At 54.3% G+C, this 45296-nt stretch carries 45 protein-coding genes and 2 rRNA genes (1 of these 47 only partly in view); 32 read left to right on the top strand and 15 right to left on the bottom strand.

What is annotated here, in order from left to right:
• A 23S ribosomal RNA gene (locus CWM53_RS19210) occupies positions 1–235 on the top strand; the annotation flags it as partial.
• Positions 236–331: 96 nt separating this feature from the next.
• A 5S ribosomal RNA gene (gene rrf / locus CWM53_RS19205) occupies positions 332–447 on the top strand.
• Between the two features lie 255 nt (positions 448–702).
• Here the strand turns inward: rrf and mobB are convergent.
• Together mobB and mobA are read right to left on the bottom strand one after the other, a co-directional pair.
• Positions 703–1209 (bottom strand): molybdopterin-guanine dinucleotide biosynthesis protein MobB, encoded by a 507-nt coding sequence (mobB, locus tag CWM53_RS19195; protein ID WP_074387473.1) that lies wholly within the window; start codon positions 1207–1209, stop codon positions 703–705.
• On the bottom strand, positions 1206–1787 hold the full coding sequence (mobA, locus tag CWM53_RS19190; protein WP_100730486.1) for a molybdenum cofactor guanylyltransferase MobA: 582 nt from the start codon (positions 1785–1787) through the stop codon (positions 1206–1208). The genes mobB and mobA overlap by 4 nt, the downstream gene beginning before the upstream one ends.
• A gap of 71 nt (positions 1788–1858) precedes the next feature.
• Between mobA and CWM53_RS19185 the strand changes: the two genes are divergently transcribed.
• From CWM53_RS19185 to dsbA, 3 genes are all read left to right on the top strand, one after another.
• Positions 1859–2128, top strand: a complete 270-nt coding sequence (locus tag CWM53_RS19185) for a YihD family protein (protein WP_061156277.1) — start codon at positions 1859–1861, stop codon at positions 2126–2128.
• A gap of 75 nt (positions 2129–2203) precedes the next feature.
• Entirely contained in the window at positions 2204–3190 is a 987-nt protein-coding gene (locus CWM53_RS19180; protein WP_074387471.1) for a serine/threonine protein kinase, read from the top strand.
• Between the two features lie 27 nt (positions 3191–3217).
• Complete coding sequence (dsbA, locus tag CWM53_RS19175) at positions 3218–3841, top strand: thiol:disulfide interchange protein DsbA (RefSeq protein WP_008807917.1); 624 nt, start codon at positions 3218–3220, stop codon at positions 3839–3841.
• Between the two features lie 50 nt (positions 3842–3891).
• Here dsbA and CWM53_RS19170 read toward each other — a convergent pair whose 3' ends face one another.
• The gene (locus tag CWM53_RS19170; protein ID WP_100632109.1) at positions 3892–4791 is read right to left on the bottom strand and encodes an acyltransferase; all 900 of its coding nucleotides are present in this window, start codon (positions 4789–4791) and stop codon (positions 3892–3894) included.
• Positions 4792–5187: 396 nt separating this feature from the next.
• Between CWM53_RS19170 and polA the strand changes: the two genes are divergently transcribed.
• The gene (polA, locus tag CWM53_RS19165; RefSeq protein WP_074387469.1) at positions 5188–7980 is read left to right on the top strand and encodes a DNA polymerase I; all 2793 of its coding nucleotides are present in this window, start codon (positions 5188–5190) and stop codon (positions 7978–7980) included.
• Positions 7981–8327: 347 nt separating this feature from the next.
• Here polA and yihA read toward each other — a convergent pair whose 3' ends face one another.
• On the bottom strand, positions 8328–8960 hold the full coding sequence (yihA, locus tag CWM53_RS19160; protein WP_074387468.1) for a ribosome biogenesis GTP-binding protein YihA/YsxC: 633 nt from the start codon (positions 8958–8960) through the stop codon (positions 8328–8330).
• A gap of 584 nt (positions 8961–9544) precedes the next feature.
• On the opposite strand from yihA, the gene yihI reads away from it, so the two are divergent.
• Together yihI and hemN are read left to right on the top strand one after the other, a co-directional pair.
• Positions 9545–10051 carry a Der GTPase-activating protein YihI gene (yihI, locus tag CWM53_RS19155; RefSeq protein WP_061156272.1) on the top strand — a complete coding sequence of 169 codons (507 nt, stop codon included), beginning with the start codon at positions 9545–9547 and terminating at the stop codon, positions 10049–10051.
• Between the two features lie 188 nt (positions 10052–10239).
• The gene (gene hemN / locus CWM53_RS19145; protein ID WP_061156271.1) at positions 10240–11613 is read left to right on the top strand and encodes an oxygen-independent coproporphyrinogen III oxidase; all 1374 of its coding nucleotides are present in this window, start codon (positions 10240–10242) and stop codon (positions 11611–11613) included.
• Positions 11614–11648: 35 nt separating this feature from the next.
• On the opposite strand, the gene CWM53_RS31220 is transcribed toward hemN, so the two are convergent.
• From CWM53_RS31220 to glnA, 4 genes are all read right to left on the bottom strand, one after another.
• Complete coding sequence (locus tag CWM53_RS31220; protein ID WP_004152951.1) at positions 11649–11759, bottom strand: YshB family small membrane protein; 111 nt, start codon at positions 11757–11759, stop codon at positions 11649–11651.
• 110 nt (positions 11760–11869) lie between these two features.
• Complete coding sequence (gene glnG / locus CWM53_RS19140) at positions 11870–13279, bottom strand: nitrogen regulation protein NR(I) (RefSeq protein ID WP_008807911.1); 1410 nt, start codon at positions 13277–13279, stop codon at positions 11870–11872.
• Positions 13280–13287: 8 nt separating this feature from the next.
• The gene (gene glnL / locus CWM53_RS19135; protein ID WP_008807910.1) at positions 13288–14337 is read right to left on the bottom strand and encodes a nitrogen regulation protein NR(II); all 1050 of its coding nucleotides are present in this window, start codon (positions 14335–14337) and stop codon (positions 13288–13290) included.
• A gap of 188 nt (positions 14338–14525) precedes the next feature.
• Complete coding sequence (gene glnA / locus CWM53_RS19125) at positions 14526–15935, bottom strand: glutamate--ammonia ligase (protein WP_061156270.1); 1410 nt, start codon at positions 15933–15935, stop codon at positions 14526–14528.
• 378 nt (positions 15936–16313) lie between these two features.
• Between glnA and typA the strand changes: the two genes are divergently transcribed.
• The 8 genes from typA to fabY all read left to right on the top strand — a co-directional run bounded on the left by typA (position 16314) and on the right by fabY (position 24421).
• Entirely contained in the window at positions 16314–18137 is a 1824-nt protein-coding gene (gene typA / locus CWM53_RS19115) for a ribosome-dependent GTPase TypA (protein ID WP_008807909.1), read from the top strand.
• A gap of 198 nt (positions 18138–18335) precedes the next feature.
• Complete coding sequence (locus CWM53_RS19110; RefSeq protein ID WP_074387467.1) at positions 18336–19046, top strand: GntR family transcriptional regulator; 711 nt, start codon at positions 18336–18338, stop codon at positions 19044–19046.
• A 7-nt stretch (positions 19047–19053) separates the two neighbouring features.
• Positions 19054–20034 (top strand): sugar phosphate isomerase/epimerase family protein, encoded by a 981-nt coding sequence (locus CWM53_RS19105; RefSeq protein ID WP_100730485.1) that lies wholly within the window; start codon positions 19054–19056, stop codon positions 20032–20034.
• Between the two features lie 100 nt (positions 20035–20134).
• Positions 20135–21397: an MFS transporter gene (locus CWM53_RS19100; protein WP_100730484.1), complete on the top strand. Its 1263-nt coding sequence runs from the start codon at positions 20135–20137 to the stop codon at positions 21395–21397.
• Positions 21398–21547: 150 nt separating this feature from the next.
• Positions 21548–22147, top strand: coding sequence for a glucose-1-phosphatase (gene yihX / locus CWM53_RS19095; protein ID WP_100632113.1), 600 nt, complete (start codon positions 21548–21550; stop codon positions 22145–22147).
• Positions 22141–23001, top strand: coding sequence for a virulence factor BrkB family protein (locus tag CWM53_RS19090; protein ID WP_074387464.1), 861 nt, complete (start codon positions 22141–22143; stop codon positions 22999–23001). The genes yihX and CWM53_RS19090 overlap by 7 nt, the downstream gene beginning before the upstream one ends.
• Positions 22998–23435, top strand: a complete 438-nt coding sequence (gene dtd, locus CWM53_RS19085) for a D-aminoacyl-tRNA deacylase (protein WP_012543288.1) — start codon at positions 22998–23000, stop codon at positions 23433–23435. Before CWM53_RS19090 ends, dtd begins: the two co-directional genes overlap by 4 nt.
• Positions 23436–23479: 44 nt before the next feature.
• Positions 23480–24421 carry a fatty acid biosynthesis protein FabY gene (fabY, locus tag CWM53_RS19080; protein WP_165784254.1) on the top strand — a complete coding sequence of 314 codons (942 nt, stop codon included), beginning with the start codon at positions 23480–23482 and terminating at the stop codon, positions 24419–24421.
• Positions 24422–24435: 14 nt separating this feature from the next.
• Here fabY and CWM53_RS19075 read toward each other — a convergent pair whose 3' ends face one another.
• The gene (locus tag CWM53_RS19075) at positions 24436–25353 is read right to left on the bottom strand and encodes an alpha/beta hydrolase (RefSeq protein WP_074387461.1); all 918 of its coding nucleotides are present in this window, start codon (positions 25351–25353) and stop codon (positions 24436–24438) included.
• A gap of 204 nt (positions 25354–25557) precedes the next feature.
• On the opposite strand from CWM53_RS19075, the gene CWM53_RS19070 reads away from it, so the two are divergent.
• Positions 25558–25800, top strand: coding sequence for a CopG family transcriptional regulator (locus CWM53_RS19070; RefSeq protein WP_004150355.1), 243 nt, complete (start codon positions 25558–25560; stop codon positions 25798–25800).
• Entirely contained in the window at positions 25800–26183 is a 384-nt protein-coding gene (locus CWM53_RS19065; protein WP_002882817.1) for a type II toxin-antitoxin system VapC family toxin, read from the top strand. The genes CWM53_RS19070 and CWM53_RS19065 overlap by 1 nt, the downstream gene beginning before the upstream one ends.
• 173 nt (positions 26184–26356) lie before the next feature.
• On the opposite strand, the gene fdhE is transcribed toward CWM53_RS19065, so the two are convergent.
• The 4 genes from fdhE to fdnG are packed head-to-tail and all read right to left on the bottom strand — an operon-like array spanning position 26357 to position 31880.
• Entirely contained in the window at positions 26357–27286 is a 930-nt protein-coding gene (gene fdhE / locus CWM53_RS19060) for a formate dehydrogenase accessory protein FdhE (protein ID WP_004150358.1), read from the bottom strand.
• The gene (fdoI, locus tag CWM53_RS19055) at positions 27283–27918 is read right to left on the bottom strand and encodes a formate dehydrogenase cytochrome b556 subunit (RefSeq protein ID WP_061156261.1); all 636 of its coding nucleotides are present in this window, start codon (positions 27916–27918) and stop codon (positions 27283–27285) included. Before fdoI ends, fdhE begins: the two co-directional genes overlap by 4 nt.
• Positions 27915–28817, bottom strand: coding sequence for a formate dehydrogenase subunit beta (gene fdxH / locus CWM53_RS19050; RefSeq protein ID WP_002882822.1), 903 nt, complete (start codon positions 28815–28817; stop codon positions 27915–27917). Before fdxH ends, fdoI begins: the two co-directional genes overlap by 4 nt.
• A gap of 12 nt (positions 28818–28829) precedes the next feature.
• Complete coding sequence (fdnG, locus tag CWM53_RS19045) at positions 28830–31880, bottom strand: formate dehydrogenase-N subunit alpha (RefSeq protein ID WP_100632115.1); 3051 nt, start codon at positions 31878–31880, stop codon at positions 28830–28832.
• 156 nt (positions 31881–32036) lie between these two features.
• Between fdnG and fdhD the strand changes: the two genes are divergently transcribed.
• The 9 genes from fdhD to CWM53_RS18990 all read left to right on the top strand — a co-directional run bounded on the left by fdhD (position 32037) and on the right by CWM53_RS18990 (position 38468).
• Entirely contained in the window at positions 32037–32873 is an 837-nt protein-coding gene (gene fdhD, locus CWM53_RS19030) for a formate dehydrogenase accessory sulfurtransferase FdhD (protein ID WP_074387458.1), read from the top strand.
• 128 nt (positions 32874–33001) lie between these two features.
• Positions 33002–33214 (top strand): YdgH/BhsA/McbA-like domain containing protein, encoded by a 213-nt coding sequence (locus CWM53_RS19025; RefSeq protein ID WP_004127125.1) that lies wholly within the window; start codon positions 33002–33004, stop codon positions 33212–33214.
• Positions 33215–33607: 393 nt separating this feature from the next.
• Positions 33608–34588 (top strand): 6-phosphofructokinase, encoded by a 981-nt coding sequence (locus CWM53_RS19020; protein ID WP_100730483.1) that lies wholly within the window; start codon positions 33608–33610, stop codon positions 34586–34588.
• A gap of 11 nt (positions 34589–34599) precedes the next feature.
• Positions 34600–34914, top strand: a complete 315-nt coding sequence (locus tag CWM53_RS19015) for a PTS sugar transporter subunit IIB (protein WP_061156257.1) — start codon at positions 34600–34602, stop codon at positions 34912–34914.
• A complete protein-coding gene (locus CWM53_RS19010) occupies positions 34907–36274 on the top strand; it encodes a PTS sugar transporter subunit IIC (RefSeq protein WP_100730482.1) in 1368 nt (455 codons plus the stop codon). The genes CWM53_RS19015 and CWM53_RS19010 overlap by 8 nt, the downstream gene beginning before the upstream one ends.
• Positions 36261–37103 (top strand): class II fructose-bisphosphate aldolase, encoded by an 843-nt coding sequence (locus tag CWM53_RS19005; RefSeq protein ID WP_100632117.1) that lies wholly within the window; start codon positions 36261–36263, stop codon positions 37101–37103. The genes CWM53_RS19010 and CWM53_RS19005 overlap by 14 nt, the downstream gene beginning before the upstream one ends.
• 58 nt (positions 37104–37161) lie before the next feature.
• Positions 37162–37431 carry a hypothetical protein gene (locus CWM53_RS19000; protein WP_002882858.1) on the top strand — a complete coding sequence of 90 codons (270 nt, stop codon included), beginning with the start codon at positions 37162–37164 and terminating at the stop codon, positions 37429–37431.
• A gap of 9 nt (positions 37432–37440) precedes the next feature.
• Complete coding sequence (locus CWM53_RS18995; protein ID WP_012543282.1) at positions 37441–37878, top strand: PTS sugar transporter subunit IIA; 438 nt, start codon at positions 37441–37443, stop codon at positions 37876–37878.
• On the top strand, positions 37875–38468 hold the full coding sequence (locus CWM53_RS18990) for an AAA family ATPase (protein ID WP_100730481.1): 594 nt from the start codon (positions 37875–37877) through the stop codon (positions 38466–38468). Before CWM53_RS18995 ends, CWM53_RS18990 begins: the two co-directional genes overlap by 4 nt.
• Here the strand turns inward: CWM53_RS18990 and CWM53_RS18985 are convergent.
• Positions 38465–38788, bottom strand: a complete 324-nt coding sequence (locus CWM53_RS18985; protein ID WP_061156253.1) for an AzlD domain-containing protein — start codon at positions 38786–38788, stop codon at positions 38465–38467. The two genes, CWM53_RS18990 and CWM53_RS18985, sit on opposite strands and share 4 nt — an antisense overlap.
• A complete protein-coding gene (locus CWM53_RS18980; protein ID WP_074387454.1) occupies positions 38788–39447 on the bottom strand; it encodes an AzlC family ABC transporter permease in 660 nt (219 codons plus the stop codon). The genes CWM53_RS18985 and CWM53_RS18980 overlap by 1 nt, the downstream gene beginning before the upstream one ends.
• A 100-nt stretch (positions 39448–39547) precedes the next feature.
• On the opposite strand from CWM53_RS18980, the gene CWM53_RS18975 reads away from it, so the two are divergent.
• From CWM53_RS18975 to CWM53_RS18955, 5 genes are all read left to right on the top strand, one after another.
• Entirely contained in the window at positions 39548–40096 is a 549-nt protein-coding gene (locus CWM53_RS18975) for a helix-turn-helix domain-containing protein (RefSeq protein WP_002882865.1), read from the top strand.
• 87 nt (positions 40097–40183) lie between these two features.
• On the top strand, positions 40184–41179 hold the full coding sequence (locus tag CWM53_RS18970; protein ID WP_100632120.1) for a substrate-binding domain-containing protein: 996 nt from the start codon (positions 40184–40186) through the stop codon (positions 41177–41179).
• A 114-nt stretch (positions 41180–41293) separates the two neighbouring features.
• Positions 41294–43417: an alpha-galactosidase gene (locus CWM53_RS18965; RefSeq protein WP_046882438.1), complete on the top strand. Its 2124-nt coding sequence runs from the start codon at positions 41294–41296 to the stop codon at positions 43415–43417.
• A gap of 41 nt (positions 43418–43458) precedes the next feature.
• On the top strand, positions 43459–44724 hold the full coding sequence (locus CWM53_RS18960) for an MFS transporter (protein ID WP_012543278.1): 1266 nt from the start codon (positions 43459–43461) through the stop codon (positions 44722–44724).
• 51 nt (positions 44725–44775) lie between these two features.
• On the top strand, positions 44776–45296 hold the 5' portion of the coding sequence (locus CWM53_RS18955) for a maltose acetyltransferase domain-containing protein (RefSeq protein WP_074387450.1). The gene runs 73 nt beyond the window's last position; only the first 521 of its 594 coding nucleotides appear in the window; the start codon lies at positions 44776–44778; its stop codon lies off the right edge, out of view.

Below are 45296 nucleotides of genomic sequence, written 5' to 3'. Positions count from 1 at the left end.
AGTGGACGCATCACTGGTGTTCGGGTTGTCATGCCAATGGCATTGCCCGGTAGCTAAATGCGGAAGAGATAAGTGCTGAAAGCATCTAAGCACGAAACTTGCCCCGAGATGAGTTCTCCCTGAGACTATAAGTCTCCTGAAGGAACGTTGAAGACGACGACGTTGATAGGCCGGGTGTGTAAGCGCAGCGATGCGTTGAGCTAACCGGTACTAATGAACCGTGAGGCTTAACCTTACAACGCCGAAGGTGTTTTGGCGATTTGAGAGAATTTTCAGCGCTGATACAGATTAGTCGATGCGTCCGGGTGACGTGTTGATAAAACAGAATTTGCCTGGCGGCACTAGCGCGGTGGTCCCACCTGACCCCATGCCGAACTCAGAAGTGAAACGCCGTAGCGCCGATGGTAGTGTGGGGTCTCCCCATGTGAGAGTAGGGAACTGCCAGGCATCAAATAAAGCAGAAAGCTCAGTCGAAAGACTGAGCTTTTTGTTTTGCGTTAAAAAAGAACCCCGGGCCGAAAGGTGCGGGGTTTTTTTGCTGTGTGAGTATATCTCCCCGGTGGCGCTGCGCTTACCGGGGCTACAAACCGGGGCTGACAGGTAGCCCGGACAAGGTGCGCAGCACCGCCTCCGGGGAGGCCCCTGTCTGCCGATGCCATTCATTAAAGTCTGTGTTAAGAAGCAATCCCTACCGATAAACTGCTAATGCCTCTCTAACCAACTTGCAATAAATGTCGCGATCTGTGGAACATCATTTAAATCCAACTGCGGAAGTGATGTCGCGATCGGCACATCGCTGGCCACGGCGATGGTATGCTCATCAATCACCAGCTCGTCTACACAGTGGCCGCTGTTTTGCCGAAAAAGTAGGATCTTCGGCACGGGTTCATGTTTGAACCCCTCCACTAAAACCAGGTCCAGTTTGCTGGCATCCATTCGACTGACAAGCCACGTGAGATCTAATTCCGGCGTCTCTGGCGTCTCCGTCATCAACGCCCAGCGCTGTTCACTGGCGACAATGGTCTGCGCAGCGCCCGCCTTACGTAATTCATAGCTATCTTTGCCGGGTTTATCGACGTCCATATCATGATGGGTATGTTTTATCAGCCCGGGACGCAGACCTCTGACGCACAGCTCAGGGATAAGACGCTTTAATAATGTTGTTTTTCCGGTACCGCTCCATGCGGCGATCGCCAGTAATGGGATCATGATGGCTCCTGCATCTGCTGCAAATCATCAAGCGTATTTACATTGATGAACGCTGATTTCACCTCGCTGAAGCTGACCGGATGTCCGCCGACCTGACGCATAAAGACCATTACCCGGCGTTCTCCACTGGTAAGGTAGGCCTCGAGGTCCGGGATGATTTGTCGATGCACGAGCGCAACGGCGGGATGATCCCGTTCGCCGTCATGGGCCCAAACGACCGGTGCAGCATCTTTTTGCTGTACAAAGCGATCCACCAAGAAGGACGGAATGAACGGCGTGTCGCAGGGGCAAAAAACAAACCATGGACTTGTAACCTGCTGCATCACAGCAAGCATTCCGGCCAGTGGTCCCTGATAATCCTCCTGTATATCTCTAAAGACCGGATATCCGCTGGCACGCCACTGTTCAAGATGACGGTTGGCGCTAATGACTAACGCATCAACCTGCGGGGCTAATGCCTCTGCGACGTGACGCCAGAGAGGGCGTCCATTGAGCAGCTGTAATCCTTTATCAATGCCGCCCATTCGCGTGGCTCTGCCGCCAGCCAGCACGACGCCGGTTATCGCCTCGCTTTGCATATGAATATCGCCTCTTTCATTGTGGGATTGACCCTGTTAACTTGTCCCTATCAAGAGTAAGGAGCATGACCATGAAATGTAAACGTCTGAATGAAGTAATTGAACTCCTCCAGCCTGCCTGGCAGAAAGAGCCTGAACTGAATCTGATGCAATTTTTGCAGAAACTGGCGAAAGAGGCCGGCTATGATGGCGAACTGAGCGATCTTTCCGACGATATTCTGATCTATCACCTGAAGATGCGTGACTCTTCTAAAGATGCCATCATCCCTGGTATTCAGAAGGATTATGAAGAGGACTTTAAAACCGCACTGCTGCGCGCCCGCGGGGTAATAAAAGAGTAAAAGGTTGTAAGCGCTGCCGCGTAAAGTGCAATGAGATGATATCCTGAACTATTCGTACGATTATCGGATGTCAGGATGCACGGTAAGGCTTTTACTTTTCAGACGCTTCGCCCGGATACCATTATCGATGGGTTATTCGATCTGGGTATGCGGGTGGACTCCGGTCTCACTCCGCTAAACAGCTATGAGAACCGCGTTTATCAGTTCCAGGACGAAGAGCGCCATCGCTATGTGGTAAAGTTCTATCGTCCTGAGCGCTGGTCCGCAGAACAGATCCTTGAAGAACACCTGTTTGCGCTTCAGCTTGTAGAAGATGAAGTGCCCGTTGCTGCGCCGCTCTTATTTAACGACAGTACGCTTCATCAGCATCAGGGATTCTACTTTGCCGTTTTCCCAAGCCTTGGTGGTCGTCAGTTCGAAGCGGATAACCTTGATCAAATGGAATGGGTTGGCCGCTATCTGGGGCGCCTGCACCAGACTGGCCGCAAACAGCGCTTTACTGCCCGCCCGGAAATTGGCGTGCAGGAGTACCTGCTGGAACCGCGCCAGGTGTTTGAACAGGCGACGCTTATCCCCTCTGGCCTGAAGGCCGATTTCCTGAAGGCGACCGATAAACTCATTGCTGCCGTCATGGAGCAATGGCACGGCCGCGGGAACACGTTACGCCTGCACGGTGACTGCCATGCGGGTAATATCCTCTGGCGCGACGGGCCACTGTTTGTCGACTTAGACGATGCGCGAACCGGCCCGGCGATTCAGGATCTGTGGATGCTGCTTAACGGCGATAAGTCTGAACAGCGTATGCAGCTAGAGACCATCGTCGAGGCCTATGAGGAATTCAGCCCCTTTAACAGCGATGAAATCGCGCTAATTGAACCTTTACGCGCTATGCGGCTGGTTTATTATCTGGCGTGGTTGCTCAGACGCTGGGACGATCCCGCTTTCCCGGTCAATTTCCCCTGGTTAACCGGGGAGGATTACTGGCGGGGGCAGACGTCGACTTTTCTTGAGCAGGTGAAGGTTCTACAGGAACCCCCGCTTCAGTTAACGCCAATGTATTAATGTGATATATCCAGGAGAGAGTAAATCATGAAAAAAGTTTGGCTGGCGCTGGCTGGTATGATTCTGGCTTTTAGTGCATCCGCTGCCCAGATCACCGATGGCAAGCAGTACATCACCCTTGATAAGCCGATTGCTGGCGAGCCGCAGGTGCTCGAGTTCTTTTCATTCTACTGCCCGCACTGCTACCAGTTTGAAGAAGTGCTGCATGTTTCTGACAATGTGCGTCAGAAACTGCCGGAAGGCACCAAAATGACCAAATACCACGTTGAGTTCCTGGGCCCTCTGGGCAAGGATCTGACGCAGGCATGGGCGGTGGCCATCGCGCTGGGCGTTGAAGATAAAATTACTGCGCCGATGTTCGAAGCCGTGCAGAAAACCCAGACCGTGCAGAGCGTGGCTGACATTCGTAAGGTGTTCGTCGATGCTGGCGTGAAAGGGGAAGACTACGATGCCGCATGGAATAGCTTCGTGGTGAAATCTCTGGTCGCTCAGCAAGAGAAAGCTGCAGCCGATCTGCAGCTGCAGGGGGTACCGGCTATGTATGTTAATGGTAAATACCAGCTGAACCCGCAGGGGATGGACACCAGCAATATGGATGTCTTCGTCGCTCAGTATGCGGATACCGTGAAGCAACTGGTAGAGAAGAAATAAAAAAAAACGCCGGTCACTGACCGGCGTTACTTTAGCTGTTCTGGCAGTGACTACCTTTCTTTGCCCTGCATGATGTCAGTCAACTGACGGTCTTTCTCTTCCCATAGCCCATTCAGCCAGCGCTGGAAGCCGCGCTTAAAGTTCTTATCGTTAACGTAATCGCCGTGCAGCTCTTCACCAATAGGGACCAGATTGATTCGTACTACAATGCGCGTCAGGCGGCCGCTCAGCATGTCGTAAAATGGCCTTGTATTGTTCTCCGGGTAGCACAGCGTGACATTCAGTAGTTTATCGAACTGCGAACCGAGTACGTTGAGCGCCATGGCGATGCCTGCCGCTTTAGGCGGTAGCAGGTTATCGTAAGGCGAGCGCGTCTCGCGTTTTTTGGCTTCGGTAAAACGCGAGCCTTCCACGAAATTGACGATAGTCGTCGGATGCGCACGGAATTTTTCACACGAACGGCGGGTGGTTTCGACATCTTTACCGCGTCGTTCTGGATGTCTAATAAGGTAACTGCGCGAATAGCGGCGCATAAAGGGCATATCCAGCGCCCAGCAGGCGAGGCCGATGAAGGGTACCCATGCCAGCTGCTGTTTAAGGAAGTACTTATTCATCGGAATATGCTTGCGGAACAGCACGCACAACACCACGATGTCTGCCCAGCTATGGTGGTTACTGATCAGCAGATACCAGTTCTTTTTATTTAAGCCTTCCAGACCCTCGACGTCCCATTTAAGCCAGGGATTGAGATACAACAGCAGCGCCAGCCCTTCGCACCAGCAATACATCATAAAATTGCAAAAAACAGATATAGATCGCCATACCGCTGGAATGGGAACCAGCAGTTTAATCAGCCCGGCGACGATGATCGGTACAGAGCAGATAATGGTGACTAAGATGGTTAAGGCGATACTCAGCGGAAGTGTTATCGCAGCGAGTAATCTCGACATAGTTAGTTTATTCAGAAAGTTAGGCTGACAAAGAGCGCCTTTAAGCTGCGCAAGGGGCTGATTTTACCAGAAAACGCGGTAAATAACGGATCTTACGAGAACAGAAAAAAACAAGGATCTTCTATCCACATGGAACATTGGGTCATCAAATTGATGCCATGTTCACCGATATGTTTTTAATTGGCTGATATATAAAGAGTAATAGTATTTATTCGTTTTTTTTCAGGGGCGGATAAGCTGATGTTGTAAAACTATGCACAAAGTTATCCACAAACAAAGTTGTCCGGCGATCGCGACGATCGTCGAATCTTTTCCACGAAATGTGGGAAAAATTCAGGATTTCATGCCCGTCTGTGGCATCCTTTATCCATAATCTGATAAACAGGCACGGAAATTATGGTTCAGATCCCAGAAAACCCTCTCATCCTCGTTGACGGCTCATCCTATCTTTATCGGGCGTATCATGCGTTTCCGCCGCTGACTAACAGCGCAGGGGAGCCGACCGGGGCCATGTACGGCGTACTGAATATGCTGCGCAGTTTGATCCTGCAGTATCAGCCGTCTCATGCCGTCGTGGTCTTTGATGCGAAAGGGAAAACCTTCCGTGATGAATTGTTCGAACACTACAAGTCCCACCGCCCGCCGATGCCGGACGATCTGCGTGCGCAGATCGAGCCTTTGCATAAGATGGTGAAAGCGATGGGGCTGCCGCTGATGGCGGTTCCGGGCGTCGAAGCCGACGATGTGATAGGCACCCTGGCACGGGAAGCAGAAAGGGCGGGCCGTCCGGTGCTGATCAGCACCGGTGATAAAGACATGGCTCAGCTGGTGACGCCGGGGATCACCCTGATCAATACCATGACTAACACTATCCTCGGACCGGATGAGGTCGTCACCAAGTATGGCGTCCCGCCGGAGCTGATTATCGATTTCCTGGCACTGATGGGCGATTCCTCGGATAACATTCCCGGCGTGCCGGGCGTGGGTGAGAAGACCGCCCAGGCGCTGCTGCAAGGCCTTGGCGGCCTTGATACGCTGTATGCGGAACCGGAGAAAATTGCTGAACTGAGCTTCCGCGGCGCGAAAACGATGGCGGCGAAGCTGGAGCAGAACAAGGACGTGGCTTATCTCTCTTATCAGCTGGCGACCATTAAAACCGACGTCGAGCTGGAGCTCACGTGCGAAGAGCTGGAGGTGCAACCGCCGGCGGCTGACGACCTGCTGGCGCTGTTCAGGCAGTACGAATTTAAGCGCTGGACAACCGACGTTGAGGCCGGGAAATGGCTGCAGGCCAAGGGCGGCAAACCGGCCGCGAAACCTGCAGAGCCTGCGGCAGCGGCACAAGCAGAAGCAGAGGATGAACCGGCCTCCGCCCTTTCAGCAGAGCACTATGTCACTATCCTTGATGAGGCCACGCTGGTCACCTGGATCGATAAGCTGAAGCAGGCGCCGCTCTTTGCCTTTGATACGGAAACCGACAGCCTGGATAACATCTCCGCCAATATGGTCGGTCTTTCATTTGCGGTTGAGCCGGGTGTGGCCGCCTATGTTCCCGTGGCGCATGATTATCTTGATGCACCGGATCAGATCCCCCGCGAGCGCGTACTGGCGTTGCTTAAACCGCTGCTGGAGGATGAGAAGCTGCTCAAGGTCGGGCAAAATCTCAAATACGATCGCGGTATTTTGGCCAACTACGACATTGAGCTACGCGGGATTGCGTTCGATACCATGCTGGAATCCTACATTCTCGACAGCGTGGCGGGCCGTCACGATATGGACAGTCTTTCCGACCGCTGGCTGAAGCATAAAACCATTACCTTTGAAGAGATCGCCGGTAAAGGTAAGAACCAGCTCACCTTTAACCAGATTGCACTGGAGGAGGCTGGCCGCTACGCGGCGGAAGATGCCGACGTCACGCTCCAGCTGCATCTGAAGATGTGGCCGAAGCTGCAGCAGCATGAAGGTCCGCTGAATATCTTTAAGCATATCGAAATGCCGCTGGTGCCGGTGCTGTCTCGGGTTGAGCGCAATGGCGTGAAAATCGACCCTGCCGTGCTGCATGCGCACTCACAGGAGATCGCCCAGCGTCTGGTTGAGCTGGAGCAGCGCGCGCATGATATTGCCGGGGAAGCGTTCAATCTCTCTTCCACCAAGCAGCTGCAAACGATTCTGTTTGAGAAACAGGGTATCAAGCCGCTGAAGAAGACGCCGGGCGGCGCGCCGTCCACGTCTGAAGAGGTCCTGGAAGAGCTGGCGTTGGATTATCCGTTGCCGAAAGTGATTCTGGAATATCGCGGGCTGGCGAAACTGAAATCGACCTATACCGATAAACTGCCGCTGATGATTAACCCCAAAACGGGGCGCGTGCATACCTCCTATCATCAGGCGGTCACTGCTACCGGTCGTTTATCGTCTACCGATCCAAACCTGCAAAATATCCCAGTGCGTAACGAAGAAGGACGGCGTATTCGCCAGGCGTTTATCGCGCCGGAAGATTACGTCATTGTCTCAGCGGACTACTCGCAAATCGAACTGCGTATTATGGCGCACCTGTCGCGGGATAAAGGCCTGCTGACCGCTTTCGCAGAAGGGAAGGATATTCACCGGGCGACGGCGGCTGAAGTGTTTGGCTTACCACTGGACAGCGTCAGCAGCGAACAACGCCGCAGTGCGAAAGCCATCAACTTCGGTCTCATCTATGGCATGAGCGCCTTCGGTCTGGCCCGCCAGCTGAACATCCCGCGTAAAGAAGCACAGAAGTATATGGATCTTTATTTCGAGCGTTATCCGGGCGTCCTGGAGTATATGGAGCGCACCCGCGCTCAGGCGAAAGAGCAAGGGTACGTTGAAACGCTGGATGGCCGTCGACTCTATCTGCCGGATATTAAATCCAGCAATGGTGCCCGTCGCGCCGGCGCGGAACGTGCGGCGATCAACGCCCCGATGCAGGGGACGGCGGCGGACATTATCAAGCGGGCGATGATTGCTGTTGATGAATGGCTGCGGAAGGAGCAACCTCGCGTGCGGATGATCATGCAGGTTCACGATGAACTGGTCTTTGAAGTGCATAAAGATGAGCTCGATGCCGTGTCGAAAAAGATCCATGAACTGATGGAGAACAGCACTACGCTGGCGGTACCGCTGCTGGTGGAAGTCGGTAGTGGTGAAAACTGGGATCAAGCGCACTAAGTATACAAAGCGCAAAGCGATTTTCTGTAAGTAAGCAACATAACTTATAGCGTTTTGTGAGGATCATTTGAATTTGCTATGTAAATAGTGAAAAAAAACTACAAAAAATGCTTTATCCGTGAGCGAAAGAAGAGTAGAGTTAATCGCGTAGGGTACAGAGGTAAGATGTTCTATCTTTCAGACCTTTTACTTCACGTAATCGGATTTGGCTGAATATTTTAGCCGCCCCGGTCATTTATGACCGGGGCGTTTTTTATTGCGCGAAAGAAAAGTTTGATACAGTTAAAACCGCGTAATATGAACGTCCGGATAGGGCGCTACGCGCCGTTATCCGGAAAAAGCGGGGGTTACTCGGCGTCTTCGACGGCTTCTTGCGGCGGGATTTCGTTAAACCAGCTATCCAGCTTCTGTCGCAGCTTATCCACGCCAGATTTTTTCAGCGAAGAGAAAGGTTCAACCTGGACATCGCCATTGAAGGCCAGTACCGCTTCTCGCACCATATTCACTTGCGCTTTACGCGCGCCGCTGGCGAGCTTATCGGCTTTGGTCAGCAGGACCAGAACCTGAATATCACTTTCTACCGCCCATTCGATCATTTGTTGATCGAGATCTTTAAGGGGGTGGCGAATATCCATCAGCACCACCAGGCCTTTCAGGCACAGACGTTTTTCCAGGTACTCTCCCAGCGCACGCTGCCACTTGATCTTCATCTCTTCGGGTACTTGCGCATAACCATAGCCGGGCAGGTCAACCAGGCGTTTGCCATCGGCGACTTCGAACAGGTTAATCAGCTGCGTACGTCCAGGAGTCTTGGAGGTCCGCGCCAGGCTCTTCTGGTTGGTCAGCGTATTCAGCGCGCTTGATTTTCCCGCGTTGGAGCGGCCGGCGAACGCCACTTCAATACCGGTATCGGCAGGAAGATGGCGGATATCTGGCGCGCTAGTGACAAAGTGCGTCAGTTGATAATTCCAGTTGGTCAAGACGGTCGTCTCCGTTAAAACAGGCTATGGCAGGGATTATACCTGAACAGCAGAAAAAGGCTGTTTTTACCGCACGCCGTTCCTGTAAGTAAAAACCATATGGTTTGTGAGACATTGACTATTCTTCGTATAGGACATACCTGAGAATAATAAGACGATAAAGATGTAATGCATTGAAAATAAAAGGGTTATAAAAATAGAGAAATCTGAAAATGTTTTTTTAACGGCCTGGCTGGTTGTCGATTTTTGTCAACAGGGTAAAGTAATACACAACGGCGGGGATGCTGAAAGGATTAAGACTCAGGACGAGGGGTCAGGAAGCGCCAGGAGGCGAAGACCACAGGATAGTCAGGATGACGCGCGTCTTGGAGACGTTTCAAAGGGAAAAGGAAGAAACAGGGACCGTTGGACGCTAAGGGAAAGACAGGGTAAGTCGTTAGCGAACAGGGAAAGAAGAAGCCCGTTAAGGGTGGTCAGTGAGGAAAAAGGCGACAGAGTAATCTGTCGCCTTTTTTCTTTGCTTGCTTTCTGCTAGATTCCGCCTCAATTCTATACTGAATAATACTGTCTGAAGATTACACACCATGAAAAAACCGACATCCGCCACCCGTGGCAAATCCGGCCGCAAGTCGCGTGAAGAAATAAATCAGGAAGCTCGCGATCGCAAACGGCAGAAGAAACATCGTGGCCACGCGGCGGGAAGTCGCGCGAACGGCGGCGATGCGGCTTCAGCGGGCAAAAAACAGAGCCAGACGCAAGACCCACGCGTCGGTAGTAAAAAACCGATCCCGCTGGGCGTGAGCGAAAGCAGCACCCCAGCCCCCAAGCAGCATAAACCAAAGAGCGAGAAACCTATGCTTTCACCACAGGCTGAGCTGGAGTTGCTGGAGAATGATGAGCGCCTGGATGCGCTGCTGGAACGTCTGGAAGAGGGCGGCACCCTGAATGCTGAAGAGCAGAGCTGGGTGGACGCCAAACTGGATCGCATTGATGAGCTGATGCAGCAGCTCGGCCTCTCTTACGATGACGAAGATGAAGAAGAGGAAGAGCGTCAGGAAGATATGATGCGTCTGCTGAAGGGTGGAAACTAACATTTGCATCCCATCGGATTCCCGGTACTGCTTATAACCCTTCTGGTTATATGTTATCTGCTGTGGTTATTCGTTAAACTACGACGGTTGTCGCGGCGTCAGAAATGGCTGCGCAACCGGCTCATGACCCGCGGTGCGGTGAGGCCGGGACGGCGTACCCGTCGGCGGCACCATCGGAAGGAGTGAGCATGTCTGAGCAGATAATCGACTGGGATCTGGCCCTGATCCAGAAATATAACTATTCCGGGCCGCGCTATACCTCGTATCCCACCGCGCTGGAGTTTTCACCGCAATTCGGCGCGGCGGAATTCGAAGCCGCTGTGGCCCGTTATCCACAGCGGCCCCTGTCGCTGTACGTGCATATCCCTTTTTGCCATAAGCTGTGTTATTTCTGCGGCTGCAATAAGATAGTCACCCGCCAGCAGCATAAGGCCGATCAATATCTCGATGTCCTTGAACAGGAGATCATCCGCCGCGCGCCGCTGTTTGCCAGTCGCCAGGTTAAACAACTGCACTGGGGTGGCGGCACACCAACCTATCTCAATAAGGCGCAAATCAGTCGCCTGATGAATCTGTTGCGCAGCCACTTCCATTTCAGCGCGGAAGCCGAAATCTCCATTGAGGTCGATCCACGTGAGATCGAGCTGGATGTCCTCGATCATTTACGCACCGAGGGTTTCAACCGCCTGAGTATGGGCGTGCAGGACTTCAATAAAGAGGTTCAGCGTCTGGTTAACCGTGAGCAGGACGAAGCGTTCATCTTTGATTTGCTCAACCATGCGCGGGAGATTGGTTTTACCTCGACCAATATCGACCTCATCTACGGCCTGCCGAAGCAAACGCCGGAGAGCTTTGCCTTTACCCTGCAAAAGGTCGCTGAGCTCAATCCTGACCGCCTGAGCGTGTTTAACTATGCGCATCTGCCCACGCTCTTTGCCGCACAGCGGAAAATTAAAGATGCCGATCTGCCCTCCGCTGAACAGAAGCTGGAGATCCTGCAGGAGACCATCGGTTCACTGACGGCGGCAGGCTATCAGTTTATCGGCATGGACCACTTTGCTCGCCCAGACGATGAATTAGCGGTCGCGCAACGTCACGGCATACTGCACCGCAATTTCCAGGGCTACACCACCCAGGGGGATACCGATCTGCTGGGAATGGGCGTTTCGGCGATCAGCATGATTGGCGACAGCTACGCTCAGAACCAAAAAGAGCTGAAGCAATACTACCAGCAGGTGGCAGAGCAAGGGGACGCCCTGTGGCGCGGGATCGCGTTAACCCGTGATGACTGTTTACGTCGTGACGTGATTAAGGCGTTGATCTGTAATTTCCGTCTGGATATTGAGGCAGTAGAGGCGCAGTGGGATGTGGATTTTCAGTCTTATTTTGCGGAAGACCTGAAGCTACTGGCGCCGTTGGCGCATGACGGGCTGGTGGCTGTGGATGATAAGGCCATTCAGGTGACGGCGAAAGGCCGCCTGCTGATCCGCAACATCTGTATGTGCTTTGACGCGTATCTACGGCAAAAGGCTCGGATGCAGCAGTTCTCACGGGTCATTTAATGTTTTTCCCCTCTCCGACGGGAGAGGGGGAACAATTAGCTGAACAGCCCGACCAGCGCAGCGCACAGAACGGCTGCGACTGCCGTCTGTGGCGTGTGACTCGCAGCGGCGCCGCTCGATATCATACTCACCAGTGATTCAAACATGATGCTCTCCCGTAATGCCGGGCACGATCATACTCAACTCATCGGAACAGTAAAGTACAAAATAGCAGCACTTTGCGCTGAACGGCTAATTTTCATCATGCCGTTAATCACTACTCCATTCCCAGCTCTTTTAGCTTACGCGTCAGGGTATTACGACCCCATCCCAGCAGGCGTGCGGCTTCCTGCTTGTGACCTTGCGTGTGGCGCAGGGCGGTTGTCAGCAGCGTGCGTTCCATTTCGGGTTGCGCTTCTGAGAGCAGATTTTGATGACCGGAGCGCAGCGCCCGATCGGCCCACTGACCCAGCAGCGTCGCCCAGCTATCGGGCTGCATCTGCGTCGGGCTGTCCGGAACCGTGGTCTCAAACAGTTCGCTCGGCAGATCCTGCGTCAGCACTTCCTGGCCGGCGGCCATCACGGTGAGCCAGCGACAGGTATTTTCCAGCTGACGGACGTTGCCAGGCCACGCCAGGCGAGTCAGCGCTGTCTCCGTTTCCGGATGCAGCTGTTTGGCTTCAACGCCGAGCTCGCGGGCGGCTATCTGCAGAAAATGGCGAGCCAGACGTGGAATATCTTCCCGGCGCTCGCGCAGCGGCGGTAAATGCACCCGGATCACGTTCAGGCGGTGGAATAAATCTTCACGGAATTTCCCCTCCTGCACGCGCTGTTCCAGGTTCTGGTGGGTGGCGGCGATGATCCGCACATCAACCTTCACCGGCGCGTAGCCGCCCACGCGATAAAACTGGCCATCCGCCAGCACACGCAGCAGACGAGTCTGCACATCAAGCGGCATATCGCCAATTTCATCCAGGAATAGCGTGCCGCCGTCAGCCTGTTCGAAGCGTCCCTGGCGGACGGTATTGGCGCCGGTAAAGGCCCCTTTTTCATGGCCGAACAGCTCGGACTCAATCAGGTCCTTGGGGATTGCTGCCATATTGAGCGCGATAAACGGCGCTTTTGAACGTGGACTATGACGATGCAGGGCGTGAGCGACGAGCTCTTTACCGGTCCCGGATTCGCCATTGATCAGCACGCTGATGGATGAGCGCGACAAGCGGCCAATAATGCGAAAGACATCCTGCATAGCCGGCGCTTCGCCGATGATATCGGCGGTTGGGCTGCTTATCGGCGCATTTCGCGGCTGCTGCTGCTCCTGGTAGTGGCTTATCGCCCGGTCGACCAGGGCGACGGCTTCATCAATATCAAAAGGTTTGGGCAGATAATCAAATGCGCCTTGCTGATAAGCGCTGACCGCAGCATCCAGATCGGAATGCGCGGTCATTATGATGACCGGAAGCATTGGATGACGCTGCTTAATCTGTTTGAGCAGCGCCAGACCATCCATTCCCGGCATACGGATATCTGACAGCAGTACATCCGGGGTTTTGGTGGTGAGGGCATCTAGCACCTCATTGCCGCTTTCGAACGTTGTGCAGCTCAAGCCGGCTCCGGTGAGCGCGCGTTCAAGCACCCAGCGGATGGAGCTATCGTCATCAACGATCCAGGCTATCCCTCGTTGCATAAACACCTCTACTTCCGAATAGGCAGGTATACCGAAAATTCGGTATGACCCGGCCAGCTGGTGAATTCAATTTTGCCGGAGTGCTGATCGATAAGGCTGCGGGCAATAGATAAGCCCAGGCCGGTACCGCCTTCGCGGCCGCTGACCATCGGATAAAACAGCGTATCCTGGAGATGGGGCGGAATACCCGGGCCATTATCTTCAACGTCAATACGTGCGGCGAGGCGATAACGCACCCCGTGCAGCGTCAGCTGGAAAGCGGTGCGGGTGCGGAGAACAATTTCGCCCCCTTCCGGCCCCAGCGCCTGCAGCGCATTACGGACGATGTTCAGCAACACCTGTTCAATTTGATCCGGGTCGTGGGGCAGCTCTGGTAGGCTGGGGTCGTAATCACGGATTAACTTCACGTTGTCCGGTAACTCCATGGAGACCAGTTTCACTACCCGCTCGGCGACTTTATGGATACTTTCAGTAACGTGCATGCCCGGATGCTGTGGCCCAAGCAGGCGATCGACCAGATTTCTCAGCCGGTCAGCCTGCTCGATGATCACTTTGGTATATTCCGTTAGCGCCGGGTCGGGCAGGGCTTTGCTGAGCAGCTGTGCCGCGCCGCGCAGGCCACCTAACGGGTTTTTTATCTCATGTGCCAGGCCGCGGACCAGATCGCGGGCGGCGACCTGCTGTGCGTGCTGCAGTTGCTCCTGGCTCAGGCGGCGCTGGTTATCCATCGGCGCCATTTCCAGCAAAATAAAGCCTTCCGGTAGCCGCTGGGCGGTCAGAGACAGGATATGTGAGCGGCCATCGATAACCAGTGTGACTTCGTTATCGGTAAAACCCTGGCCCGCCTGCAGACTCTCCTGCATCAGCCCAATATTCAATGAGAAATAGCTCAACAGCTCAGGTAACGGGGTGCCAAACAGCTTGCGTGAACTCTGCGCCAGCAGCTGCTGCGCCGCAGGGTTGGCAAAGTGCACCGCCAGGTCATCATCGACCAGTAAGATACTGTTGATTAGAGAGTTAAGGATCTGCCCAGCATCGGGCAGTGTGCCTGTTGCCATTCGACAGTCTCCTGAAAATGAGTGCACCAATTTAGTGCAGTATAGCTTTTTATCGGTAAAAAGCTCGCGAGATCAGCGTGTTGGTGGAGAAAAAAGCCCATCCTGAGATGGGCTGAAAGTTTCCACGGCAACAAAATATCCCGGGCATCCCGCGCCACAACACGACATACCCTGGATTTACAGCAAAATTAGACGCTGTAGTACAGTTCGAACTCAACCGGATGCGGAGTCATGCGTACGCGGTCGTTCTCTTCCAGACGCAGGGCGATGTAAGCATCGATAGCGTCATTGGTGAACACGCCGCCAGCCGTCAGGAACTCGCGGTCAGCATCCAGGGCCTGCAGGGCTTCTTCCAGAGAACCAGCAACCTGCGGGATCTCTTTCGCTTCTTCCGGCGGCAGGTCGTACAGGTTTTTGTCCATTGCTTCGCCCGGATGGATTTTGTTCTTGATACCATCAAGGCCAGCCATCAGCAGCGCTGCAAAGCACAGGTACGGGTTGGCAGCCGGGTCCGGGAAGCGCACTTCGATACGACGCGCTTTCGGAGAGGTCACCACCGGGATACGGATGGAGGCAGAGCGGTTACGCGCAGAGTAAGCCAGCATAACCGGCGCTTCGTAACCCGGGACCAGACGCTTGTAGGAGTTGGTGGTCGGGTTCGCCAGGGCGTTAATCGCTTTAGCGTGTTTGATTACGCCGCCGATGTAGAACAGCGCCTGCTCAGACAGACCTGCGTATTTGTCGCCGGAGAACAGGTTAGTCCCGTTTTTCGCCAGAGACATATGGCAGTGCATGCCGGAGCCGTTGTCGCCGAACATTGGTTTCGGCATGAAGGTCGCGGTTTTACCGAAGCGGTGAGCGACGTTGTGAACAACGTATTTGTAAATCTGAATTTCATCCGCTTTTTTGGTCATGGTGTTGAAGCGAGTTGCCACTTCGTTCTGACCTGCGGTTGCCACTTCGTGGTGGTGAGCTTCAACAACCAGACCCATCTCTTCCATGATCATACACATGGTGGAGCGGATATCCTGTGAAGAGTCTACTGGCGGAACCGGGAAGTAACCCCCTTTCACGCCTGGACGGTGACCTTTGTTACCGCCTTCGTATTTGGTGGAGGAGTTCCACGCACCTTCGATGTCATCGATCGCGACATGGGAGCCAGAGATAGAGGCGCCGAAGCGGACGTCGTCGAACAGGAAGAATTCTGGTTCTGGCCCGAACAGGACGGTATCAGCGATGCCGGTGGCGCGCAGGTACTCTTCAGCGCGTTTCGCGATGGAGCGCGGGTCGCGGTCATAGCCCTGCAGGGTGCCTGGTTCGAGGATATCGCAGCGGATGATCAGCGTCGGTTCTTCGAAGAACGGGTCAATGACCGCGGTGGAGGCGTCTGGCATCAGGACCATGTCAGATTCGTTGATACCTTTCCAGCCACCAATCGAGGAGCCATCAAACATTTTGCCTTCTTCGAAGAATTCGGCATTTACCTGATGAGACGGAATCGTGACGTGCTGTTCTTTACCTTTGGTATCGGTGAAGCGCAGATCGACAAACTTCACTTCGTGCTCGTTCAGCATCGTCAAAACGTGTTCAGCGGACATACTTAAACTCTCCCGGATTGGTCATTGTCGTCGTGGTAACGAAAACTTCATACTGCTTAAAAGTGGCGTTGTTGCCTTAAAAAATATAAAGCGAAATCTGTGCCAACTTTTAAATGCCCTATAAAACGCTGTATCATGCGCACCATAGTGCAAAAGGACTGCACCATGATGGAGATAATGCACCAAAATAGTGCCTCAGTGTGAACATTGAGCACCATTTTGGTGCAATTTTTGTTACGGTGCCCTTTTATCGCTCCGTGAAAGCGGTCACAAAGAAACTCTGCAATACTTGTTTGCGGAGGATGTTTGTGATCCTGTTCAGTCCTTCGCTTAATACGTGTACAATAACGCGCTATTTCTAATGCCTGAGGCAAAGTTGTGATCGAAAATCTGCGTAATATCGCCATCATCGCGCACGTTGACCATGGTAAAACTACCCTGGTTGACAAGCTGCTACAGCAATCCGGTACGTTCGACGCACGTACTGAAGCACAAGAACGTGTGATGGACTCCAACGATTTGGAGAAAGAGCGTGGGATTACCATCCTCGCTAAAAACACCGCAATCAAATGGAATGATTACCGTATCAACATCGTTGATACCCCAGGGCACGCCGACTTCGGAGGTGAGGTTGAGCGTGTTATGTCCATGGTTGACTCTGTGCTGCTGGTGGTCGATGCCTTTGATGGCCCGATGCCGCAAACGCGCTTCGTGACCAAAAAAGCTTTTGCCCACGGCCTGAAGCCGATCGTGGTCATCAACAAAGTTGACCGTCCGGGTGCCCGTCCGGACTGGGTTGTCGATCAGGTGTTCGACCTGTTCGTTAACCTTGATGCGACTGACGAACAGCTGGACTTCCCGATCGTTTACGCGTCCGCGCTGAACGGTATCGCGGGTCTGGACCACGAAGACATGGCTGACGACATGACCCCGCTGTATCAGGCGATTGTTGATCGCGTGCCGGCGCCGGACGTTGACCTTGACGGTCCGCTGCAGATGCAGATTTCCCAGCTGGACTACAACAACTATGTTGGCGTCATCGGTATCGGCCGCATCAAACGCGGTAAAGTGAAGCCGAACCAGCAGGTCACTATCATCGATAGCGAAGGCAAAACCCGTAACGGTAAAGTCGGTAAAGTTCTGACTCACCTGGGTCTGGAGCGTATCGAGAGCGACGTAGCCGAAGCTGGCGACATCATCGCGATCACCGGTCTGGGCGAGCTGAACATCTCCGACACCATCTGCGATCCGCAGAATGTTGAAGCGCTGCCGGCACTGTCCGTTGATGAACCGACCGTAACCATGTTCTTCAACGTCAACACCTCGCCGTTCTGCGGTAAAGAAGGTAAGTTCGTTACCTCTCGCCAGATCCTGGACCGTCTGAACAAAGAGCTGGTGCACAACGTGGCGCTGCGCGTTGAAGAAACCGAAGACGCTGATGCGTTCCGCGTTTCCGGCCGTGGTGAACTGCACCTGTCCGTTCTGATTGAAAACATGCGCCGTGAAGGTTTCGAGATGGCGGTTTCCCGTCCGAAAGTTATCTTCCGCGAAATCGACGGCCGTAAACAAGAGCCGTTCGAAAACGTGACGCTGGACGTCGAAGAGCAGCACCAGGGTTCTGTCATGCAGGCGCTGGGCGAGCGTAAAGGCGATCTGAAAAACATGAATCCAGACGGTAAAGGCCGCGTACGTCTCGACTACGTGATCCCAAGCCGTGGTCTGATCGGCTTCCGTTCAGAGTTCATGACCATGACTTCTGGTACCGGTCTGCTGTACTCCACCTTCAGCCACTACGACGACGTTCGTCCGGGCGAAGTGGGCCAGCGTAACAACGGCGTACTGATCTCTAACGGTCAGGGTAAAGCGGTTGCGTTCGCTCTGTTCGGTCTGCAGGATCGCGGTAAGCTGTTCCTCGGCCACGGCGCTGAAGTTTACGAAGGCCAGATCATCGGTATTCACAGTCGTTCTAACGACCTGACGGTAAACTGCCTGACCGGTAAAAAACTGACCAACATGCGTGCGTCCGGTACTGACGAAGCAACGGTTCTGGTTCCGCCGATTAAGATGACCCTGGAGCAGGCTCTGGAGTTCATCGATGACGACGAACTGGTAGAAGTGACCCCTACGTCTATCCGTATCCGTAAACGTCACCTGACTGAGAACGACCGTAAACGCGCAATGCGCGGTGCAAAAGAAGAGTAATTTTTCTTCTTGTTGTTCGCTAAACCCCGCCTCTTCGGCGGGGTTTTTTTATGGGCGGTCTCTGCCTGTCGTCGCGCTATTTCCGGGTTGCCGAGAGAGATCGGTCACATTTATACCTAAAGTTTGTGTGAGGAATTGCTTTCTTTTTTTGCGGAAGAGTAAGATGAGCTATCTGGTTTAAACCAAATGGATTAAACAATGACTGAAAATCTCTCCACTGTTGAAAATGCGAAAGAGAAACTGGATCTGTGGCTTAAGCAAGGGCTGACGGCTGCGGGGGGAAAACTGCCTTCTGAAAGAGAGCTTGGTGAGCTGCTGGGCATCAAACGGATGACGCTGCGTCAGGCGCTGCTCGGCCTTGAAGCGGAATCGAGGATCTTTCGTAAAGACCGTAAAGGATGGTTTGTCGCCCAGCCGCGTTTTAACTATAGCCCTGAGCTCTCAGCGAGCTTTCAGCGAGCCGCCATAGAGCAGGGCAGAGAACCCTCATGGGGCTTTAATGAAAAACAGCGAACCCGAGACTATCCCGACGTTGCTAAACCCCTGATGGATGTTATTCCGGCTGATGATTTATATCTGGTAACCGGCTGGGGAGCGCTGGAAGGGCATAAAGTTTTCTACCACGAGACCTTTATCAACCCTAACGTCGCGCCAGATTTTATTGGCAGACTAAAGAACCAGTCTTTTTCCTCCGTCTGGGAGCGTGAATATCATAAGCCGGTGGTGATTAAAAAACTGGCTTTTAGACCCGTCAGAATGTCGGGCGATGTGAGCAAATTCATCGGCGGCTCTGCAGGTCTGCCGGCTATTCTGATAGAAAAACACCGTGCCGATAGTGCAGGTAATATTGTGCAGATAGATCTCGAATACTGGCGATTTGAGGCTGTGGATCTCTTTATTAACTTGTAGGTATTTTATGGTCACTAAAGATAACGCCGGGAAGATCCTTTCCCGTATTGATAATATACCACTCTACCTTCATGCTTATGCCTATCATTTGAATATGCGGCTTGAACGTATTTTACCTAATGATTTACTGACCATTGCAGATAGTCTGCATTTAAAGGGGGTAAAAATACATGTTCTTGATGGCGAGCGCTACTCGCTGAGCAATATGAATGATATCCAGTTAGCCGAGTTTGGAGATAAAGCAAAATCGTTGCAACTGGATATTCATATCGAGACCAGCGCCTCCGATAAACAAACAATCGATCAGGCCGTCACTATCGCTTTAAAAACAGGCGCATCATCCGTTCGCTTTTATCCTCGTTATGAAGGACATTTGCACGACGTTATTGAAAAAATTTCCACCGACATTCAATACATTAAACAAGCATATAGCCATACTGGCCTGACGTTTACCCTTGAGCAACATGAAGATCTGAAAAGCGTTGAACTGGTGAATTTAATTAAACACAGCGAAATGCCAACGTTATCGCTTCTTTTTGACTTCGCCAATATGATCAACGCCAATGAACGACCTCTTGAGGCGTTAGCGTTGATGTCACCTTACATTACGCAGGTTCATATTAAAGACGCCTGTATTATTGCTGAGAACGGTGGACTTGGGCATCGGGCCTGTAACTCAGGCCAGGGCGATATGCCATTTAAGGCGCTGCTGACGAAATTAATTTGTCTCGGCGATGACCAGCCGCAGGTCATGGCGTACGGCCTGGAAGAGGAGGTGGATTACTATGCACCCCCGTTCCGTTTTGCAACGGAAGGTGACAACCCGTGGATCCCGTGGCGGCAAATGAGCGAAACTCCGCTACCTGATGCTGACCAGCTTGAAGAGCGGCTGCTGAAAGAAAAGCAGGATGCGATTGCGCAGCTGAAATATGTCGAAGATACATTGCAAATAATAAAAGACGAAGCGCTTACCGTGCTGGCACACTAAATTTATTGATAATTCGTTATACCGGATCATCATTTTTAATAAATGATGATGGTCTGTTATCTTCCTTAAACCAAATGATGTTAAATCATTAGGGGATCCTATGCTCACAAAAAAGAAATGGGCTATATTCAGTTTATTAACCTTGTGCGTCGGCACCATTTATAAACTGCCCTCGCTGAAAGATGCCTTTTATATTCCAATGCAGGACTATTTTCATCTGACTAATGGCCAGATAGGTAATGCCATGTCGGTGAACTCAGTGGTGACCACGATTGGTTTTTTCGTGTCAATTTACTTTGCCGATAAGCTTCCTCGCCGTTACACCATGTCGTTGTCACTGATTGCAACAGGTTTATTAGGGATCTATCTGACGACGATGCCTGGATATTGGGGAATTCTCTTCGTTTGGGCCTTATTTGGCGTTACCTGCGATATGATGAACTGGCCGGTGCTATTAAAGTCGGTAAGTCGGCTGGGCAACAGCGAACAACAGGGGCGGTTATTTGGCTTCTTTGAAACCGGGCGGGGGGTTGTCGACACGATTATTGCCTTCTCTGCTTTAGCTATTTTTACCTGGTTTGGTAGCGGTTTGCTGGGTTTTAAAGCCGGGATCTGGTTCTATGCTCTCATCGTGATTGTTGTCGGGATCATGCTGTTTTTTATGTTGAAAGAAAAGGATGAGGATGCGCCTGAGAAAGCTATCACCGAGAGCGCCACAGAGAAAAGTAGCATCTCTTCGGTATTAAAAGATAAAACCATTTGGCTCATCGCGTTTAACGTCTTCTTCGTTTACGCCGTTTACTGTGGACTCACTTTCTTTATCCCCTTCCTGAAAAATATCTACCTGTTGCCAGTAGCGCTGGTGGGCGCCTACGGCATCATTAATCAGTATTGTTTAAAAATGGTTGGCGGACCGATTGGTGGCCTGATAGCCGATAAAATTCTTAAGTCGCCAAGCAAATATCTCTTTTATACCTTCTGTGTGAGTACCCTGGCCTTAGTGGCGTTAATATTGCTGCCCCATGAAAGTATGCCGGTCTATCTGGGTATGATCTGCACTCTGGGATTTGGTGCAATTGTGTTTACGCAGCGAGCGGTATTCTTTGCCCCGATCGGTGAAGCAAAAATCGCTGAAAACCGGACCGGCGCAGCCATGGCGCTGGGGAGCTTTATCGGTTATGCGCCGGCCATGTTCTGCTACAGCCTGTATGGCTACATTCTTGACCTCAACCCAGGTCTGGCAGGCTACAAGATAGTCTTTGGCATCATGGCGGGCTTTGCGCTCTGTGGCGCGTTCGTCTCGGTCATGTTAGTGAAACGAATTAGCGGTGGCAGGAAAATGCTGCGCGCTGCGACGGAATAACCTCCCGTCTCATTCTGTTTATTCAAAGCCGCGTTATGCGGCTTTGTTCGTCAGTGGCTGGCGGCCCACGCGGTTGTTTCAGGTTTATACATAGTCAAACCTCATCTTTCCCGCTAAAGTTAATTTTCCACGGCGCGGAAGGAGACAAAAATGCTCTATATCTTTGATTTAGGTAATGTGATTGTCGACATTGACTTCAACCGGGTATTGGGAACCTGGAGTGATTTAACCCGCATCCCGCTGGCGACGCTAAAGCAGCATTTCACCATGGGAGAGGCTTTCCACCAGCATGAGCGTGGCGAGATCAGTGATGAAGACTTTGCCGCCGCCATGTGCCATGAAATGAATATGTCCCTCAGTTATGAGCAATTTGCTCACGGCTGGCAGGCGGTATTCGTCGCGCTACGCCCGGAGGTGATTACCATCATGCATAAACTTCGTGCCCAGGGGCATCGGGTGGTGGTGCTCTCCAATACCAACCGTCTTCACACCACGTTCTGGCCTGATGAATACCCGGAAGTGCGCGCTGCCGCCGATCGCATCTATCTGTCACAAGAGATGGGAATGCGTAAGCCTGAAGCGCAAATTTACCAGCGAGTACTGGAAGAAGAGGGATTTTCTGCCGCAGATACGGTCTTTTTTGATGATAACGTCGATAATATAGCAGGGGCTAATCGGTTGGGGATCACCAGTATTCTGGTGACCGGGAAGAAGACCATCCCTGATTATTTCGCGAATCAGCTATGCTAAAAACCGTTCATCAAAAATTACACCACCATACCCGGCCGCTGCTGGCGTGGCTTAAGCTGCTGTGGCGGCGCATTGATGAAGATCATATGACCACCCTGGCGGGAAACCTCGCCTATGTGTCATTACTTTCCCTGGTGCCGCTGATAGCCGTCGTGTTCGCGCTGTTTGCGGCCTTTCCCATGTTTTCCGAAGTCAGTGTGCAGATTCGCCATTTTATCTTCGCCAATTTCATTCCGGCGACGGGCGATGTGATTCAGGGGTATATCGAGCAGTTCGTGGCCAATTCCAGCCGCATGACCGCGGTAGGCGCGTTTGGCCTGATCGTCACTTCGCTGCTGCTGATGTACTCGATCGACAGCGCGCTAAACACCATCTGGCGCAGTACGCGCAGTCGCCCCAAAGTTTACTCCTTTGCCGTTTACTGGATGATCCTGACTCTTGGCCCGCTGCTGGCGGGTGCCAGCCTGGCGATCAGTTCGTATCTGCTGTCGCTGCGCTGGGCGAGCGATCTGGACGGCGTGATTGATAATCTGCTCCGCCTTTTCCCGCTGATCCTTTCCTGGGCGGCATTCTGGCTACTCTACAGTATTGTGCCGACCACCCAGGTGCGTAACCGCGATGCAGTGATCGGAGCGCTGGTGGCGGCGCTGCTGTTCGAGGCTGGTAAGAAAGCCTTTGCCCTCTATATCACCACCTTTCCGTCCTATCAGTTAATTTATGGCGTGATTTCGGTGGTACCGATTTTGTTCGTCTGGGTGTACTGGACCTGGTGTATCGTCTTGCTTGGCGCTGAAATTACTGTCACTCTCGATGAATACCGCAAACTTAAAACAGAAGAAACAGAACAACCATGATTGCATTAATTCAACGCGTATCCCGTGCAAGCGTTACCGTGGAGGATGAAGTGACGGGCGAAATTGGTCCGGGACTTCTGGTGCTGCTGGGGGTCGAAAAAGACGATGATGAACAAAAAGCGAATCGCCTCTGCGAACGCGTGTTGGGCTACCGCATCTTCAGCGATGCGGAGGGGAAAATGAACCTGAATGTTCAGCAGGCGGGCGGCAGCGTGCTGGTGGTTTCGCAATTTACGCTGGCGGCCGATACCGAGCGGGGGATGCGACCGAGTTTCTCGAAAGGCGCTGCCCCTGACCGCGCTGAGGCGCTGTATGAGTATTTCGTCGCCCGCTGTCGCCAGCAGGAAATGAACACCCAGACCGGAAGATTCGCTGCGGATATGCAGGTTTCTTTGGTCAATGATGGTCCCGTGACCTTTTGGTTGCAGGTATGACCCAGCTTCCGGGCAGGCTGCGGGTAACAAAAGAGAGTACGACTATGTATCACCTTCGTGTACCGCAAACAGCAGAAGAGTTAGAGAGCTACTATCAGTTCCGCTGGGAGATGCTGCGTAAGCCGCTGCATCAGCCAAAAGGATCGGAACGTGACGCCTGGGATGCGATGGCGCATCACCAGATGGTGGTGGATGAAGAAGGCAATCTGGTAGCCATCGGCCGGCTATATATCAATGCGGAAAATGAAGCCTCCATTCGCTTTATGGCCGTTCATCCCTCCGTGCAGGATAAAGGGCTGGGGACGCTGATGGCGATGACCCTGGAGTCGGTAGCGCGTCAGGAAGGGGTTAAGCGGGTCACCTGTAGCGCCCGCGAAGATGCGGTGGAGTTTTTCGCCAAGCTGGGCTTTGTGAATCAGGGGGAGATCACTACCCCAACCACCACGCCGATCCGTCATTTTCTGATGATTAAACCGATCGCGTCGCTGGACGATATTTTGCACCGCGGCGACTGGTGCGCACAGCTTCAGCAGGCGTGGTATCAGCATATCCCGCTGAGTGAAAAAATGGGCGTGCGTATTCAGCAGTACACCGGGCAGAAATTTATTACCACCATGCCCGAAGCGGGGAACCAGAATCCGCACCATACGCTGTTTGCCGGTAGCCTGTTTTCGTTAGCGACCCTGACCGGATGGGGGCTTATCTGGCTGATGTTGCGCGAGCGGCATCTGGGAGGCACCATCATTCTGGCGGATGCGCATATTCGTTACAGTCAGCCCATTAGCGGCCGCCCCAGCGCCATCGCCGACCTGGGTTCGCTGAGCGGCGATCTCGACCGTCTGGCGCGTGGGCGTAAGGCCCGCGTGCAAATGCAGGTAGAGCTTTTTGGCGACGAAAAGCAGGGCGCGGTTTTCGAGGGGATCTACATCGTGCTGCCGGCGAAGCCCTTTGGCTCGTATGAAGAGGGCGGCAACGAGGAAGAGTAAGCGCCCTCTGGCCGTTATCGTCCTGGCGATGCCACACGCCAGGCGATATCCCGCATAGCATCACGCGCGGCGTGGCTGACGCCCCCCAGCTGAAAGAAGCCGTGGATCACCCCCAGATAACGCTGACAGGAACTCTCCACCCCTTGCTCCGTCAGCCTTCGGTACAGCACTTCGCCCTCATCGCGTAAAGGATCGAACTCAGCTGTCAGAATATGCACCGGTGGCAGCCCGTTAAAATCTTCTCGCCAGAGTGGACTGGCATCCGGATGGTTTGCCGGCGTCGAGGCGAGGTACATTTCGTAGCCGCTCAGTAGCGTGTCCCGGGTAATCACATAGTCATCGCCATTGCTGAGGTAGCTCGCCATGCTGGCGGTGGGGTCGAGCATTGGATAAATCAGAATCAGTTGTGCAGGATGCCACGCCGCTTTCGCTTTCAGGCGCAGAGCCGTGACCAGGGCGAGATGACCTCCGGCGCTGTCGCCGGCCAGCGTGATGCGCGAGGCATCAACGCCAAGCTGCTTTGCGTGCTGGTGAATAATCGTAGCACCTCGTTCTGCATCATCGTGCGCCGCCGGAAAGGTATGCTCCGGCGCCAGGCGGTACTGCACAGCGATCACCCGGCAACCGCTGAACATGGCTAACTGACGGAGTTGGTTATCGTGGGTGGTAAAGCCGCCGCTGACAAAACAGCCGCCGTGGTAGTAGATAAGTGTGGGTAGCAGGCCGTCGGTAGTGGGCGGTGAAACGACGCGGAAGTGCATACCCTCCAGAGCGATATCCTCCACCCGCACTCGTGCTTCCGTCTCCCCGGCGAGTACCGCACTGGCGATATAGCCGGCCCTCCGATCATCAATATGCTGATCGCGTGATGACGGACGACCTGCCGCAATAAATGCCTCAACCCGCGAAGCAATCCCTTTTTCCAGCGCCATATGAAGTTCCTTGTACTGTTTTAATATCCAGTGTTATAGCCTGGATTATGGCGAAAAGACAGGCCTGTTGAGGTCGCCTGTGCATTATGGAAAGCGGCTCGCAAAAAAGCGTTTACCTGGCAAAATCCTTTTTGTTTCCGATTTCAAAAGCTGTAGATTGCTCATAACTTCATCACTGGTGATATACTTGAGGTATATATGAGCATGATGGCTGAAAGGGATATGGGCAGAATTCTTCTCGATTTATCAGACGATGTCATTCAACGTCTTGATGACCTCAAAGTGCAGCGTAACATTCCGCGAGCGGAACTGTTACGTGAAGCGGTTGAACAATATCTGGAGAAACAAGATCGAGCTAAAGATACCATCTCCAGTGCGCTGGGTCTGTGGCAAGACTGCGAAGAAGACGGCATGGAATATCAACGTCAGCTACGCAAGGAGTGGTAATGACCTCCGGATCTGCGCTTTTTGATACCAATATTCTTATTGATTTATTTAGCGGGCGTCGCGAAGCCAAACAGGCGCTGGAGGCCTGGCCACCGCAGAATGCGATCAGTCTGATTACCTGGATGGAGGTGATGGTTGGCGCTAAAAAATATCACCAGGAGCAGCGCACGCGAATGGCGCTGAGCACCTTTAATATCATTAACATCTCACAGGATATTGCAGAGCGAAGCGTTGCGCTGCGGCAGGAGTATAAGCTTAAGCTGCCGGATGCCATCATTCTGGCGACGGCGCAACTCCATCGTCTGGAACTGATTACGCGGAATACGAAGGATTTTGCCGGTATTCCTGGCGTAGTCACGCCGTACGAAATCCACCCTGAATAATTCGAGTGGCAGGAGGACGGCAAGTGAGCGACAAACTCGTCTGAAACGAGTGTGTCCAGCCAAAGGCTGGCCTCTGATGACAGTCAGTGACGCGGGTGAGTCATCCCTGACTACGCTCGTATCGCAAGAAGGAAAACGGGCGACAAGAGCCGCCCGAAATCACACTGCAGAACTTACTCCCCTTCGCCGGGGAACATGAACGGGTTAATTGAGCTTCTGGCGAAGCCTTCCTGTTCCATGCGGGCGTCGAGCACCAGGGACGCCAAATCGTCGGCGACGGCTTCGACTTTCGGATCCTTCTCCTGATACATAATCTTCAGGTAGGTTCCACAGTCGCCACAGCTTTCGGCTTTCACCGCTGCCTGCTCGTTGTCCAGCGACCAGTAGTGCAGGTCGCGGCTCTGTTCACAGTTGCTGCACTTGACGCGCACCACGTGCCACTCGGTTTCGCACAGGTTGCAGTGCAGATAGCGCAGTCCCTGAGTGGTGCCGATTTGCACGATGCTGGAGACCGGCATCGAGCCACATACCGGGCAGAACTGACGCTGTTCACCGTATTCGGCGCGCGCTTTACCCGGGATCAGGCTGGCCATCTGCGCCCAGTAGAGCGACAGCGCGGCCCAGATGAACGGCGCTTTATCACTGCTGACGGAGGCGAAGTCGGAAACAAACAGCGCGCTGGCCATTTGCTCCAGCTCCTGCTCAGAGGCTTTTTCCAGATTCTCAATGACCGCCAGCGCCGGGCCGCTCATTTCCGGCTTCAGCTCGGCAATCAGCGAGTGCAGCAGCTTGTGCCAGTGCTTGTCGCGCGGCAGGACGTGGATATCCAGCGGCGGTTTACCCTGTTCGCTGGCCGCTTTAATACGGGCCGTCAGATCCATCTGCAGCGGATGGTCATACAGCACCACTTCCTGGGCATGGGCGATCAGTGCGGCAAAGCGCAGGTAATCACCCAGCGGGTTGTTAGCGGCCAGCTCGCGCAGGCGTTCCGCGCGGCGGTTGTACAGATTTTTCAGCCTGGGGAACAGTAACGGCGGAATTGCTTCCGCCGTGCGTTTCTCGCTCGAACCCAGCTCGTCTTGCGGGATTATGCGAATACTCATTCAGATGACTTTTCCTGTTTCTGGCGGACCTCTCGGTACCAGCGTGGGTGATGTTTCTTCGCCCACGTTTTGGTAACCCAGCCTTCCACCATCGCGGTAATGGTGCCTTTCACCCAGAGGGCGGCGTAGATATGCACCATGATAACCACAATTAACGCCACTGCGGCAAATGAATGCAGCATCAGCGCAAATCGGATCACCGGGATTGAGAAAGCCGGCGCAAAATACGGACGCCAGATGATCACACCGCTCACCAGCAGCAGTACCAGCAAAATAATCGCCGCCCAGAACACGCATTTCTGGCCGAAGTTATAGCGCCCGGTATCGCCTACCTCCTCGTTGACGACGATCTTACGAATATTCTTCGCCCAAAAGATATCATCCCGATTGATTAGGTTGTGGTGCCAGTAACGGAAAAACATGATGATAAACGACGCGAACATCACCACCCCGACGAACGGGTGGAGAATACGCGCCAGCTGCGGCGTACCGAGAATATGCATCAGCCAGTTAAAGGACGGGAAGAAAAAGCCTAACCCGCTTACCGCCGCCAGGATGAAGCAGAAGGCGGTGACCCAGTGGTTGATGCGTTCCGGCGCCGTGTAGCGCACGATGGTGTCACGTCTTTTCATTTGCGCACCTCGTCTTTCTCTTCATGCAGGTTGTCCTCTTCCTCTTCCGCGCGGTTCGGACCGACGCCGACGTAGTGGAAGATACTGGCTGCGAAGGTCGCGGCGAAGCCGACGGCCGCCAGCGGTTTCCAGATGCCTTTCCAGAACTTCACGGTCTGGCTGATCTCCGGGTTTTCCGGCAGGCCATGGTACAGATTCGGCTTGTCGGCATGGTGCAGCACGTACATGACGTGGGTGCCGCCGACGCCGGCCGGATCGTACAGGCCCGCATTGTCATAACCGCGGGTTTTCAGCTCAGCCACGCGTTCGCCGGCCAGCGTTTTCATATCCTCTTTGGAGCCAAAGTGGATTGCGCCGGTCGGGCAGGTTTTCACGCAGGCCGGCTCCTGGCCGACGGTCACGCGGTCTACGCACAGGGTACATTTGTAGACGCGGTTGTCTTCCGGGTTCAGACGCGGTACATCGAACGGACAGCCGGCGATACAGTAGCCGCAGCCGATACACTGCTCGGACTGGAAGTCGACGATACCGTTGGCGTACTGAATGATCGCGCCTTCTGACGGGCAGGCCTTCAGGCAGCCCGGATCCGCGCAGTGCATGCAGCCATCTTTACGGATGAGCCATTCCAGCTTGTCGTTTTGCTCCACTTCCGAGAAGCGCATCACCGTCCATGACTTGGCGGTCAGGTCCGCCGGGTTGTCATACACCCCGACGTTGTGACCGACTTCATCACGAATATCGTTCCATTCGGAGCAGGCCACCTGACAGGCTTTGCAGCCGATACAGGTGGTGACGTCGATAAGCTTCGCCACCTCCTGCTGGTGGTCCCGCGCCTGAGGCGCGGGGGTGAAACCGTTAGTCGCGGAACGACGAATAATATCTTGCGATTGATAAGCCATAAGTCGTCTCCGTTACACCTTTTCCACGTTCACGAGGAAAGCTTTGAACTCCGGTGTCTGCGTATTCGCATCACCGACGAACGGCGTCAGGGTATTGGCAATAAAGCCTTTTTTCGCCACGCCCTCATAGCCCCAGTGAATAGGAATGCCGATGGTATCGATGTCCTTACCGTCAACTTTCAGCGTGCGAATACGTTTAGTCACCACCGCCTTGGCTTTGATATAGCCGCGGTTGGAGGAGACCTTGACGGTATCGCCGTGGCCGATGCCAAGCTTATTCGCCAGTTTTTCACCAATCTCCACAAACTGCTCCGGCTGCGCGATGGCGTTAAGCAGCGCGTGTTTAGTCCAGTAGTGGAAGTGCTCGGTCAGGCGGTAAGTGGTGCCGACGTACGGGAACTTATCGGCCTTACCCATCTGCTCGAGATCGCCTTTGAAGACGCGAGCGGCCGGGTTAGAGACCACGTTCGGATGCAGCGGGTTAGTCCCCAGCGGCGTTTCAAACGGCTCGTAGTGTTCCGGGAACGGTCCTTCCGCCATTTTATCAATAGCGAACAGACGGCCCATCCCTTCAGGCTGCATGATAAACGGACCGACGTCACTGCCAGGGGCGGCGGCGCTGTAGTCCGGAATATCCACGCCGCCCCATTTCGCGCCGTCCCACTTCAGCAACTGACGCTTCGCATCCCACGGTTTACCCTGCGGGTCCGCGGAGGCGCGGTTATACAGGATGCGGCGGTTAAGTGGCCATGCCCAGGCCCAGCCCAGCGTGTTGCCGAGGCCTGACGGATCGGCGTTATCGCGGCGTGCCATCTGGTTGCCGTCCGGCGTCCAGCTACCGGCGAAGATCCAGCAGCCGCTGGAGGTGGTGCCATCATCGCGCAGCTGTGCAAAGGAGCTCAACTGCTGCCCTTTCTTAACGATCACCGCGCCGGTCGCCGGGTCGGTGATATCCGCCAGCGCTTTACCGTTGCTTTCCATCGCCACTTCTTCCGACGCCGGCTCATGCGGCGTGGAGTAGTTCCACGTCATGTTGAGCACCGGCTCCGGCGCTGGTCCGCCCTCTTCGGCATACATCTTACGCAGGCGGGTGAAGATACCGGCGAGTATTTCACCATCGGTAGCCGCGATCCCTGGGGCATCCGCGCCTTTCCAGTGCCACTGCAGCCAGCGGCCGGAGTTGACGATCGACCCGTTTTCTTCGGCGAAGCAGGTGGATGGCAGACGGAACACTTCGGTCTGGATTTTCGACGGGTCAACATCGTTCGACTCACCGTGGTTTTGCCAGAAGGTGGACGTTTCGGTGTTCAACGGGTCGATGGTCACAAGGAATTTCAGCTTCGACAGAGAAGCCACCACCTTGTTTTTGTTCGGGAACGAGGCGACCGGGTTAAAGCCCTGGCAAATATAGCCATTCACTTTGCCCTGATTCATCATCTCGAAATACTGCAGAACGTCGTAGCTCTTATCCCATTTCGGCAGCCAGTCAAAGCCCCAGCTGTTTTCTGCAGTGGCTTTGTCGCCGAAGAAGGCTTTCATCATGGAGACGAAGAACTTCGGATAGTTGCCCCAGTAGTTAACCTGATCTTTCAGCAGCGGCTTCGGCGTGTTAGCCGTCAGGTAGGTCTGCAGGTCGGCCTGTTTTTCATTCGGCAGCGACATGTAGCCCGGCAGGCTGGTGGAGAGCAGGCCGAGGTCGGTCAGACCCTGGATATTGGAGTGACCGCGGAGGGCGTTGACGCCACCGCCTGCCATCCCCATGTTGCCGAGCAGCAGCTGGATCATCGCCATGGTGCGGATGTTCTGCGCGCCGATGGAGTGCTGGGTCCAGCCGAGAGCATACAGGAACGACGCGGTCTTATCCGGCGCGCTGGTTTCGGCAATGTATTCACAGACTTTGAGGAAGTCGGCCTTCGGCGTACCACAGATGTTTTCGACTACATCCGGGGTATAACGAGAAACGTGCTGCTTCAGCAGGTTCCAGACGCAGCGCGGATGTTGCAGCGTGGTATCGCGTTTGGCGAAGCCGTTCTCATCCAGCTCATAGTTCCAGCTGGTTTTGTCGTACTGGCGTTTTTCTGCGTTATAGCCGCTGAACAGACCGTCGTCGAAGCTATAGTCCTCACGCACGATCAGGCTGGCGTTGGTGTAGGCTTCGGTGTATTCGCGGTTGAATTTTTCGTTATTCAGCAGGTACAGGATCACGCCCGACAGGAAGGTAATGTCGGTACCGGAACGAATCGGGGTATAGAAATCTGCCACCGACGCCGTACGCGTAAAGCGCGGATCGATAACGATGAGCTTGGCGCCGTTATGAATTTTGGCTTCCATCGCCCAGCGGAACCCCACCGGATGCGCTTCAGCGGCGTTACCGCCCATCACCACGATCAGGTTGGCGTTCTTAATATCCACCCAGTGGTTGGTCATCGCACCGCGACCAAATGTTGGAGCAAGACTTGCTACCGTTGGTCCGTGTCAGACACGCGCCTGGTTATCCACCGCCAGCATCCCGAGGGCGCGGGTGAATTTTTGCGTTAAATAGCCGGTTTCGTTACTGGAGGCGGAGGCGCACAGCATCCCGGTGGTCAACCAGCGGTTGACGGTGGTGCCGGCGTCGTTTTGCGCGATAAAGTTGGCGTCGCGGTCTTCTTTCATCAGCTTGGCGATGCGATCAAACGCTTCGTCCCAGCTGATTTGCTGCCATTTATCGGAACCTGGCGCGCGATATTCCGGGAATTTCAGGCGGCTTTCAGAATGGATAAAGTCCACCAGACCGGCCCCTTTCGGGCAGAGCGCACCACGGTTAACCGGATGATCCGGATCGCCTTCGATATGGAAAATGGATGCTTTGGCGTTTTTTGCGCCGTCGCCGAGGCTATACATCAACAGCCCACAGCCAACGGAACAGTATGTACAGGTATTACGGGTTTCGCGCGTGCGCAGCAATTTGTACTGCCGTGTCTCCGCGAGCGCAGTTGCCGGGGCAAAGCCCAGCGCTGCTGCCGTGGTTCCCGCCATACCGCCAGCGCAGATCTTAAAGAACTGCCTTCTGCTGACCTGCATGGTTCGCTCCTTGTTTCGACATTGTCACATGTAGTTATTTACTTTGCGGTGAAGGCCGCAAAGGTTCAGAATTAGGGCTAATTTCCCTCATTCCTGAAGGGATAAAAACAGAATACCACATTGTGTGTATGCCTGTTCCAATACGGTTAAAGCAAAGTGAACAAGAACCCTCTCGAACAAATCAAAAATGTGACGAATGTCACAGGATATCGCCAGGTCTCACTCTGGAAGCGCGAGGATCTGCAACACCCTCAGCCAGACGAGTTAGCCGAAGAAATTCCCGTCGCGCTGGTCTACAACGGTATCTCCCATGTGGTGATGATGGCTACGCCGAAAGACCTGGAGCAATTCGCCGTCGGCTTTTCCTTATCCGAAGGGATTATCGAGCATCGGCGGGAGATTTTCGGCATGGACGTGGTTTCAGTATGCAATGGCCTTGAGGTACAGATTGAGCTCTCCAGCCGACGTTTTATGGGGCTCAAAGCCCGGCGTCGCGCGCTGGCCGGGCGCACCGGCTGCGGTGTGTGTGGCGTCGAGCAGCTCAACGATATTGGTAAGCCGGTACAACCGCTGCCGTTCACCCAGACGTTCGATCTAGCCAACCTCGACCACGCCCTGGCGCATCTTAACGACTTTCAACCGGTTGGCCGGCTCACCGGCTGCACCCATGCAGCCGCCTGGGTCCGGACGACTGGCGAGCTGGCGGGCGGTTTTGAAGACGTTGGCCGGCATGTCGCCCTGGATAAATTGCTGGGCCAGCGCGCGGAAATTGGCGAGGACTGGCAGCATGGCGCCGCGCTGGTCTCCAGCCGCGCCAGCTATGAAATGGTGCAGAAGGCCGCGATGTGCGGCGTCGAGATCCTGTTCGCAGTCTCGGCGGCCACTACCTTAGCGGTGGAAGTGGCCGAGCGCTGCAATCTGACGCTGGTGGGTTTTTGCAAGCCGGGCAGGGCGACAGTCTACACTCATCCGCAGCGTTTAATTGCGGGCTAAATATCGATCAATAAATTTGAACAATTTCAGCAAATCCTTCCGCTTTTTGTTTAGCGATGTGCGGGCTACTATTTAACACATCAAGGCACAACGCCTTATCTAAACAACTAAATGAAAGGGTTTATATCATGAAAAGCATCAAAACTTTTGTCGCAGTAATCGCACTGGCCGCTTCTTTTGGTTCCTTCGCTGCTGAAACCGTGACCGCAACCGCCGCAACGATGGATGGTGCGGAAGCGAAAATCGCTGCTCAGGCGCAGGCTGCTGGCGCTTCGTCTTACAAAATTACCGAAGCCTTTACCGGCAACCGCGTGCATATGACTGCGGAACTGAACAAATAAACATAAAGTTACTGTCGAAAGAGCGCCTTAGGGCGCTTTTTTTGTTTCGCTTCCCGCATCTGCGATATTACCGATATTTCCCTCTGCTACGAAAAAAATGTGGTAGTAATCACGTTTCCGCTCTTTTCTTAAATCCCCATATTTACGGCAAAGGAACGGTCTGCGCGCCTGAATATCTCGATATTTTAACGCTATGAAATATAAAGATATTAAAAACAGAAAGCGATGGAGATCACCTTCTTTAAATGAGATGTTTATCACAAAAATAAGCATGTCGCTGCTACTGTCAACTATTCACTGACGTAATTTAATACGCATTATGTGATCTTCATTGCAAATAGAAGGCTTGTACTCAGGGAAAAATGTTGTCAGGCAAATGAGCGAGGAAGCGTCATGAAAATTGGCATCGTTATTAGCGGCGGGGATGTTTCGGGAATGAATAATTTTATATTCCAGATTGCCAGACAGGCTAATGCCGATATCACGCTGTTTAATGGCGGTATTCCAGGACTACTGGAGAAAAGTCATCAGGATATTGCGTGGCGCGATCTGGTTGATTTCTCCATTACCGCAGTGCCAATCATTACCTCGGGGCGAACCAGTCGCAAACTGCAGCGTAGTGAATATGAAAGCATTGCTAAAAAACTTAAATCGCTGCGTATTGATGTGCTCATTATGGCCGGGGGGGATGGCAGCCTGCAGTTTCTGAATACCCTTAGTGAATTTGAGATTAATTGCTTTGGTGTGGGGATGACGATCGATAATGATGTGTATGGCAGTGATTATACGATTGGTTTTTCCACGGCCTGTGAGCAAATTATTAAAGAAGTCTCCCGTTTAAGAAATACCGGAAGAGCGCTGCCGGGTCGGGTTTTTATGGTTGAGATATTAGGAGGCTATTGTGGAGAACTAACGTTACAGTCCGCCATTAAATGTAATGCTGATATTGCTCTGATCCCGGAGGCACAGATGCCGCTTGCCATACTCGCGGAACGGATTACCCGGAAGCTGAGCACGCAAAATAGCGTCGTGATCCTCTGCTCAGAAGGCTATACCAAAGAGTACTCTCCCGGCTTTCAGGGGGCGATTGATACCATGATTAAACAGCTGGAACCACAAATAGGTGTCCGTATCCGTAAAACGATCGTCGGCTATGGCTTACGCAGCGGTGATCCAACCTGTGAAGAGATTTATCAGGGTACCATTATGGCCAGTGAAGTGGTTCGCTGTATTCAGTCAGGTATGAAAAATAAAGCCATAATAATTAATTCCAGTAACAAACCTATTCCGATTGATTTAGTCAGTATGAAAAAACGTCTGGTCGATACTGAAGGACATCATTATAAACTTGCCAAGCAACTCAATATTATTTGAGGAGACCCTCCATGCTGAAAATTTTATGCGTATGTGGCTGCGGCCTCGGTTCAAGCTTTGCCATTGAAATGACGGCGAAGGCAGTTTTAAAGAAGCTGGAAATTCCCGCTCATATTGAACACACCACCGTGTCCGAAGCCGGAGCTTTTAAATCGGATATGATTCTGACGCAAAAAACTTTTGCCGACATCTTAACCGCCGATGCCAGTGAAGAAGATATTAAACGTGTCGTGGTGTTGAATAAGCTTACTGATAAAGAGGAGATTGAAACCAAGATCGTCGCATTCTTAAAAGAACGTCATCTGAAGGTGGCTGATTATGAATAGCTTCGTTGCGTTTATCGTTAAGGATTTACTCGGTCAGGCATCCATCCTTATTGCTTTTATTGCCATGCTTGGCCTGATCCTGCAAAAGAAATCGCCAGGCAAAACCGCGGAAGGAACATTTAAAACGCTACTCGGTTTCTTAATTATGATGGCCGGGATAAACATCATTGTCGCTACGCTGACCTTCCTGAACGATATCTTCACCCAGGGGTTTGGCATGAAAGGCTACATTACCGATGTGGCCGCCATCGCCGGGTTAGCGAACCGTGAATTAGGTTCGGAGGTGGCGCTGACGCTGCTGGTGATCTTTGCCGTCAATATTATTATCGCCCGTCTGACGCCGCTAAAATATATTTTCCTGACCGGCCAGGCGCTGCTGTGGATGGCGACAATTGGGGCTGTCGTTGGCTATAAGTCCGGGCTCACCGGCGTACCGCTGATTTTAACCGGGGGCATCTTCGGCGGGGTGATGGCGGTCTTGATGCCGGCCCTGGCGCAGCCGGTGGTCAGGCGCATTACCGGGTCTGACGACGTGGCCCTGGGGCACTTCTGTACCATCGGTTATCTGGTGCAGGCTGCGGTCGCTAAGGTCGTCGGTAAAGGTTCTCGTTCCACGGAAGATCTCGAGCTGCCTGATAACTTTAAGTTTCTGCAGGATACCTATCTGGCCATGGCGGTGGTGATGGTGCCGATGTATCTCATCCCGGCTATCGCGGCGGGGCCGCAGTACATCGCGCAGTTCTCCGGCGGCATTAATTATCTGATGTATGCCTTCATGCAGTCCATTCAGTTTGTCGCCGGGGTCTTTGTCCTCTATAGCGGCGTGCGTTTATTACTCAATGAGCTGGTGCCGGCTTTTCGCGGTATCGCGATGCGTATTGTCCCGGATGCGAAGCCTGCTCTCGATTGCCCGGTGCTGTTTCCCTATGCGCCGAATGCGGTGATTGTCGGATTTCTGGCGACGACTGTCGGCTCGATTATCGGCATGCTGGTTTTCCCGATGTTCGGCCTGGCGATGATCCTCCCCGGGCTGTTAACCAACTTTTTCGCCGGCGGCACGGCAGGGGTATTTGGCAATGCGCTGGGCGGACGTCGCGGGGCGATGATCGGCGGGGTTATCCACGGTCTGTTTATCACTTTTCTGCCGGCCATTCTGGTGCCCATGCTGGAGAGCTACGGCTTTACGGGCGTCACCTTCAGCGATTCTGACGTCATCAGTTCCGGTCTGGTATTAGGCCACGCCTTCCAGAATAACTGGCTCTTTGTCGCCTTGTTTATTGTGTTTGTCGCCGCACTGGCATGGTTTGTAAACGGTAAATCCGCTAAGCCGAAAGGGGAAAATGTTCATGAGTCTGTATAATTTTAATGAGATTTTAAACATCGCTCAGGAAAGAAATTTTAAAGCGATTGGTTCGTTTAACTTGCACTGTATAGAGATGTTACCGGCTTTTTTCAAAGCCGCGCAAAACAGCCACAGTCCGTTAATGATCCAAATTTCAACCGGTACCGCAGAGTATCTGGGGTATCGGTTACTGGTCGATGCCGTGTGTTCATTAGCAGACAGTGAAAATATCCCGACCTGCCTGCATCTCGATCATTGCTCCGATATTAAGGCCATCGAGACGGCAATGAATGCGGGTTTTTCGTCGGTGATGTACGACGGCTCTCACTTAAGCCTCGAGGAAAATATCGGCAATACGCGAATTGTGGTGGAGATGGCCCGCCCGCGCAATATTACGGTAGAAGGCGAGCTGGGGGCGATCGGCGGGTCAGAGGATGGAAAAGCGGTGGCTGCCGAAGATATCTGTTTTACTACCGTCGACGACGCGAAACGTTTTGTGGAGGAGACGCAGGTCGATATGTTGGCCGTCTCCGTGGGCACTGTGCATGGCCTGTACACCGGTAAAGCGCAGATACAGCATGCGCGGCTGAAGGCGATAAGCGAAGCGACGGGCGTGCCGCTGGTGCTGCATGGCGGCACAGGCGTTAGTGACGACGATATGCGGCTGGCCGTCACTGAAGGAATTAATAAAGTGAACGTCGGAACGGAAATGAACGTGCAGTGGGTCGACCGCTGTAAATCAACGTTCGAGAAAGGAAAAGTAAATGACAGCGTACGGAAATTTTTAATTCCTGCCAACCAGGCAGTGACTGCCGTATTAATGGAAAAAATGGCGCTATTTAAATAGCGTTTTTACCGACACATATCTTTTGTTGCCCTGTCTTCCGCCAGGGAGGGAGCTTGCTATGTTTGAATCATTGAAAACGCTGTGGAAAAAAGAGCAGAACCCGCTGCAGGATTATGATCAACAGTCCCGTCAGCTGGCGGAAGAGATCGCCAGACTGGAAGGCGAATTACAGCGCCAGCCCGATAATAGCGACGTGCAAAAAACATTGATGTTGACTTACAACCGGGCACTATCGGTATATGCCAAAAGTAAGAGCCACCGGCAGGATATCGATGCGCTGTTTCTGCAGATTGATAATTTACGCAATATTATTCGCCGCAATATTTAGGAACAGAGAATGACCATAAAAGAACTGCTTATTGAGGCCGATGCTATTCAGGTTGGCGTAGTGGAGTCCGACTGGCAGCGGGTAATAAAGTTGGCTGCCCGCCCGCTGGAGGCGAAAGGGTTTATTTCGGCGGAATATAGCCAGGCGGTGATCGACAATACCTTGAATCATGGCGCTTATTACGTTTTTGATGAAGGGATTGCCATCCCCCATGCCCGCCCCGAGTGCGGCGTCAGGCGAAACTGCTTTAGCCTGGTGGTGCTGGAAAAGCCCATCCCGTTTGCGGACAGTGAAAAGGCGGATATTGTCATTATGTTTGGCGCCCGGGACAGCAATGCGCATATCGAGGAGGGCATCCGTTCCATCGTCGCGCTGCTGGATAACAATGACACCATGGCCAAACTGCGGACGGCCCGCAGCCGGGAGGAGGTCGTCGCATTACTATGAACAGAAATCTGACCCCCGGCTGCAAAACGGCCATTTTAATCAACGGCATTCCGGCGTCGGGGAAGAGCACCATCACCCGTTTGCTGGCGGAGACCTTTAGCCTGCCGGTGTTGACGATCGACGGCATCAAAGAGCCGTTTATGGCGCGCCTGGCCCCCGTCGACCGGCCACTGAATCGCGAGCTGGGCTGTGCGGCGTATGAGGTGATCTGGTCGATTGTCGGCGCGTCGCCTGCCAGTATGGTCTGGTTGATCGACGCCTGGTTCGGTTTTCAGCCCCGTGAAACTTTGCAGCAACTGTTACAGCTGGCGGGCGTGGAGCAGGTGCTTGAGATCTGGAACCATATCTCCCCGGAGATGGCCGTCGAGCGCTATGCCTCGCGGCTGGCGATGCGGCCGCCGGGCCACCCCGGAGAAGAGTATCTGCCGGAGCTGGCCCAGCTGGCCGGGCGTGCGCAGCCCATGGCGTTAGGGCCCGTACTGACGATAGACCAGCGGTACCCGCTGGAGATAAAACCGGTTATTCACTGGCTTGAAGGCGCGATCGCTGGAAAGCACGCCGGTTTGGCGGATTACGCTTACCCGTCCTAGGACATACCCGCCAGACGCAGCAGCGCCGTCACCACGGCGGCGGCGATAATCACGCCGATCAGCGGGACCTTGCGCCAGGCGAGGAACACGGCGAAAGCAACGCCCAGAACGCGCGCCATGCCGGCGAAATGCGCGCCTTCATAGAAGGTGGTGGCCAGGGCGACGGAAAAAAGCAGCACCGTCGCCGCATCGGAAAGCAGCGCCTGCGAGCGCTCGGAAAACGCCAGCCGATTGCCGAGCTTCGCGCCGCCGAGACGCATCAGATAGGTTCCCAGCGACAGGATGGCGATACCGGCGATAAACAGCGTCATATTGCCCATTATTTTTTCCTCGACAGTAAACCAAACAGCGAAAGCAACACCGGCAGCCCGGTGGGCACAAACGGTACGGCGGCAAGCGCCAGTGCGGCGCCGCTGGCGGCGCGGATCAGCGTAGTGCGGTTTTTAAAGGCCGGGATCACCAGCGCCAGCAGGATCGCCGGGAAGACCGCGTCAAGCCCGATGGTTTCCGGCGCCGGCAGCAGTTTTCCGACGGCCGCGCCGGTTAGCGTGCCGAGGGGCCAGATTAGCGCGACGCCGGCGCCGCACAGCCAGTAGGCCGCTTTGCGCTGCGCGGGGGTGGGCTGTGACAAGCCAAAGACCACGCTCTCGTCGTTCATAATGTGGCACCCGATAAAGCTTAAGGCGCGCCGACCAACCAGTTCGCGTACGGTCACCCCGAACGGGATATGGCGCGCGTTGACTAACAGGCCGGCGGCGGCGGCGGCCAGTGGGCTACCGCCGCTGGCGACAATGCCGATAAACATAAACTCAGAGGCGCCCGCCAGCACGGACACCGAGAGCAAGAGCGGCACCCATAAGGGGAAGCCGTAAGCCACCGCCAGTGACCCATAGGACATGCCCACCACCCCGACGGCAAGGCAGACCAAAGCGATCGCTTTTATCGTGTCTCCGCTGAGACTGGAGAGAGTTTGTTTCATATCACTTAGCCATATCGAACGAATTTCCATTATAATGAACACATAATGATCGTTTTTCAAGGCGAACGAATCGTTCGATATAAAAAACAAAGGGGCGGGTATGACACAGCCAATCAGCGTTATCGCCAAAAGCCTGGTGCGGGAGCGGGCGCGGACCGGTCTCTCGCTGGCGGAAGTCGCGCGTCGGGCGGGTATTGCAAAATCCACGCTATCGCAACTGGAGTCCGGCAACGGCAATCCGAGTCTGGAAACGCTGTGGTCGCTCTGTGTGGCGCTGGATATCCCGTTTGCCCGCCTGCTTGAGCCGCAGGTGAACAAAACGCAGGTGATCCGCCGCGGAGAGGGGACAAAAGTGGTGGCGGAGCAGGCGAACTATCAGGCCATTTTGCTGGCCGCTTGTCCACCCGGCGCGCGTCGGGACATCTATTTACTGTTAACCCAGCCCGGCGCCGATCGTATTTCGCATCCGCATCCGCCAGGCTCGGTGGAACATATTATCGTTACCCAGGGGCGGGCGCGGGTAGGGCTGACGTCGGCGCCGGAAGAACTGGGCGAGGGCGACTATATCTGTTACCCGGCGGATCAGGAGCATGTTTTTCAGGCGCTGGAGCCGGATACGCAGGCCCTGCTGATCGCTGAGCAAAACTGACATCGCGTCGGCGGGGGACGCGCGCTCGCTGGACGTCATAGCCATATTGCGGGAAACTAGCTTTCCTATGCGAAAACAGGGATTTTTATGTCGCTGAAAGCCATTGCCAAACAACTTGGGATCTCCGTCACGACCGTCAGCCGGGCGTTGAACGGCTATGACGATGTGTCACAGGAGACCCGCGCCCGGGTTGAGGCTGAAGCGCAGCGCCGGGGCTATCGCCCCAACACTTTCGCCCGCCGTCTGAAAATGGGCACCATTGATGCCGTTGGTCTCGTCTTTCCTGTCCGCCCCGTGCCGCTCAACAATAACGTTTTTCTTGAGATGGTTGGGGAGATCAGCCATGAGCTGGCGCGCCATGACATTGATTTGTTGCTGATCGCCGATGATGAACAGGCGGATAAACATGGCTATATGCGCATGGTGCAGGGCCGTCGCGTCGACGCTTTAATCGTGGCCCATACCCTGGATGACGATCCGCGGCTGGCGCAGCTGCAGGCCTCTGGCTTTCCGTTTCTGGCGCTCGGCCGTAGCCGCCTGGCGCAGCCCTACGCCTGGTTTGATTTCGATAACTATGCCGGCACCTGCCGCGCCACCCGCCATCTGATTCAACAGGGCCACCAGCGTATCGCTCTGCTGGGTGAGAACAACAATCAGGCGTTTATTTTGCAACGGCGTAACGGCTATCTCGATGCTCTGCGCGAGGCGGGGTTATCCGATGCATGGCTGCGTAGCGTGCCGGCGACGCGCCGAGGCGGCTATCAGGCCACGCTGGAGTTGCTGCGCCTGCCGGAGCCGCCCACCGCGATTATTACCGACTGCAATACTCATGGCGATGGCGCCGCCATGGCGCTCGCCCATCTGGGCCGTTTAACCGGCGACAACCGCATCGCCCTGGTGGTGTATGACGGACTGCCGCAGGACAGCATCATAGAGACCGATGTCGCCGCGGTGATCCAGTCCACGCGCCAGGGCGTGGGGCGGCAGATTGCCGATATGGTGCGCCGCTTAATCGCCGGGGAAGATCTCGCCACGCTGCAGGTACTATGGCAGCCGGAATTTTTCCCGGGTGAAACTGCCTGACCTGACCCTTTTTCATCCGTAATTCTGAAGCCGATCACGGATCCGAAACGTTTTGGTTGGCATCCGAAACGTTTCGGATCAACAGTAAGACATTCCTTGTTATGGAGATGTCTGATGTCTGATTCGCTGATACACCTGCAAAGCGCCGGTGCCGATGTTGTCATTAAAACTCGCCCTTTCGCCGAAATTGTCTACTGGGGGCCACATTTAAGCCACTTTTCACCGCAGGATGCCGACAGCCTGACGCGCCCGGTCGCCAACGGCAGACTGGATGTCGATTCGCCAGTGACCTTAATGGCGGAGCTGGGCCATGGCCTGTTTGGCGCGCCGGGCATTGAAGGCCATCGTCAGGGTCTGGATGCCTCTCCGCTGTTCACCACCAGCGAAGTGCGGCACGAGGGCCAGACGCTGACCCTGGTCAGCGAAGATCCGCAGGCCGGCCTGCGTCTGCACAGCGAGATCGCGCTGGATGCCAGCGGCGTGCTGATCGTGCGCCATGGCGTGACCAATCTGCGCGCCAGCCCATGGCAGGTGGATCGCCTGGCGGTCACATTGCCGGTCGCCGAACGCGCTCGCGAGGTGATGGCTTTCCATGGCCGCTGGATCCGCGAGTTTCAGCCTCACCGCCTGACGCTGGAGCACGACAGCTTTGTGCTGGAGAACCGCCGTGGGCGCACCTCTCACGAACATTTCCCGGCCCTGATCACCGGCAGCCGCGCCTTTAGCGAGATGCAGGGTGAAGTCTGGGGCGTACATCTGGCCTGGAGCGGTAACCATCGCCTGCGGGCGGAGGTGAAAACCGATGGCCGTCGCTATCTGCAGGCCGAGGCGCTCTATCTGCCGGGCGAAATGGCGCTGGCGGAAGGGGAAACCTTGTGGACGCCGTACCTGTATGCCAGCTACTCGGCGAACGGGCTGAACGGCATGAGCCAGCAGTTCCATCGTTATCTGCGCGAACGGATTATTCGCTTCCCGGGCAACAAGCCGCGCCCGGTGCATCTCAACACCTGGGAGGGGATCTATTTCGACCACGACCCGGACTACATCATGCGTATGGCGGATGAAGCGGCGGCCCTGGGCGTCGAGCGCTTTATTATCGATGACGGCTGGTTTAAAGGGCGCAACGACGACTGGGCGGCGCTTGGGGACTGGTATCTCGATGAGAAAAAATACCCCTACGGCCTGACGCCGGTTATCGATCACGTGAAATCGCTGGGGATGGAATTCGGTATTTGGGTGGAGCCGGAAATGATTAACCCGGACTCCGATCTGTACCGGGCGCACCCGGACTGGGTGCTGGCGCTGCCGGGCTATACCCCGCTGACCGGCCGCCATCAGTTTGTCCTGAACCTCAATATTCCGGAAGCGTTTGATTATCTGCTGGAGCGAATGAGCTGGCTGCTGGGCGAGCATGCGGTGGACTACGTGAAGTGGGATATGAACCGCGAGCTGGTGCAGCCTGGGCATCAGGGACGCGCCGCCGCGGACGCGCAAACGCGCCAGTTCTACCGCCTGCTGGATACGCTGGTGGCCCGTTTCCCGCACATTGAATTTGAATCCTGCTCCTCCGGGGGAGGACGGATCGATTATGAAGTCCTCAAGCGCAGCCATCGCTTCTGGGCGTCTGACAATAATGACGCCCTTGAGCGCAACACCATACAGCGTGGCATGAGCTACTTCTTCCCGCCGGAGGTGATGGGCGCGCATATTGGCAATCGCCACTGTCATGCCACCTTCCGCCAGCACAGTATCGCCTTCCGCGGCCTGACGGCGCTGTTTGGTCATATGGGACTTGAGCTGGATCCGGTGAGCGCTGATGAAGAAGAGCGCGCCGGATACCGGAAATATGCGGCCTTACATAAACAGTGGCGCGACGTGATCCATCACGGCGTGCAGTGGCGGATGGATATGCCGGACGCTACCACCCTTGCCCATGGCGTCATCAGCCCGGATAAAGCGCAGGCGATTTTCCTCGTCAGCCAGCTGGCGATGCCGGACTACACCCTGATGGCGCCGCTGCGCCTGGCGGGGCTGGAGGCGAACGCCCGCTATCAGGTGACGCTCCTCGATCATCCGAACATTCAGATCACCGGCGAGGGTGGCCACACCATGCGGAAGCTGCCGGCATGGATGACGACGCCGCAGACGGTGAGCGGTGAGTGGCTACAGCAGGCGGGGCTGGCGCTGCCCATCCTCGACCCGGAAAGCGCCATTCTGATTGGCCTGCAACGCGTGTGATGGTATCGGGCCGCGTCGCGGCCCTTCTTGAGGAAAATATAATGAACCCGACCGTCTGTACCCACAAAAACAACCCCAACTTCTGGATTTTCGGGCTGTTCTTCTTTCTCTACTTCTTCATCATGGCCACCTGCTTTCCGTTTCTGCCGATCTGGCTGTCGGACGTCATCGGCCTGAATAAAACCGAAACCGGCCTCGTTTTCTCCAGCCTGTCGCTGTTCGCCATCTGTTTCCAGCCGGTCCTCGGGGTGATCTCTGACAAGCTGGGGCTGAAAAAACACCTGATGTGGATCGTGACTGTTCTGCTGGTGCTGATTGCTCCCTTCTTCCTCTATGTTTTCGCTCCGCTGCTGAAAACCAACATCTGGCTCGGGGCGCTGAGCGGCGGCGCCTATATCGGCTTTGTATTCTCCGCAGGTGCCGGCGCGATGGAGGCCTATATCGAACGGGTAAGCCGCAACAGCGGTTTTGAATACGGCAAGGCGCGCACCTTTGGCTGTCTGGGATGGGCGCTGTGCGCGACTACTGCCGGAATGCTGTTCAGCATTAATCCCGAATGGGTGTTCTGGATGGGGTCAGCCGCCGCGCTGCTGTTGGTGGTGCTGGTGGCCATCGCCAAACCGCAGGCCAGTCAGTCCGCGCAGGTAATGGACTCGCTCGGCGCCAATCGCCCGGCGATCGATTTAAAAACGGCGGTGCGCATGTTCCGCCAGCGTAAGATGTGGATGTTTATTCTGTATGTCATCGGCGTGGCCTGTGTGTATGACGTCTTCGATCAGCAGTTCGCCACCTTCTTTAAATCGTTCTTCGCGACCCCGGAAGCGGGCACCCGCGCCTTTGGTTTCGCCACCACCGCGGGAGAAATATGTAACGCCATCATTATGTTCAGCTCGCCGTGGATTATTAACCGCATCGGGGCGAAGAATACCCTGCTGATCGCCGGGATGGTGATGGCGGCAAGGATGATTGGCTCTTCCTTCGCCACCACCGCCGCGGAAGTGGTGGCGTTGAAAATGCTCCATGCGCTGGAGGTGCCGTTCCTGCTGGTGGGCGCCTTTAAATACATTACCGGCGTGTTTGATGTCCGGCTGTCGGCGACGATTTATCTGGTGGGATTCCAGTTCGCCAAGCAGGTGGCGGCGATCTTTCTCTCCGCCTTCGCCGGCAATATGTATGATCGGATCGGTTTCCAGGAGACCTATATGATCCTCGGCGGTATTGCCCTGACGGTCACCTTAATCTCCGCGTTTACGTTAGCGGGTAAGGCGAAAACCGAGCCGCTTCGGGATAATGCGATGACCGTTTAATTATCAACATTCCGTGGCACAGGGAGGTGCCTGACAGAGAAGGAAGATGGCATGATGGATATGAAAAAACGTATGAACAGCGGCGAGCTTTACCTGGATGCAGGATATGGTTTGCCGGAGCAGCGACTGATGGGTAAAGCGCGGGCCTATGAATATAATCATTCGCATCCGTTTAATCAGGAATTGCGCAACGATATTATTCAGCGCATGTTCGCTAAAGTCGGCGAACAATGTTGGATAGAGCCCCCGATCAATATCGCCTATGGGATCCATACGACGATTGGTGATAATTTTTATGCCAATTTTAACCTCACTTTGGTCGACGATGCGGACATTATCATCGGCGATAACGTCATGTTTGCGCCAAATGTGACCATCTCCACCGCCGGGCATCCCATCCACCCTGCGCTGCGCCATACGCATCAACAATTTTCTTTACCGGTGGTGATTGAAGATGGGGTCTGGTTAGGCACAGGGGTGATTATTAATCCTGGGGTAACGATTGGTGAGAATTCGGTCATTGGCGCGGGCAGTGTGGTGAATCGTTCCATACCGGCGAATGTGGTTGCCGC

Source organism: Klebsiella sp. A-Nf5, assembly GCF_002810545.1.
GTDB lineage: Bacteria > Pseudomonadota > Gammaproteobacteria > Enterobacterales > Enterobacteriaceae > Klebsiella > Klebsiella variicola.
The sequence above is the reverse complement of the archived record's forward strand: the minus strand, read 5'-3'. Positions and strand labels throughout refer to the sequence as shown.

Coding starts and splice junctions, on each gene's coding strand:
- fdhE (WP_004150358.1), bottom strand. CDS start 27,286: ATGAGTATTCGCATAATCCCGCAAGACGAGCTGGGTTCGAGCGAGAAA.
- CWM53_RS19100 (WP_100730484.1), top strand. CDS start 20,135: ATGCTCACAAAAAAGAAATGGGCTATATTCAGTTTATTAACCTTGTGC.
- hemN (WP_061156271.1), top strand. CDS start 10,240: ATGTCTGAGCAGATAATCGACTGGGATCTGGCCCTGATCCAGAAATAT.
- CWM53_RS31220 (WP_004152951.1), bottom strand. CDS start 11,759: ATGTTTGAATCACTGGTGAGTATGATATCGAGCGGCGCCGCTGCGAGT.
- CWM53_RS19065 (WP_002882817.1), top strand. CDS start 25,800: ATGACCTCCGGATCTGCGCTTTTTGATACCAATATTCTTATTGATTTA.
- CWM53_RS19015 (WP_061156257.1), top strand. CDS start 34,600: ATGCTGAAAATTTTATGCGTATGTGGCTGCGGCCTCGGTTCAAGCTTT.
- fabY (WP_165784254.1), top strand. CDS start 23,480: ATGTATCACCTTCGTGTACCGCAAACAGCAGAAGAGTTAGAGAGCTAC.
- CWM53_RS18990 (WP_100730481.1), top strand. CDS start 37,875: ATGAACAGAAATCTGACCCCCGGCTGCAAAACGGCCATTTTAATCAAC.
- CWM53_RS19075 (WP_074387461.1), bottom strand. CDS start 25,353: ATGGCGCTGGAAAAAGGGATTGCTTCGCGGGTTGAGGCATTTATTGCG.
- glnA (WP_061156270.1), bottom strand. CDS start 15,935: ATGTCCGCTGAACACGTTTTGACGATGCTGAACGAGCACGAAGTGAAG.
- CWM53_RS18960 (WP_012543278.1), top strand. CDS start 43,459: ATGAACCCGACCGTCTGTACCCACAAAAACAACCCCAACTTCTGGATT.
- CWM53_RS18980 (WP_074387454.1), bottom strand. CDS start 39,447: ATGAAACAAACTCTCTCCAGTCTCAGCGGAGACACGATAAAAGCGATC.
- glnL (WP_008807910.1), bottom strand. CDS start 14,337: ATGGCAACAGGCACACTGCCCGATGCTGGGCAGATCCTTAACTCTCTA.
- dsbA (WP_008807917.1), top strand. CDS start 3,218: ATGAAAAAAGTTTGGCTGGCGCTGGCTGGTATGATTCTGGCTTTTAGT.
- yihI (WP_061156272.1), top strand. CDS start 9,545: ATGAAAAAACCGACATCCGCCACCCGTGGCAAATCCGGCCGCAAGTCG.
- polA (WP_074387469.1), top strand. CDS start 5,188: ATGGTTCAGATCCCAGAAAACCCTCTCATCCTCGTTGACGGCTCATCC.
- CWM53_RS19005 (WP_100632117.1), top strand. CDS start 36,261: ATGAGTCTGTATAATTTTAATGAGATTTTAAACATCGCTCAGGAAAGA.
- CWM53_RS19000 (WP_002882858.1), top strand. CDS start 37,162: ATGTTTGAATCATTGAAAACGCTGTGGAAAAAAGAGCAGAACCCGCTG.
- yihX (WP_100632113.1), top strand. CDS start 21,548: ATGCTCTATATCTTTGATTTAGGTAATGTGATTGTCGACATTGACTTC.
- CWM53_RS19025 (WP_004127125.1), top strand. CDS start 33,002: ATGAAAAGCATCAAAACTTTTGTCGCAGTAATCGCACTGGCCGCTTCT.
- CWM53_RS18975 (WP_002882865.1), top strand. CDS start 39,548: ATGACACAGCCAATCAGCGTTATCGCCAAAAGCCTGGTGCGGGAGCGG.
- fdxH (WP_002882822.1), bottom strand. CDS start 28,817: ATGGCTTATCAATCGCAAGATATTATTCGTCGTTCCGCGACTAACGGT.
- CWM53_RS19090 (WP_074387464.1), top strand. CDS start 22,141: ATGCTAAAAACCGTTCATCAAAAATTACACCACCATACCCGGCCGCTG.
- fdoI (WP_061156261.1), bottom strand. CDS start 27,918: ATGAAAAGACGTGACACCATCGTGCGCTACACGGCGCCGGAACGCATC.
- CWM53_RS18995 (WP_012543282.1), top strand. CDS start 37,441: ATGACCATAAAAGAACTGCTTATTGAGGCCGATGCTATTCAGGTTGGC.
- mobB (WP_074387473.1), bottom strand. CDS start 1,209: ATGATCCCATTACTGGCGATCGCCGCATGGAGCGGTACCGGAAAAACA.
- CWM53_RS18970 (WP_100632120.1), top strand. CDS start 40,184: ATGTCGCTGAAAGCCATTGCCAAACAACTTGGGATCTCCGTCACGACC.
- CWM53_RS19010 (WP_100730482.1), top strand. CDS start 34,907: ATGAATAGCTTCGTTGCGTTTATCGTTAAGGATTTACTCGGTCAGGCA.
- CWM53_RS19070 (WP_004150355.1), top strand. CDS start 25,558: ATGATGGCTGAAAGGGATATGGGCAGAATTCTTCTCGATTTATCAGAC.
- CWM53_RS19020 (WP_100730483.1), top strand. CDS start 33,608: ATGAAAATTGGCATCGTTATTAGCGGCGGGGATGTTTCGGGAATGAAT.
- CWM53_RS19170 (WP_100632109.1), bottom strand. CDS start 4,791: ATGTCGAGATTACTCGCTGCGATAACACTTCCGCTGAGTATCGCCTTA.
- CWM53_RS19180 (WP_074387471.1), top strand. CDS start 2,204: ATGCACGGTAAGGCTTTTACTTTTCAGACGCTTCGCCCGGATACCATT.
- mobA (WP_100730486.1), bottom strand. CDS start 1,787: ATGCAAAGCGAGGCGATAACCGGCGTCGTGCTGGCTGGCGGCAGAGCC.
- CWM53_RS19185 (WP_061156277.1), top strand. CDS start 1,859: ATGAAATGTAAACGTCTGAATGAAGTAATTGAACTCCTCCAGCCTGCC.
- CWM53_RS18965 (WP_046882438.1), top strand. CDS start 41,294: ATGTCTGATTCGCTGATACACCTGCAAAGCGCCGGTGCCGATGTTGTC.
- CWM53_RS19105 (WP_100730485.1), top strand. CDS start 19,054: ATGGTCACTAAAGATAACGCCGGGAAGATCCTTTCCCGTATTGATAAT.
- CWM53_RS19110 (WP_074387467.1), top strand. CDS start 18,336: ATGACTGAAAATCTCTCCACTGTTGAAAATGCGAAAGAGAAACTGGAT.
- glnG (WP_008807911.1), bottom strand. CDS start 13,279: ATGCAACGAGGGATAGCCTGGATCGTTGATGACGATAGCTCCATCCGC.
- CWM53_RS18985 (WP_061156253.1), bottom strand. CDS start 38,788: ATGGGCAATATGACGCTGTTTATCGCCGGTATCGCCATCCTGTCGCTG.
- dtd (WP_012543288.1), top strand. CDS start 22,998: ATGATTGCATTAATTCAACGCGTATCCCGTGCAAGCGTTACCGTGGAG.